Below are 57,671 nucleotides of genomic sequence, written 5' to 3' on the forward strand. Positions count from 1 at the left end.
AGATCATTATTTACGATATATCTACGGAAATTTCATCCGAATACTACGTGTTTGTGCATTATTTATTACGCTTTTTGCATCTGCAATTTATGTCTCAATTACAAATTTTCATTCCGAAATGGTTCCAACAGACCTTTTATTAGCAATATCTGCAACCCGAGAAAAAGTGCCTTTTCCCTCTCTTATTGAAATATTAATGATGGAAATAGCCTTTGAGCTTATAAGAGAAGCAGGACTACGTGTTCCTAGCCCAATCGGACCAACAATTGGTATTGTTGGGGCCCTTATTTTAGGTCAGGCAGCTGTACAGGCGAATGTTGTAAGTCCGATTGTCGTTATTGTCGTCGCGTTAAGTGGTCTGTGTTCGTTTACACTTAGTGATGTAAGCATGAATTTCGCGATAAGAATCATACGGTTTGTGATTATACTTTCTGCCGGCCTATTTGGCATCTATGGGATGACTGCATTCTTTACTGTTGGAATGTTTTATATGGTTTCCTTAAAATTATTTGGTGTTCCTTACTTATCGCCAATGTCACCTAAATATCTTTCATCTAAAGATACAATTATTAGACAACTTTTAAAAAGCGAAAGAATTCGTCCTGGTTACTTAAAACCGAAAGACGTTATCAAAAAGGCAGAGGAATAGGATATGGAACAATCAAGAGGAAAAATAGGTATAAGAGAATATGTCGCGATGGTAATCTTAGTCGTTGGTGTGAAGCTTTCTGATGATACACCAACCATTTTTGTAGATTTCCTAAAAAATGCATTGTGGATGGCACCCATTCTTATTGGATTAATATCAATTCTTCCAATTTATTTAACGATGAAAGTCATTACAGCTTATAAAAATAAAAATTTACATGATGTGATTCTTCATTTGTTCGGAAAATATATCGGTACTTTTCTTTCATGTATTCTCGTACTAGCATCTTTTATAGGGCTTATTTTTGATTCAGCTATTTATGTTGATATTATTAAGACAATGTATTTTACAGAAACACCAATATTATTCATTTATTTAGTATTCATGACTGTTTGTGCTTATTGTGCTAAAAAAGGGCTTCAACATATCGGATCAGTTTCATGGTTGGTTCTCTTCTATATAAAATTTTCGTTATTAACTGCCCTAATTTTGTCATTTAAAGAAAGTAGTACAGCCTTCATTTTTCCAATTTTCGGTCCAGGAATTAAGGAGGTTTTTACAAAGAGTTCGACACATGCATCCATTTTTGTAGAATTTTTTTTATGGGGTTGATTGCTCCTTATCTTGTATCAGCAAAAGCTTTTAAAAAAGGGACATGGATTGCGTTAGTGATTGTCGTTATAGAGGTAACGATTTCATTCCTTGCTTATTTATTTGTCTTTGATTTTGAAGGATTAAAAATGATTGATTATCCATATCAAGAATTAATACGCTTGATTAGGCTTGGGTTTTTAACAAATATTGAAACCTTTTTCTTTCCGTTTTGGATTATTGCCTCATTTATTCGTTTTACAGTCTATTTATATTTAATTGCATTATTTATCGGGGGTATATGCAATATCAAAAACTTTGAATACCTCACTCCAACCCTTGCGGCAATTGTTGTGATATTTGGAGTCGCTCCTGAGGCTCCAACCTTCACAATCTTTACGTTAAGAGAGGTTTTATTAAAAGGTATCAGCCCTATGTTTATTTTGATTCCTTGTGTCATGTGGATACTCGCAAAACGTAAAGGGGATTTGAAGCATGGAAATACAAGTCAAAATAAGTAAACTTACTTTAATTTTAGCATCCTTGTTTATATTAGTTGGGTGCTGGGATAAAGAGGAGATTGATTCAAGAGCCTATGTACTTGGTATAGGTTTAGACAAATCTGATATTAAAGGTTTTTTAAATATCACTTACTTAATATCTAATCCTGAAGCTGGCTCCACTCTGCAAGGGGGAGGCGGAAATGAGCCAACACATGAAACGATTACATTCAACGCTTCAAGTTTTATTCAATCTGAAGATATCGCAAATTCCGTAATTGCAAAGTCTATAACATATGACATTTTAGACTTTTTTATTGTTTCAGAGGAACTTGCAAGGGATAAAGATTTTGTTCGCTGGATTTATGATGCAACTAAAGATCGTGAAATTAGACGTGATACGAAAATTATTGTTGTAAAGGAAAACGCTAGTACATTTATTGAACGAAATAAACCAAAACTTGAAACAAGAAGACATGAATATTTTGAACAGATATTTAATCATGCAACACAAATCGGCTTAATTCCAGATTCTGAAATACACAATTTTTTTCGAATAACTGAAGCGGATGCAGATTTATTTATTTCTGCCTATGCTACGACAATAGAGGACCATTCTACTGCCCAAAAAAACAATGATGAAGATTTAATTGCAGGAAAGTTGAAGGTGACTGGAAAAACAAATCCTGCTCAATTTCTTGGTTCTGCAGTTTTTAAAGAGGGCCAGATGATTGGAAAATTATCGGTCCAAGAAACCCGTATAACCCAATTGCTAAACAAATGGATGAAGAAACCGAGTTTTTTGGTTTCTGTACCTGATCCCTTCATGAAAAGGTATTATATTACTGCACGTTTCACACAAATAAACGCTCCACAAATTGATGTGGATGTATCGAAACCAGCACCAAAAGTCACAATGAAACTTCCTATTCAAGCTGAAATTTTAACAGACCACAGTATGGTAAACTATGCAGGAGATGAAGAGAAAAGAAGAGAATTAAAAGAGCATTTAAAAAAAGGATTTGAACAAAGAATTACAAAACTGATTAAACGGTCCCAGGAGGAATTTAAAGCTGACCTTTTTGGGCTTTCTCTAATAGCAAGAAAACATTTCTTAACCATCCCACAATGGGAGAATTATGACTGGATGAAATCATATCCTGAAGCAGATATAAGCGTATCCGTCGATATCACATTTGGGGAGTTTGGGCGACAGTCGGAATTACCTAGCTACGAAAGGATAAGAGATTAGGATATGACTTTCTTTATATATGTGGTGATGGCTATTATGTTTATTTACACAGTCGGGTTTTCCATTTCCCTCTGGAAAGATAAAAACAAACTAGGTTCAATTGTTGTTTTCTGTTTAGCTTTGATTATAGCAATTGCACCTTATTTTACAATTTTTACGTGAATATTAGGGCCGATGGTGTATAAAGAATTATCTTTTGTACTAACATCAGCTTTTTTATTTTGGACAGACACAAGCAAGCATCTTTCCTCATAACATTAAGTAATAGGCAAATGCCTAGTTAAAGTAGTGTACTGATTTTGCTTACATACACTACGATTTATGTGGAGGTGAGCGAATGTCTGGACTGCTGGCAGCATTAGGCTATTTTGTAAAAGAATTATTATTTTTAGTATCTTATGTGAAAAACAATGCTTTTCCTCAACCGTTATCTTCTTCTGATGAGAAGAAGTACTTAGAATTGTTGGCCGAGGGGAATGAACATGCTCGGAATATGTTAATTGAACATAATTTACGGTTAGTCGCTCATATAGTTAAAAAATTCGAAAACACTGGTGAGGACACGGAGGATCTCATTTCGATTGGAACAATCGGTTTGATTAAGGCAATCGAAAGCTATTCACAAGGTAAAGGAACAAAATTGGCAACGTATGCCGCGAGATGTATTGAAAACGAGATTTTGATGCACTTACGGGCTCTAAAGAAAACAAAGAAAGATGTTTCCCTTCACGACCCGATTGGTCAGGATAAGGAAGGAAATGAAATAAGTTTAATAGATGTGTTAAAATCCGAATCGGAAGATGTGATTGAAACCATCCAATTAAACATGGAGCTTGAAAAAATCAAAGAATATATTGATGTCCTTGATGACAGGGAAAAAGAAGTCATTGTGGGCAGATTTGGACTTGATTTAACAAAAGAAAAAACGCAGCGTGAAATTGCAAAAGAGCTAGGCATCTCAAGAAGCTATGTTTCACGTATCGAAAAACGTGCTTTAATGAAAATGTTTCATGAATTTTATCGAGCAGAAAAAGAAAAGAAAAAGTCATAAAGTAGGGTGGATTGCATATTTTGCAATCCACCCTTTAGGTTTTAAATTATAGTTCTACACTTACTTCTGTCCCAATGATTATTGCAATAACCGAAGTAACAACAATACCCATAACAATTATAAACATATCCATCAACCTCCATAAAAGAGATATACTTCTTACTTTTACTTTATCACTTAGGAACTGTGTATACCTTACCCACATTTGAAAATTCTGTTACCGAAATTTGACAAAATTAAGGCAACAATACCAAGCAAAAAGGAGCACCGCTTAAGGTACTCCTTTTTTTGAAACTACTGGTTATTTTTCTTAGAAAATAGAATTGTAAAAATAAGCACGTGAACCGATAGCATTCATTAACTCCTCCCAAAATGATTGTTCGTTAGGTGGAATCTTTCTCCACAGATAACCAAGCTATAATCGGACAACTTTTCATTAACATATTCATTCCCCTTTCATTATTTTTTTGTTGTTGATTAAAATAAGCGAATCATTGAATACTGGCGATCCTTCATTTCTTCCATAAGCTTATTTACTCTTTGCTCACGTTCATACTCTTCGATTGATTTTTGTCGTTTTGAAATCGAGATAGTTAAAAAGAATAGATTGATGGTCATCATTTACCACCTCCTTTTTTGGGTATATTTCATTGATTTGTAGGAAAAAAAGACACAAAAACGCCACAGGCATACTAGTCCTGTGGCGTAAAAAAGGCATAATAAAGCCACAGGTAAACTATTCCACCTGTGGCATAATTAACATATCTTTAAAAGATTAGAAATTAATCACCGGTTTGGTCGAATAGATTGTTCCATATGAAATTTTTGAATTTGTCATGCCAATTGTTAATTTGATCATTTTACTCGACCTCCTTTGTCATTAATTTTTTCCTACTGTGGTAATTATAACCAATATAGCTATGAATGTAAACACTTTTTTTGTAAAAAAAATCCTTCTCTCAACAATGTAGGAGAAGGTCAATTATTCTTCAATTTGTTTTTTGTATTTAATGGCTAGTACAAAAAATGTAAAAGACAAGCTTAAAAAAATGAGAGTTGAACCCATCATTGTATATATTTGAAACGAAGAGTGTTCCTCGGGTATGATAATACCAATATACATAAAGGAACTTAATACAAGAAGAATGTATCCGAAACTTGTATAATCTGCGATTTTACTACGAATGTTTTTCGTTTGTTTATTTTGTTCCATTTTCCAGTCACCTACCAAACTAGTAAACTTACACCCTATGATAACATACTTAGAAAGCCTATATAGGATGTAAAATTTAGCAGTTTTTTGGGCGAATGAAATAAGTAAACCTCTAGCTTAAACGGCTAGAGGTTATACTTTATTGTAAACTTTGTTCAAGGTCTTCGATTAAGTCCTCAACATCTTCTAATCCTACTGATATCCGAACTAATCCGTCACCAATACCTAGTTCTGCACGACGATCTTTTGGAATAGAGGCATGTGTCATCTTAGCTGGTACTGAGATCAAACTTTCAACTGCGCCTAAGCTTTCCGCCAATGTGAAGTATTTAACCTTGCTTAGCAACTTATCGGCATTCTCAGCACTCCCAACATCAAAGGATACCATCCCACCAAAGCCTTTTGCTTGTTCCTTCGCGATGGCATGATTCGGATGTGTTTCAATTCCAGGATAGAACACCTTTTTAACAGCCGGATGATTTTGTAGGAACTCCACAATCTTATGTGTATTTTCTTCATGCTCTTCCATCCGAACTCCAAGTGTACGGATTCCTCGAATCAATAACCAAGAATCCTGAGGACCAAGTACCCCACCAGTTGAGTTTTGAACAAAATGTAAATCCTCACCTAGTTTTCCTGAATTCACGACAACCAGACCAGCTACTACATCACTATGACCACCAATATATTTTGTTGCACTGTGTAGGACAATATCAGCACCAAGAGCAATAGGAGTTTGCCAATATGGAGTGCTAAAGGTGTTATCAACGATTGTTAACAAATTGTGCTGTTTTGCAATTTCTGAAGCACCTTTTATATCTGTAATTTTCAATAAAGGATTTGTAGGTGATTCAATGTAAATCGCTTTTGTATTTTCACGAATTTCTCCTTCAATGTTGTTTAGGTCGCTTGTATCAACAAATGTTGAATCAATTCCTAAGCGGTTTAGAACTTTTGTCATTACACGATAGGTGCCACCATAAACATCATCGGTTAAAATAACATGGTCCCCACTATTAAACAACATCATTACAGCTGTGATAGCAGCCATACCTGAACCAAAGGCAAAGCCTCTTTCGCCACCTTCAATATCTTTGATTAATTCTTCAAGGGCATGTCTTGTTGGATTTCCAGTTCGTGAATATTCATAGCCCTTAAAGTTTCCGATTCCTTCTTGTTTATAGGTGCTAACTTGATATATTGGTGTATTAACTGCACCTGTCTGTGGATCCTCGCCAACTCCCCCATGAATAAGCAACGTTTTACGTTTCATCTCTACATCCCACCTTCATATATTTTTTTACTTAAATAGCGTTCACTACTGTCAGGAAAAATGACTAAAATATGTGATCCTGATTTTGCCTGTTCTGCTTCTAAGAGGGCAGCGTGCAAGGCTGCTCCTGAAGAACTACCGACAAGAAGTCCCTCCGTACGTGCTATTTCTTTCACTCGACGGAATGCATTCTCATCCGATACAGTGTGAATGGAATCAAAATAAGAAATATCCATGTATCCTGGAAGAAATTCCATTCCAATCCCTTCTGTTTTATGAGGACCTGATTCTCCTCCGTTTAAAATAGATCCTTCTGGCTCTACAATGACCGTTTTAATGGAGCTATTCATTTCCTTTAAATACTTTGCTGTTCCCATGAAAGTTCCACCTGTCCCCGCTCCAGCAACAAAAAGATCAATTTGACCCTCAAGCTGACGCCAAATTTCAGGTCCAATCGTCTTATAATAGGTTTCTGGGTTTGCTGGGTTTGCAAATTGCTGTGGACAATAGGAATTTGGAATTTCAGTAAGAAGTTCTTTTGCCTTCTCAATCGCTCCCGTCATCCCCGCCTCTGTAGGCGTATTGATGACTGTTGCACCTAATGCCCTCATCAATTCTTGTTTTTCAATCGAAAACTTCTCTGGCACACAAAGAATGACATTAATATTACGGTTGATTGCTGCAAGAGCAAGTCCAATTCCCGTATTGCCAGCGGTAGGCTCAATAATCGTTCCCCCTTCAGTTAACTCACCTGTTGCAATAGCGTGCTGAAGAAGTTCGACTCCTAAGCGATCCTTAATACTACCGCCAGGATTAAAGAATTCGAGCTTTGCAAAAAGACGAACACCATTAGGTAATGGAAATTTCGTAATCTCCACTATTGGAGTATTTCCAATAAGCTCGTGGACATTTTGATACACTTGCATGACAATATCACTCCTAATCAAATTCGCCTTGGCGAAGTTGCGCCCAGATTTTTAGGCCCACACGAGGTGGGTCACAAAGACGTTGCCACAGGAAGTGGCGCTCTTAGTCTTTGATCCTACGCTCGAAAGTTTCCTTTGAAAATCTGTAGCATCCGCCGGAGGCGTAACTTTATTCAGCAAGGGACTCTTGCGAATAAAGTTACAAGGACTTATTTATTTGTTCCACCATTTTTTCAACTAAGTCTGATGAATGTAAGGCCGCAGTATCCAGGAATTGGTCAAATGATACATTAGATTCTTTACCTGCGATATCTGACAAGGCACGAATAACTACAAATGGGACTTCGAATTGATGACATACTTGAGCCACAGCTGCAGCTTCCATCTCTACTGCATATAAATCACCGAATTTTTGACTAATAAATGAAACTCTCTCCGGATCATTCATGAAAGAATCACCCGTTGCGATTAAACCTGTCACAACTTGTATATCTGTGATTCCTTCCGCACTTTTTTTAGCCAATTCAATCAGCTTTTCATCTGCTTTAAATGCTGCTGGCAATCCAGGAACTTGCCCATATTCATAGTCAAATGCAGTTACATCAACATCATGGTGTCTTACTTCAGATGAAATGACAATGTCCCCCACATTAAGGGTTTTTAAATAACCGCCTGCAGACCCCGTATTTATTACGTAGTCTGGTTTAAATTGAGATAATAAGATGGTTGTAGAAATCGCTGCATTGACCTTACCAATACCAGACTTTAATAAAATTACGTCAAAGCCATTAAGTGTTCCAGTGTAAAAGACACTACCTGCTACTGTGATTTCCTGTCTATTTTCAATTTTTGCTCGTAGAATTGTTACTTCTTCATCCATTGCTCCAATAATTGCTATCTTCATAAGTACGTGTCACCTTTCGTTTTACTGTTTCGTCGCCTCCATTACCCATACAAAATGATTAAAACGCGTGAATTCTACTGTAAACCCTTGTTGATTCGCAATAGTTCGCAAAACGGGAATGGTTGTGTAATATTCCGTTTCTAAATCGGTTGCTAGGTTAAGAAAGCCTTTTTGTTTTGCGGATTGGATCGTCATTGTATATTCTTGTTTATTCTCGAACATTGTATCCGCAAACACTATTTTACCACCTTTTTCTAGCATGTTGCTATACTGGAAAAATGCTTCGGTTTTCTCACGATCAGTTAAGTGGTGAAACGCATACGTACTTACAATTGTATCAATCTGTTCAGCAGGTTGTCTGAAGGTAAGAAAGTCACCATCGTCAATTGTTAGAGAATAGTTATGAAGTTTTTCTAATGCAATTTCTCGCATTGGTTTTGAAGGTTCTACTCCAAAAACTTTCTTATTTTTATTTAGCAATTTTTGAGTGAGGTTACCTGTTCCCACTCCAAATTCCAAAACAGTGAGGCCAGATTTCTGTACGACATCATTTAAAATGTCATCATATCGTGAAAAGACTTCCTTATATTCGACATCATGACCTAATACAGTTGAGTCATAATCTTTAGCCCATCCCTCAAATACATCTAAAAACTCTCGCCCCATTTTCCTCACTCTCCGTAAATTTATATTATTCCTATAGATATACTATGAATTAAAAAATGAACTGTTCTAAATTTAACACAATCATTTGTATTTTTCAATAATCACGGATAAAAATAAGCACAAAAAAAACGCAGGATTTCCCTACGTATGTTTTACTCATCAGCTTCATTCTCGTCTGGTTCATTATTATTGTAGTTTTTGTATGTTTCACTGTCATTTTCTTTTAATTCTTCAATTTTTGTTGGTTTCCATCCTTCGTTAGGAACCCAATCTAAGTAAACTTTAACTACTTGTTTCGTTGTTTTCGATGAAACAGTTGCAGTGATTGAGTTTCCACCATTTCTTCCTAGCCACCATACAACCATATCTGATCGATCAAAACCAGTGGCATAACTTGCTGCCATTTCCATTTCATTGCGGTCTGCAGAATCAGATTGAAAACTAGTTGTATGTGGTTCGGCTTGTTCAGTACCAATTGGTTTCCATGTGGGATTGACAATTGTTTTCACAATATTTGATTCAGGATCACCTTCGGTTACAACCGTATTCTCATCAGATTCTGTTGCCTTTTGATCGTCTTTATTTTCCTGGTTTGTTTCCTTCTTCCCTTGTTCATCTGTTGTTTTGTCAGTATCTTCTTCTGATTCTTTCGCTTTATCCTCTGAATCATCCTGAGTGGCTTTTCCCTCATTGCTCGCTGGCTGATTTGTTTGATTTGAAGATACAGATTCATCTACATTTTTATCTCCAAAAATAAGCTTGCCACCAAAAAAGACAATCAAAACAATTACTAGGATAATTAAAATATTTAAAACACGATTTACCTTTTTTCGTTTCGCTCTTCTTTCCGATCGAGGTCCATCATATAGTTTGTCTACATCATACCCCATTTTATAGTACCTCCTAAAAAACGACTATTACTGTATAGACTATCTTCTTATTTTAGCATGTGTTATGAAAAGGTTGAAGATATTTCTTTATCTGTCGTCAGTTTTGGTACCTTTTTCCTGCTCTAGTTGATATATTCCTTGAACAATCTCATAAAATACGGCATTGGCTACAGACTTTGAGCCCGGTTGCTCCAAATCCACAACAACGAGTGCATACTTCGGTTTTTCAAATGGGAAATATCCAGCAAACCATTTATTCACAAGAACTCCATCTCCTTGTTTTTTCCCTGTTTCGGCAGTTCCTGATTTCCCTGCCACTTCATAAGGTAAATCCGCAAATCTTTTTCCAGTCCCAGATGTTACAACTCCTCTTAATAATTCTTGTAGTCTGCTTGCAGTATAAGGTGCTATTATCGGACCTTTCATATCCTGTTTTGAAAAAGAAAATAAGGTTGTTCCATTTTTATATAACACATCACTCACGGTTCGAACTTCCTTTTTTGAACCCCCCCGGGCAATTGTTGCCATCATATTTACAATTCCTAAAGGTGTTACCCTTACATCCTTTTGACCTATGGCAGTTTGTGCGACCGCTTTCGCTACCTGTTTATCTCGCTCATCAGCCCAGATACGACCATTGTATTCATTTGGAAGCTGCTTGAAATCTTGAAAACGAAAGACATCCCCATTCCAGCCAACAGGTCCAAGCAAACCAAGCATCTCGGAATATTTTTCAATCACATCTTGGTCGTTTTTTAGTAATTCTTGTGCAATTGTTGCGAAAGTGTAATTACAACTTTTAGCAAAGCTGTCGTGGAAGTTTAGCATTCCATGCGGATATTCAGCTGGCCCTTCCCCATATAAGTCTTGATCACAATTATACATTTTGTCGTTTGAAATTTGCTGATTTTCAATCGCAGCTGCTGCGATTACCGTTTTAAAAACCGAACCAGGAAACTGTGGCATAATCATTTGATTTTCAGCAGATCCATCTCCAAATGGATTAGCAGAATTAATATCTGGTTTACTAACCATTGCAAGTAAATCATTGGACTCTACATCAAGAAGAACAATGCCTCCTTTTTTCAAATCATTCTTATCCAATATGTCTTCTGCCAATAACTGAATCTCCTTATCAAGGGTTGTTTGAATCGCCACTGGATAATATGGATTGGCTGGTGCTGTATACTTAACATCAATACCGAATAGTGGTCCTCCGTCACCCGCAACATGGTATAAAAGTTTAGCCTCTCCTTCTGGCAAGAGAAATTCATCGAACGTAGATTGTAAACCCGATATTCCTAATTTCGTATTCTTAGGCAAATATGTTTTTTCAGGATAGCGTTTCTGAAACAGTTCTCGATTTTCACGGATTAATCCAATTAAATGTTCTGCAATATCACTATCAAGCTCATATTGACGATGTACAGCGAAAACACCTGGGATTTGGAGGTTATTGATTTTATTCATTTGTGATTCAGTTAATTCTATGGGTCTGTCTCCACCAACGATAACAGGCTTTTTCGCATTTTTAATTTCATTTTTCAATTTAGTTGCAGGTAAATTTACGATTTCTGCTACATCTTCAGCAGGCCATTCTATATTTTTTAAAAAGGGAAACAAAACAAGAGTTGGATAATATTCATGAGTCAAAGCTTTTTTATTGCGGTCAATAAATCTTCCACGACCTTGGTCAATTACAAGTTCTTGCGTTCGTTGTGATACACTCGCTTCAATTAGATTGACATCTCGATTTGTAAAAGATTCTGTGCTTACTAATTGCAATTGTATCAATCTACCGATTAATCCAGTTAAAACGAATAAAATAAGTATTAAGATTATAAAAGCACGTCTTTTTATCACCATAGAAAAACACCTCGTCTACAGTTTCGACGAGGTGTCATAATATTTATACATATTTAGATGCTATTTAAAAGAAGACTGCGAAAACGACAAAACTAGTCAATTTTTGTAATTTCAACTAGCATCTCTCCACCAGGAGTTTGAACCGTTACTCTGTCTCCAACATTTTTTCCAAGAAGACTTTTTGCAATTGGAGAATCGTTTGAAATTTTACCTTCAAAAGGATCAGCCTCTGCACTACCTACAATTGTATATGTTTCTTCTTCTCCATCGGGAAGCTCAATAAAAGTTACAGATTTTCCTAATGAAACCTTACCCGCACTATTAACATCTTCTTCAATAATTTTCGCATTACGAATCATATTTTCAATAGTGGTAATACGACCTTCCACAAATGCTTGTTCGTCCTTCGCTGAATCATACTCTGAGTTCTCAGAAAGATCTCCAAAGCTTCTAGCAATTTTAATACGCTCTACTACTTCCTTACGTTTAACAGTCTTTAGATGTTCTAATTCCTGCTCTAATTTTTGCTTTCCTTCTAATGTCATTGGAAATACTTTCTCTACCATAATCCCTTCACTCCTTGTAGTCGTTACAATCCCCCTGTGATTGCTCTAAAATCGTTTTCAGTATGTAGTACGATTTGTTTTCTTTTTTGTTATAGTAAGGAAAGGAATGGTAGGTAATTTCTACCATCCCTTTCCTTATAAATTTTGTACTATCATAACACCGTTTTCTCTGTAATGTTATTACAAAATGACATTTTGTTCAAGAATTGTTTGAATTTTTGTTACCATTAAGTCAATTGCAACGTGATTTTGTCCACCTTCGGGGATAATAATGTCCGCATATCGTTTCGTTGGTTCAACAAATTGATTGTGCATGGGACGAACCACTGTTTCATATTGCTCAATCACGGATTCTAATGTACGGCCACGGTCTTTAATATCTCGCAGCATTCTACGAATAATTCGGATATCAGCATCTGTGTCAACAAATAGCTTAATATCCATTAAATCGCGCAATCTTTCATCCTCCAGAACAAGAATTCCCTCTAAAATGATTACATCCTTTGGTTCAACATGAATAACATCAGAAGACCTTGTATGAAATTTATAGTCATAAACTGGTTTACTTATACCTTGGTATTCAAGAAGATTTTTAATATGTTCTATGAGTAAATCATTATCAAAGGCTAAAGGATGGTCATAATTTGTATTTAATCTTTCTTCAAATGGCATGTGACTTTGATCTTTATAATAAGAATCCTGTTCAATCATCATGATTGAATGGCCCCTAAAATGCTCATAAATGGCTTTTGACACACTTGTTTTACCAGATCCTGAGCCTCCAGCAATGCCAATGACAATTGGCTTTTTGCTCATCTTACTTCCCCTTTCGCATCATGTTGTTCGGATATACAGGCTTGTTCACTTTAAACGAAACAACCTGCAATGGGTGTTTTGCAGCCTCTATCTCGTTTCCGTCCTCATCCCAAATGGTTTCAACTGTTTGTGTAAAGTTTTCAATTTCTGGGCCGAAAAATTCTATCTGGTCTCCCTTTTTAAAGTAATTACGCTGCTGCAATGTTACAATTCCGCACTTCTTATCATAGTCTAACACTAGACCAGCAAAATCATAAGTTGTTTTTTTGCTATGTGTGCCATACATTTGTTCATTAACACCAGGAACCCCTTCAAAAAAGGCAGGAGCAGTCTCACGATTTGCACATTTATCTAGTTCCTTAAGCCACTCTTCCTTTATAACAAAATTGTCTGGATCAGCACTATATGCATCTATTACTTGACGATACACACTTACAACTGTTGCAATATAATGAATTGATTTCATTCGACCTTCAATTTTTAAACTGTCAATTCCCATTTCAATCATGCGGGGAATCGATTCAATGAGTTTTAAATCTTTTGGACTCATTGCAAATGGTGAATCTTTTTCGCCAAAAAGAGCCACTTCGTTTTCATCTTCATCCAGTTTAAACAAATTATAATCCCATCTACACGATTGACAGCAGCCACCACGGTTGGAATCTCGAGCTGTCATATGATTACTTAGAGTACAGCGTCCAGAATAGGCGATACACATTGCACCATGTACAAATGTTTCAATTTCGATATCGACTTTTTCCTTCATCTCCTGAATTTCTTCAGCACTTGTTTCACGGGCTAGGACAACACGCTCTAATCCTTCTTCTTTCCAAAATTGTACAGCCTTCCAGTTAGAAAGAGATTGTTGTGTGCTTAAGTGAACTTCCATTTTCGGGGCTACCCGTTTACATGTTTCAATAATAAGTGGATCTGCTACGATGATACCCGCTACTCCAGCTTTTTCAAGACCCTGTAAGTATTCATCTATACCATCGATGTTTTCATTATGTGCATAGATGTTTGTAGTAACATAAATTTTGGCACCATATTGATTCGCAAATTCTACACCCTCTGCGATTTCCTCAAGTGTAAAATTATCAGCATTTGATCTAAGTCCATATTCTTGGCCACCGATAAATACTGCGTCCGCCCCATAGTGAACAGCAATTTTTAATTTTTCAAGGTTACCTGCAGGTGCAAGCAATTCTGGTTTTTTAACGATTACACGCTTGCCATCTACTATTTTTGAAATAGGTTCTCTCCCAACTGCTGTTGACATGCATATTCCTCCTTCACTTTTGTGGATCAATAGACCGTTTCTTTAAAATAGAAGCCTGTGTCAAGTGGGCGATTAATTGGTTGAAGTTCTTCCAGTTGTTCTAATAGTTCATCCTTGATATCTTCATATTCATCACGATTTTCAACACATAAGTCAATTGCTTTTCGATAAATTTTCGTCGTCTCAAGGAGATAGTTTGATGATTTTAAAATCCCCTCAATTTTAAAGCTATCAACACCTGCATCTATCATTTCTTCCAATTCATCGATAATACAAACGTCATTCGGGCTCATGATATGAGTACCATTTTCGTCTTCAAAAATTGGGTACTTATTGCCACGCTCTTTATCAAATAAAAACATATCTTTTTCTTTTTTACGATTTTCAATTTCCATGACATTACCTTGGTATTCAAAATAGTTACCTACCAAAGAACGCTTTGATTGGAACATACACATCATTCCATGTACTTGAACTTCAATTTCAACATCCGCGTTTTCTTTGATCTCAACGATTGCATCCATATTAAGTTCACGAGCAAGGACAGCACGCTTTGCACCTTTTCTGCCCCAATAATTACATGTATACCAGTTTGTTGCAGTCGTCTCGGTATTCCAGTGAAGTTTCATCTCTGGAGCAACCTCACGAACCGACATTAGTACGGCCGGGTCTCCAAAAACAATTGCATCAACATTGCTATCTCGTAAATAAGCTACATAGTCCCCTAACTCAGGAACCTTTTCATTATGGAATAGCGCGTTCATCGCTACATAAATTTTTGCATCATGAGCATGAGCAATTTTAACCGCTTTTGCAATGTCTTCACGATTAAATTCACCAGCAAGACGCAAACCGTATCTCTGTTCACCAATAATAAAAGCTGTTGCACCAGCATTAATCAATGGTTCAATATCTTCTACACATGTAGGCGTGACCAGAAGTTCTGGTTTTTTCATTCCTTAACACCTCTTTTTTTACTTAATGCAACTCCATCCCCAACAGGTAAGATGGTCGTTTGATAATCAGGGTGCTTGATGAGCCACTCGTTATATGATTTAATTTTTGTTACTAAATTTCGGATTCTTTTACTTTCAATTTGTTCCTCTGCCACAAGCCCTTTAAATAGTACATTATCAGTCACAATTAAGCCATCCTTTGAAAGGCATTTTTCATAGATGTCAAAAAAATGTCGATATTGGCCTTTAGCTGCATCAATAAAAATGCAGTCAAATTCTCCGTGATTCTTTACTTCATCAAAAACCTCAAGAGCATCTCCAAAAATCACATGTATTTGGGAGCTAGTCCCAGTTCGTTCAATATTTTCAAGAGCTTTTTCGTATCGTTCCTGATCTCTCTCAATTGTTACGATTTTTGTACCTGGGAGAGCTTGAGCCATCCGAATTGCGGAATAGCCAATTGCAGTTCCGATTTCAAGAATCTGCTTTGGACGAGAAATACGCAAAATTTGAAGCATTGTTTCAATTCCGACAAGCTCCATAATTGGTACGTTATTTTCATGAGCATAATGTTCAATTTCTTCTATGACTTCATCTCTTTTTGGGAGTAGAGCTTCTAAATAATTGGTTATTTTACTTGATAACAAGAAAAAAACCTCCATTTCAGTATGGTGGTATTCGTTGAAATTGCCGTCATTTGTTTTTGTATGATAATAATTTCACCTTTTAACTTGAATTATTTTACCATAAAACAATAGGGAACGCCATATTGGGTTCCCTCAGAAGATTTCATATTATTGATTCGTTATATACTGTGCCTTTTTTGCATTATGTTCATCCAATGTCTTTGAATAATACACTTCCCCTGTTGGAGCAGCTAAGAAGTATAGAAAATCTGTTTCAGCAGGGTTAAGTGCCGCTGATAAGGAAGATTCCCCGGCATTCGCAATTGGTCCTGGAGTTAAGCCTTTCACCTTATATGTATTATATGGTGAATCCTCATCAAGATGATCATAAAGGACGCGTTTCTTATGTTCACCAATTGCATAGAGTACAGTAGGGTCTGTTTGAAGCGGCATTCCCACATCCAAACGATTATAAAACACGCTAGAAATTTTCTCACGGTCTGTTTGCGCTGTTGCTTCTTCCTCTATTAACGAAGCCATTGTTAATAGTTTATGAGTTGAATCGATATATTTATTTCCTTCAAGAAGTCCTGTATATTGTGTTAGGATCTTATCTGTCTGCTCTAGCATGGTTTCAACAAGTACTTCTATAGACGGTTTTTTCTCGTAAAATGGATACGTTGCAGGGAATAAATACCCCTCAAGTGGATGTTTAATATCTTTGTCTAAAATTTCTTCGGTTAAAATGTTTGGATATCTACTGATTAAATCTCTCACATATGTAGAATCGTCTACTTTGTTCATGATTTCTTCTTTTGTATATCCTGTTTGTTCCGCAATAATCGTTGCAATTTCCTCAAGTTGTTTTCCTTCAGGAATCACTAGTTTAAAAGCAGGTTCTCCCATTAGAATTCCAGATTTCAAACTTTTAATAATTTCATCAAAGTTCATTGATTGGTTAAATGAATATTCCCCAGCCTGAAAACCAGATTCATTTTTAAATTTCGTATAATAACGAAAAACCTTTGCATTCTTTACGATATTGTTGTCTTCAAGAATTCGTGCAATTGCTGATGGTGATGAACCAATTGGTATCGTTACTTCGATTGGTTCCTTATTGGTAGGGTCTACTGGCTCAAGCGCTGATTTTATATATAAATAGCCTCCGCCAATTAATCCAGATAAAACTAATAGAATAACACTAAATACGATAAAAACAATTTTACGGATCACTTTGGCTTCACTATGCCGTTCTTGTAGATTCTTTTTATATAAATCCTTTTTCGATTCGTTTTCTGACATATATCGAAAATCCTCCCCTCACTCGAATTATTATACTACATTTTTTTATCTAATTCGTCAATTTTAGGAAGAATTCACTAGAATTTTGTATTTTTTTCTAAAAACTCTGTTTTTTAGGAGTAGTATTCGGGTCTTTTAGAGGATTTTTGGGCAAAAAAAGAAAAAACAGCACAAAGGCTGTTTTTATTCTTCTCCTTCTTCATCAAGGAATGTGTTTAACATTTCTTCGACAAGGTCCCATTCTTCTTCTGTTTCAATCGGTTGAAGTTCTCCATCTTCTCCGTCCTCAGAAGGGCTAAAGCTTGAAGCATGGATTTCAATATCTTCTTCATCCTCGTTATCATCACTTACTGGATAGTAAAGGACATACGATTTTCCAAACTCTTCTGATTCAAATGTAAATAAAACTTCACAAAGAATCTCATTTCCTTGTTCATCAACTACAGTAATTTGCTTTTCACCATGTTCCATATAAATCCACCTCTTTAATTTTTACTATCTAGGTACCCCTGAAGAATCATGACTGCAGCCATTTTGTCGATTACTTGCTTTCGCTTTTTTCGACTTACATCTGCAGATAATAAGACTCGTTCTGCTGCCACAGTTGAGAGACGCTCGTCCCATAATACAATAGGCAACTCGAATTTTTCCTGTACCAAATCTGCATAATGCTGACTAGCCTCGCCACGCGGTCCAATAGTCCCATTCATATTTTTAGGTAATCCAATTACAACAGATTCTACCTCATATTCTTTGATAATCTCACCTAGTCGCTCCAAACCAAACTGCTGTCGTTCCTCGTTTATCTTAATGGTTTCTATGCCTTGAGCAGTCCAGCCCATTTCATCACTGACGGCAACACCGACTGTTTTGGAGCCGACATCTAAGCCGAGAATCCTCATTCGTTTTACCCCTCACGATGGATCTTTAAATAAGATTTTACTAACTCCTCGATTATTTCATCTCGTTCAAGCTTTCGGATAATATTTCTTGCATCATTGTGACGCGGAATGTAAGCTGGGTCTCCGGATAATAAGTACCCAACAATTTGATTGATTGGATTATATCCTTTTTCTTGAAGAGCATCATAGACATTGAATAGTACTTCATTTACATTTGTTTCAACTGGTTCCTCAGGAAAGTTGAATTTCATTGTTTTATCAAATGAGCTCAAGTTTTGCACCTCACTCTCAGGTTCTGGTGTTTGAATCCGTGCATGTAAATCTTACCATTCATTGTACACTAATCACAACTAAATAGAAACAAGAAGTGACAATTTGTATCATCCTTTTTAACCAGGATGATACAAAATGATTGTTTTTAGATGTTATTTACCCATTCTTCTACAAATTGCAATGCAGATTCTAGCTGATCTGGGTTTTTACCACCCGCTTGTGCCATGTCTGGTCGGCCACCACCACCGCCACCACAGCGAGTAGCAACTTCCTTGATTAATTTGCCAGCATGGAAGCCTTTTTCAATCAAATCCTTTGTTACTCCAGCTGTTATGTTTACCTTATCTTCGTTCACAGAGCCTAATACAATTACTGCTGAACCTAGCTTTTGCTTTAAGTCATCAACCATTCCACGAAGATTATTCATATCTTGGGCATTTACTTTGCTATATAAAACAGTTACACCATTAATTTCTTTTGCTTTATCAACTAAACTACCTGCCTCAATATTCCCAAGCTTCGCTGAAAGTGATTCATTTTCACGATGTAAATTGCGAACTTCATGCTGTAAGGCTTCAATACGAGTTGATACTTCAGCTGGCTTTGTTTTTAAAAGATTTGCAGCTTCTTGAAGCATTTTAACTTGGTCATTGATTACATGGTATGCTGCTTTACCAGTTACAGCTTCAATACGACGTGTACCTGCCCCAATACCTGACTCAGAAACAATCTTGAATAATCCGATTGTTGAAGTATTCGGTACATGGCATCCACCACAAAGCTCTAAACTATAATCACCTACTTGAACAACCCGAACAATATTACCGTACTTTTCACCGAATAAGGCCATTGCACCCATCGCCTTTGCTTCACTTAGAGATTTATAATCAATTTGAACAGGAATACTACCCCAAATTTTTTCATTCACAATAGATTCAATTTGTTCAAGTTCTTCTGGTTTAATTTGACCAAAATGTGAGAAGTCAAAACGTAAACGATTCGAAGTTACAAGTGAACCTGCTTGGTTAACATGGACCCCTAGCACATCTTTTAATGCCTGATGTAATAGGTGTGTTGCCGTGTGGTTTTTAATAACCCCTCCACGATTTTCTTGATCAACTTTTGCAAACAGTTGGTCGCCTTTCGATAAATTACCCTTTTCAACAAGAACTCGGTGAAGATTTTGTCCATTTGGTGCTTTTTGTACATCTTTCACTACAAGCCTTGTATTTTCATTCTCGATAGTACCTTCATCAGCGATTTGTCCACCGCTCTCCGCATAAAAAGGTGTTTTATCTAAAATGAGCTGGATCTCTTCACCTTCGTTTGCCTTCTCAACGATTTCCCCGTCTTTAACCATAACAAGAACGGTTGATTTTGCTTCAAGTTCATCATATCCAACAAAAGTACTGTCTACTTTTATCTCGCCAAGAACTCCACTTTGAACTTGCATAGAATCCACATCTTGACGAGCAGATCTAGCTCTTTCACGTTGATTTTCCATTTCTCGTTCAAAACCATCGTGATCTACCTTCATGCCTTCTTCTTCAGCATATTCTTCTGTTAGTTCTACCGGAAAACCATACGTATCATATAAGCGGAAGACATCCTCGCCAGAAATAGTGTTATTTCCCTTTTCTTTTTCCTTCTGAATCACATTTGATAGAATCGCAAGTCCATCATGTAGTGTTTCATGGAAACGCTCCTCTTCTGTCTTCACTACTTTTTGAATAAATTCAGTCTTTTCTTTTACTTCCGGATAAAAATCAACCATGATCTCGCCAACAACCGGAACTAGTTCATACATGAATGGACGATTAATTGAAATCTTTTTGGCATAACGTACAGCACGTCTTAATAATCTTCGGATGACATAGCCTCTTCCTTCATTTGATGGAAGTGCTCCGTCTCCTACTGCAAATGTAACCGTACGAATGTGGTCGGCAATAACCTTAAATGCTTCATCCTTTTCATTTGCTTGTCCATATTTTTCACCAGAGATTGCTTCAGTTGCCTCGATAATCGGCATAAAGAGGTCAGTGTCAAAGTTTGTAGGCACATTTTGAATGACTGAGCACATTCTTTCAAGACCCATTCCTGTATCAATATTCTTTTTTGGAAGTGGCGTATATGTGCCATCTGGATTATGGTTAAATTGTGAGAACACAAGGTTCCAAATTTCTAGATAACGTTCATTTTCCCCACCTGGGTATAACTCTGGATCTTTCGGATCATTTCCGAACTCTTCCCCACGGTCAAAGAAAATTTCTGTGTTTGGACCACTCGGACCTTCCCCAATATCCCAGAAGTTACCCTCTAAGCGGACAATACGCTCCTCCGGAATCCCGATTTTTTTGTGCCAAAGCTCAAAAGCCTCTTCGTCTTCCGGATGAATCGTTACAGAGAGCTTTTCTTGGTCGAAACCAATCCAATCCTTGCTTGTTAAGAACTCCCAAGCCCATTCAATTGCTTCTTCTTTAAAATAATCACCAATGGAGAAATTCCCTAGCATTTCAAAGAAGGTATGGTGGCGTGCTGTTTTACCGACATTCTCAATATCGTTTGTCCGAATCGACTTTTGTGCATTACATATTCTTGGATTCTGTGGAATGACACGTCCATCAAAGTATTTTTTTAATGTTGCAACACCACTATTAATCCAAAGTAAAGATGGATCTTCATGTGGAACCAGGGAAGCACTTGGTTCAATTGAATGCCCCTTTGATTTGAAAAAATCTAAAAACATTTGTCGTACTTGAGCCGATGTTAACTGTTTCATTTCATAACCTCCACTTTCATTTTAGACATAAAAAAATACTCTAATCCCCTAAAAAACAGGGACGAGAGTATGCTCGCGGTACCACCCTGATTATGGACATACTGTTACAGCAAAACTAGGCTTGTAAAACAAGCAAGATTTAGCTGAACAAAAAAATATCGTCCATCACCTTCGTATATTGATAACGGTATTCACCGGTAGGTTTTCCTACACTCAGGAGTAGCGTTCTGTTACCCTTCATCGCAGAATTTCTCTCAGCCTTGGAAATCCCTCTCTGGTTTGATGGTACTGTAACATACTGATTCCTTCATAGTTTTCTTTCGTAGTGATGTAATTGTCACTTTATGTATTATCTAGTTTCTTGTCAATTATATTCAAGTCAAAAATGTTTGTCAATGTTGATGATAATGTGTTAGTGTTCTTTCCGAGTCACTGTAAAATGTTGTTTTGCGTGAACGAAAAATACCTTCAAGATTGCAACAATCGGTACAGCAGTAATGAGGCCGACAACTCCACCAATCTCTCCACCTAATAATAGTGCCGCAATAATCACAATTGGGTGTAATCGGAGGCTTTTACCAACAATTAAGGGTGATAGCAGGTTTCCTTCAATAAACTGAAGTCCAAAGACAACTACCACTACAATAATCAGCATTTTTATTGAAATTGTAGCCGCAATAATCGCTGCAGGAATAGCACCAATAATAGGACCAAAGTACGGGATGATATTGGTGACCCCAACAATACTTCCAAAAAGGAGTGGATATTTCATGCCAGATATCCAAAACGCTACTGAAGCTGTTGTTCCGACAAGAAGACAAACAATCAACTGTCCTCTAATATAATTTCCTAATGATTCATCAACATCTCGGAAGAAAAGCTGACCTGATTTTCTGAGACTCCGCGGTGTAATATACCACAATGCCTTTATCATCTGGTCGTAATCCTTTAACATATAAAAAACGATGAACGGAATAATCGCGATTATAAAAATCGAATTGAGCAACCCCTTTAAAAACTCGATTGTCCTTGACAGTAAATAGTCCACATAGTTTTCGACCGAATAAAGTATTTCATCAAGCTGACCGTGAATAAAAGCAGGAAGTTGTGAACTTCCTGCTTCAATTTCTTTTAGCCAAACCCTATAGGTTTTACTAAATTCCGGGAAGCTTTCGGCAAGGTCCTTAAGCTGTGCAAGAATCACCGGTATTCCTTTGTATATACCAAATCCAATTCCTCCGAAAAAAAGCAAGTAAATGAGTAAAATCGCTAACGACCTTGGCATTCCACGATGACTTATTTTTTCAATGATGGGATGCAGTAAGTATGTAATAAAAACAGAAATAATAAAAGGAGCTAAAAATGTTTTAACGATAGACAAAATTGGGAGCCAGATTGGAGCTAATTTTAAAAAGATAAAGATCGTTAAAAAAGATAGTAATACTAACGATAATCTAAAGATCCATTTGACTCTATTTTCGTTCATTTGTTTTCACTCCCTTGCTAGTAGTTTTTGGAATTCATGTGGTTTTATACAGAATGTGAGAGTGACAGAAAATATTGTAAAAAGACAGATCGTTTTGTAAAATACTGATGAAAGGAAGTGGTAGTTTGGTCATTAAACCACGTGGCGAAAATGTTGAATTAAAGTTATTACGATTATTACGAGTTCGCAAGAGGTTAGAGGAAAAAGACGAGAACAACTACATATACCTCGAAAAAGGCAAGTTCAGCGAAAAACTTTTTGATCAGTATCTATTAGGCCTCACAAATGAATTCCTCATTTTAAACAACCTTCTTCTTGAGGTAAACAACACCCTATTTCAGATTGACTCCTTACTAATTACTCAAAAGAAAATCTTTATCTTTGAAGTAAAAAAACACGAAGTCGATTTTTATATTGTAAAAGACCGCTGGTATATGCTCTCCGGAAAAGAAATCAAAAATCCACTCATTCAAGTTATACGTAGTGAATCATTGTTTAGACAACTTCTTCAAGAATTGAGATTTAGTGTTATGTTGGATCTAAAATTGTTTTTATCAACCCAGAATTTTTTCTCTATGAGGCTCCGACTAAAGGTCCATTTGTATTTCATCCGTCAACTTGGCAGACTTTTAAAAAATTTAGATTCGTATGATGCTCCAAGGGTGTCTGGGGGTCATATGAGATTAGCCGACAAATTGGTATCCTTACATATTACGGATAATCCTTATTCGCGGTTGCCTGTGTACACATATGAGGAATTGGAGAAGGGGATTATTTGTCAGCGTGGGTGTTTTCATCTTGAAGATACAAATAGACATACCTTGGTTTGTAACAAATGTGGCTTTATTGAGGACAAAGAAGCAGCAATATTAAGGAGTATTGAAGAATTTAGGTTTCTGTTTCCTGAAAAACGTATAACAGTGGATGTTATTTATAATTGGTGTCAGGTTATTAGATCTAAAAGGTTGATACGAGAGATTTCATCTAAAAATTTTGAGTTAGTTTTGTTTGGAAGGGGTTCTTATTATGTAGATAAGAAGAGGTAAAATTTGATTTAGATGAGGCTATCTGGATTTGTACTAGTAGGCTCAATTCAAAATATTTCTAGTTGTGTGTGCATTTTTTATTTACCGGTCCAGTATTTCCAGATTTTATGAAATTGCGTGTCTCTTGCTTGCCTTTGCTGGTCCGGCATTTCCTAATTTCAACCAATAGTATACCTCTTTCTTTCTTTAACTGGTCCACTATCCTCTATTTTATCCAATTACGTTCCTCTTTCTGGTCCACCACTATCCAGGCGCGTGCCTCTTTCTCCCACCCAAACGAACAAAAACCCCACATCTGTGGGGTTTTTGTTTTTCTATACATATTAAAACATTTTCGTAATGCGTTTACGCATTTTTTTCATATTGCGCGCAGACATAATATCCGTTCTTTGCATAATTCCGTATGCCGCAGCACCTAGACCCATAGTGATAAGAGAAGTCATTGCTTTATTCATAACCTCTTCACCCCTTGTTTAGGATTACATACTGATCCTTCTGTCGTCTTCAGCAAACAGATCATCCAACGAACTGAGTGTGCCATCTTCCTCTACCTGATGTGTAAATATTTGTCCTTTATTTACAGAGAGTTCGATAAAACATCCCCAGCAGTAATATTGGTTTACACCAATTTTACCAATATCTTTACTTTTACAATTTGGGCACTTCACAGGGTACACCTCACATCATGGAATTCCTAATCAAATGTGCCTTGCGTAATGACGCCCGATTTTTTTAAGCCCACTCGAGGTGGGTCACAAAGATATTGTCACAAAGAACGTGGCATTCTTAGTCTTTGATCCTATGCTTGAAAAATCTTGGCATCCGCTGGAGGCTTTAACTTGATTTAGCCGAAGTTTTGGCTGCATTAAGTTATTGATACGACGATGACATCTTCACCAATTTTTATAGGTTGGGTTGTTTTGACAACCTTTTTCCCTTCTGTTATATCAGCAAAAAAGCCATCCGTTACTTCATACCCTATAATCGTGCCCACTTCTTCTGAAAAATATACATCTTCAAGTAAGCCTAATTTTTGCCCTTCTGAGGACAATAAAGGCTTTCGGAATAATCCATGATGAGTGTGTAAAAAATAAGTGGGTGTATCGGACTCGTTGTCCATCCGCTCTAACAGCGTTTTGTCTGTAACCATAACACCATCATCTCCAATTGAGGAGATGCTTTGGATGGGGACTACTCGGTCTCGTTCAAATAGCCCTTTTCCCTTCATAATCAAAGCATTCACTTTGCCATCTGATGTGATACAAAGATCAGAAACCCTACCAAGCACCTCGGCAGAAGTTTCATCATAGACCGGTAAATCCTTGAGTAGTGAGAATGTCCGCAAAGATTATCGCCACCTTTCCGAACATTACTTATCATTTACGTTCAGGTACCATCCCATACTGCACAAGAGTTTCCAAAAAAAGAGCTGGTTTCCCAGCTCCAGCTCTTATTCACTTTCCATGAAATCATAAGGAGTGATTCCCTCCATTCCGATATTCGGATCGGTTTGGAAAATGATATCGTAATAGGTTTTCGCTTCTTCCGGAACAGTTACATTCCCGTCCTCCATAATACCAAATGAAGCTTTCAACTTTTCACATAATGATGTTTGGCGATTTGTATCATTTCCACGTTGTACACCTTGCCTTAAAGCGTCCTCTTCTCCACAAAGAATCAAAAAGTTTTTAGCTCTTGTTATAGCCGTGTATATGAGGTTACGGCGTAGCATGCGATAATAGCCTTTAACAATTGGTAAAATCACGATGGGAAATTCACTCCCCTGTGATTTGTGGATGGAACAGCAGTATGCATGTGTAATCTGGTTTAGGTCTTGTTTTGTATAGGTGACTTCATTACCTTCAAAATTGACAACGACCATATCCTGTTTTTCTGTATTTTCCTTTGCATAAAAAATGGACTCAATTTCTCCGATATCACCATTAAACACATTGTTTTCTGGCTGATTCACTAATTGGAGTACCTTATCGCCCCTGCGGTAAATGATATCCCCATATTTTAATTCTCGTTTACCATGTACAGGAGGATTAAAAAGTTCTTGGAGCATGACGTTTAAACTGTCTATGCCAGCAGGCCCACGATACATTGGTGCTAAAACCTGAATGTCCTTTACGGAGAATCCCTTTCTTTTTGCATTATCTGAAACTTGCCTAACCACTTCAAGCACCTGATTTTGGTAACATTTTAAGAAAGAACGATCCTTTTTCGGTGAAGAGATATCTGGTGGCAGTACACCCTTTTTAATATCATGAGCCAATTCAATAATAGAAGAACCCTCAGATTGCCGATAAATATCAGTTAAACGGACAGTCGGTAAAACTTCTGATGCCAATAAATCTTTTAAAACTTGACCCGGTCCAACTGAAGGCAATTGGTCTTCATCTCCTACAAGAACAACTTGAATATGTTCAGGGAGTGATTTGAAAAGCTGGTTGGCTAACCAAATATCAACCATTGAAACCTCGTCAACAATCAACAACTTTCCACTTATCGGGTTGTCCTCATCATGACTGAAGCCTTCTACACCGTTCCACCCTAATAGTCGATGAATGGTAACTGCTGGTAGCCCTGTAGATTCGCTCATCCGTTTTGCCGCACGACCAGTTGGTGCAACTAATAAGATAGGAAATGGATTTTCAGAGTTATAATCCTTAGGATCCAACGAACAGCCGTGCAACTCTCCGTATAATTCCACAATTCCTTTGATAACGGTGGTTTTTCCAGTTCCTGGTCCGCCAGTTAAGAGAAGCATTGGAGACATTAGTGCCTTTTGAATCGCATCTTTTTGAGAAGGTGCATATTGGACTTTAATTCTTTCCTCCAGTGCACCAAGTGCTAGCAGAAACTCAGACTCGGGAAAAATATCCTCGTATTCGGTTTGTTCCATAACTCGTTTAATATTAGTGATTAGTCCTTTTTCAGAAAAATAAAGGGAAGGGAGGTAGACCTTATCATCTTCAATAATGAGTTTGCTCTCTTCTGTTAAATTAATCATTTCCTGTGAAATATCGGTTGCAATAATTTGTTCTCGACTGTTTTGTTCCAATAAATTTTGGACGCGGATGATTAACTCTTCTACCGCAAGATAAACATGACCATCTTGTAATGAGTCTTGTTCAAGTATGTATAAACACCCTGCTTTAATCCGATCAGGATGGTTTCCGGAAATGCCCAGTTGGCGTCCCAATTCATCTGCTCTTCCAAAACCAACTCCTTCTATATCCTCCACTAATTTATATGGACGATGTTGAAGAATTTCAAGGGTCTGTTCTTTATATACTTGATAAATCTTCATCGATAGTTGAGGACCAAAGCCATATTGGGAAAGACCAATCATGATTTGTTCAAGCCCTTGGTGATGTTGAAGAGTTTCATAAATCTCTTTGGCTTTGTCTGTTGAAAGTTTATCAACCTTCTCCAAAATAGATGGGTTAGCCATAATTTTAGAGATGGCCCCTTCTCCAAGTGTTTCTACAATTTTTTCTGCTGTCTTAGTTCCGATTCCTTTAAATAGATCACTTGAAAGGTATTGGACGATTCCTTGCTTTGTATGTGGGATTTCTTTTTGGAATTGTTCAACATGGAACTGGATACCAAATCGTGGGTGCTCTTTTAAGCGACCAAAAAAGATATAGGTTTCATTTTCATGCATGCGAGGGAAATACCCGGTTACAACTGCTTCTTTTTCACTATACTCTTCATTTGTTTCCTGAAGTCTAATGCGAACAACAGAATATAAATTTTGTTCATTATGAAATATCGTCACTAAATGAGTGCCCTTCATAAATTTTCGTTGTTCACTAAATAAATCTAAAGATTCCTGCTGTTCCATAAGTATCCCCTCCCCTCATTTATTCACTTAAAGCGTCACTAACAATCTTTTTACCATTTGCCGCAAGGACATGTTCTGGTTGAATCTTTAACGCTTTTTCAAACATTTCGAGTGCTTTTTTATTATCGTTTTTAAAACCAGCATAGGCTACACCCAAATTGTAAAAAGCATCCGAATGCGCAGGTTCCAATTCAATTACACGAAGGAATGTGTTTATCGCTTCATCAATAACAGATTCACCTGCTAAGCAGAGACCGTACTGAAATAATGCATCAACATCATTTTCATTTAACTCAACCGCACGCTTCATATAAGGCATTGCCAACTTTGTCTGACCAAGTTGAATCAAAGTCATTCCTAGCATAAAATATGTATCGCTATTGTCTACACCTGCTTTTATGGCTTTTTCAAACATATCTTTTGCTTTCATGAAATCTTCTTGATTGTACAAAAGACTACCTATTCCGTAATAAGCCGTTCCCAGTTCCTTGTCCATTTCTAGTGCTTTATTAAAAAAAGCAATTGCTCGTTCAGGATCTCCTACTGCTGATAATAAATTCCCGAAATTCACATAATAAATAGGCTCTTTAGGGTTTTCTTCGATGGCTTGTGAAAAACATTTTGCAGCTTCTTCGTAATTTCCCTCTTGCATATATTCAATACCTTGTTTATTTAAATCCAATGTTATTCAACTCCAATTAACTTTTGTGCAGTTCATATTATAACATAGGAAAACCCCAACCCTAAAGCTAGAGTTGAGGTTTCTTCAGCCAACATACGTTAAGCGTTCGCCATTTTTAAAGACTTTATCAATTGTCGCTCCACCAAGACATTCATCCCCATTGTAAAACACAACAGCTTGTCCAGGTGTTACCGCGCGGATAGGCTCATCGAAAATCACTTTTACTGTATTTTCGTCAACCTTTTGAACAGTAACAGCATTGTCCTGTTGACGGTATCGGAATTTAGCCGTACATTTCACATCTTTTTCTGGTCTGTTATCTGACACCCAGCTTACATTCGTAGCTAAGATGGAATCAGAATAGAGGTATTCATTGTGAAAACCTTGGTCAACATAGAGAATATTTTTCTCTAGGTCTTTACCGATTGCAAACCATGGTTCACCACTTCCACCAATGCCTAGGCCGTGACGTTGACCAATTGTATAATACATTAAACCATCATGCTTACCCTTTACTTCACCTGATAAGGTCATCATTTCACCTGGTTGAGCAGGTAAATAATTGCCTAAGAACTCTTTAAAATTACGTTCACCGATAAAGCAAATACCGGTACTATCCTTTTTTGTGGCAGTCGCAAGGTTCGCATTTTTTGCAAGCTCACGCACCTTTGGTTTTTCAATATTACCGATTGGAAACATTACTTTTGAAAGTTGATCCTGAGTAAGTTGATTTAGAAAATAGGTTTGATCCTTATTTTCATCAACACCGCGAAGCATTTTGTATTCACCGTCTCTATTTTCAACTTGAGCATAGTGGCCAGTTGCTAAGTAATCCGCACCAAGCGTTAAAGCATGCTCTAAAAAGGCTTTAAATTTGATTTCTTTATTACACATTACATCAGGATTTGGCGTTCTGCCTGCTTTATATTCATCCAAAAAATAGGTAAACACTTTATCCCAATATTGCTTTTCAAAATTGACTGCATAATAAGGAATACCGATTTGGTTGCAGACGCGAATCACATCTTCATAATCCTCCGTTGCTGTACAAACACCATTCTCATCGGTATCATCCCAGTTTTTCATAAATATCCCGATGACGTCATAGCCCTGTTCTTTTAATAAAAGTGCCGCTACAGAGGAGTCAACTCCTCCAGACATTCCGACCACAACACGGGTATCTTTTGGATCCTTCATAATTCCACCTCCTATTTCGTTAATCGTGTGACGATTTTTGCTGTTTCTAATGCTGCCGTTTTAATTTCATCCATTGTATTTCCAAGACCGAAACTAAAACGGATGGACGAAGTAATTCGGTCTGAATCTTTTCCAAACATAGCAACTAGTACATGTGAAGGGTCAATCGACCCAGCAGTACATGCAGACCCGCTTGAAGCGGCAATCCCTGATAAGTCAAGGTTCACTAACATTGACTCGACATTTGTTCCAGGAAAATAAATATTTAATACATGTGGAAGGGATTTGGATAGATCACCATTTACTTCAAATGAAATATCCTGCTCTTTTAAGATTGAAATAAATTTCTTCTTAAAGTCCACGTATAATGCCGCTTTTTCGTTCATAGTTTGTTTTGCTAATGTTGCTGCTGTTTGTAAACCAACAATCCCAGCAACATTCTCCGTACCAGCACGTCGTTTCTTTTCTTGTTCGCCACCAAATAAAAGTGGAGCTACCTTTTTACCTTCTCTCATAAATAAAAATCCGGTTCCCTTAGGACCATTGATTTTATGAGCAGAAACAGAAAGTAAATCAAGATTGTACTGATTCACATCTATATCAACCAGTCCGTATGCCTGAACAGCATCAGTATGGAATACAGCCTGATGCTTTTGAAGGAGTTCTCCAATTTCCTTGATTGGTTGCAAAGCCCCTACTTCATTATTGCCAAACATGATTGTAACAAGAATGGTTTCCGGTGTTAATGCCGCTTCAACATCCTTTACAGAAATAAGTCCAGCTTCATTAACTGGTAAATACGTAACTGTATAGCCTTGCTTTTCAAGTTGTTCACATGTATGAAGAACAGCGTGATGTTCAATAGCAGACGTAATAATATGTTTGCCTTTTTCCTGCATAGCTAAGGCTGTTCCCATTATTGCTAAATTATCTGCTTCTGTACCGCCGCTTGTAAAAACGATCTCATTTGGTTTCGCATGAATACTAGTAGCAATCGTTTGTCTTGCCTCATCAACGGCATGGCGGCTTTTACGGCCAAAGTAATGAATGCTTGACGGATTACCAAAGATTTCTGTCATGTATGGAAGCATACTTTCTACAATATCAGGGTGCATGGGCGATGTAGCTGCATGGTCTAAATAAATATGTTGCATAATGCGCCCTCCTTTATTTTTTCAAATGCGCCTTAGCGTATTTACGCCCGATTTTTCTCGAGTACACTCGAGAAATTTCCTTGCAAAAATCGTGGCATCCGCCGGAGGCTTTAACCCTATTTCATCTAAAAATGCTACGATAAAATAAGGTTAATGACTTTAAGATTATTGCATATTTTGATTAGATATAAAACATATATGCATCGTTACCATCGCTATGGCTTGCGAGGTCTTCAAGTGTTGTACTATCTAGCACTTCTTTTACAGCATCTCGAATTCGTATCCATAATTCCCTTTTTGCAGGTTCTTCATCCTCTAAAACTTCTACCGGGCTAATAGGCCCCTCAAGGACAAGGATGACATCACCTGCCGTAATTTTTTCAGGCTCATCTCCAAGAATATATCCTCCATATGCACCACGAATACTTTTTACCAAGCCTGCATTGCGTAAGGGAGAAATTAATTGTTCAAGATAATGTTCGGAAAGCTCGTGTTTGGCAGCAATCGATTTTAATGAGATAGGGCCTTTGCCATGATTTTTTGCTAGTTCAATCATGATTGTTAGTCCATATCTTCCCTTTGTTGATATTTTCATTCTTTACACCCCTAATTAATTACTGAAATGATTTATCTCGATAACTGGTGTTTTCTCCAGTTTGCGTTTCAATCTAACATACATTCTTTCACATTGTGGCAATGCAAATCCTGCGATATAACCTATACCCACACAATATATTAATGTTCCAACGAAAACAGGCCCTCCTAACAACCAACCTATCGTTAGTACAATAATTTCCATTCCTGAACGAATATATTGCACTTTCCACTTAGAAAGTTCGGTTAGTGCTAACATCAGACTGTCTCGTGGACCGGCTCCCACTTTAGCCGAAATATAAATTCCCATTCCATAGCCGTTAATGATAAGTCCTACTAGCAGCATCATGATTTTTCCAATAAAACTTTCAGGAGTTACGAGGTACGGAACCATCATAAACATGTCAATAAAAATACCGACTGAAATCATATTTAAAAAAGCACCGATTTGAGGCAGTCGCTTTAATAATAGTGAGGAAAGGAACAAAACAAAAAAGCCGACAATAATCGACCAAGAGCCAATGGTAAGACCAATTTGTTTAAAAAGCCCAATATGCAAAACATCCCATGGTGAAGCCCCAAGGTCTGCTTTGATAATAATGACAATACCTAAGGACAAAAATAATAAACCTATAAAAAAAGTGAACCACTTCAACATGTGGTGGCTAAAGCTGGATTGTACCCGCATTTACTTCTCTCCGCCTCTCGTGTCTCTCACAGCTGTATAACACTCTCTATTTTATTGTTATATTTCTTTTAAACTCACGACATTATATCATAAATTGGAGTGCATTTGTATTTTATCAGTTGCAAACGTATGATAAAGTTGATGTAGTAACACCAGACCTTGGTTAAGGGGATGAATTTTTTGCTTTTTGAATCACTTATCGAAGCACCTTTGTCATATCGGATGCGCCCCACGCATATTGAAGAAATAATTGGGCAAAAGCACATTATCGGCAAGGATACGGCCCTTTATAAAATGATTACGAATGGACATGTTCCATCCATATTACTCTATGGGGAACCTGGAATAGGAAAAACTTCGATTGCAACAGCAATTGCTGGAACGGTAGATATGCCATTTATCTCCATCAATGCAACAACTGCAGGAAAAAAAGATATTGAGGATGCGGTATCGACCGCTAAAGCAGAAGGAAAATTAATCCTTTTTATAGATGAGGTACATCGCTTTAACAAAGCACAGCAGGATTACTTGCTTCCACATGTTGAACGTGGCCTAATTTCATTAATTGGGGCAACAACGGAGAATCCCTTCCATGATGTAAACCCCGCTATTCGAAGTAGATGTGGTCAAATTAAAGAGCTTCGACCATTAACAAAAGAAGATATTAAGGAATTAATTCTGCGTGCTTTAACCGATTCAGAACGTGGGCTTGGGTCTATGAAAATCTCAATTTCAGAAGAAGCAATCGACATCATTTCTTCATCCACAAAGGGGGATGCGCGTTCTGCGATGAATGTGTTAGAGGATGTCGTAATGGCTTCAAAAACAAGAGAAAATGAAGAAATTGAAATTGATATTGAGCTTGTAAAGGAATGTGTAGAAAATAAGGGATTTTCCCATGATAAAGACGGCGATCTGCACTATTCATTGCTATCCAGTCTTCAAAAGAGTATTCGAGGTAGTGATGTGAACGCAGCTTTACATTACTTAGCTAGACTGATTGAAGGCGGTGATTTAGTTTCAATCTGCAGACGTCTTACGGTCATTGCCTATGAAGATATATCAATCGCTGCTCCAGAGGTTGGCGTTCATACTGTAGCAGCATGCCAAGCTGTCGAACGCTTAGGACTACCCGAAGCACGTATTCCACTTGCAAATGTTGTGATTGAACAATGTTTATCACCAAAAACAAATAGTGCGTATCGTTCTCTTGATAAGGCAATTGAAGATATTCGTAAAGGAAATATCGGGGAGATTCCAGCTCATCTCAGAGATGCCCATTATAATGGAGCAAAAGAGCTTGGTCATGGAATCGGTTATAAATACCCACATGATTACCCGAATGGATGGGTAAAACAGCAATACTTACCAGACCTATTAAAAAACAGAAAATACTTCAAACCGAAACAAAATGGACAAGAGAAGTATTTTTCAAAAGTATACGATCGACTTGAGCAATTACAAAAAGAGGGGGAGAAATAGGATTACTATTTCTTCCCCCTTTTGTTTAGGCCGCCACGTCACGTTTCGTAAAGACGAACCATGTTAATGCATTAAATAGAACAAAATAGATAATCAACATGATAATTGAAAATGTCATTGTCATTCCTTCAACTAAAACATATCCAGTAAGATATTGAGATAAATCTGTATTTGCAAACAAGATGTATTTAGCCCAATCAAACTTCGAAGCAAGTATGGCAGTTGCGTTTACACCTGCAAACATTAAGAAAATCGCTAATCCAATGGCAAGGCCACTATTTCTAAAAATCGTTGAAATCATGAAAGCAAATGTTGACATCATGATTAAATTGATTGATTTCAACCCAAAAATCCCTAGAATATGTGAAACCATATGAACTTCATGCACTGCACCATCTCTATAAACGAGGTGTGGTGTGGAGCCACCTACTCCAAAGAATATACTTCCCACTAAGAATGAAACTACAAAAAGCAGAACTAAGGAAAATAACGCAAATAGAATGGTTGCTAGATATTTAGATAGGAGGATCTTCGCTCTTGATACTGGACGAATTAACAGTAATTTAATGGTTCCCCATGTGAACTCAGATGCAACACTACTTGCCCCTACAACGATTGTAAATAATGTGATTAATGAAACAATTTCCGCAGCAATAGTCATAAAATTCCACGTCGATCTAGTATCAACCGGAGCTATGTCATGTTCGAGTCGATACTCATTTATTGCCAATTCTCGTTCTGAAATATCCTTTACCATATCCGGCAAGTCTTCATTCTCCATATCTGCCTTATACATCTCATTTTGCTGCTGTATGTTTTGTTTCCAATTTTCATCAGCAGAATCTGAAGCTGTTGCGTTCATAACGATTCCCATAACTAGTGCCGCTCCGACCAGAATAACAAGCATTATCCATGTTGAAACGCGACGGTAAATTTTCATATTTTCATTCTGAATAAGTTTGAAGATATTACCCAATTCCACTACCTCCTGTTACTTCTAAGAATCGATCTTCTAGTGATTTCGATAGCTGCATGATTCCATACACCTGAATCTCATTTTTTACAAGACTAGCATTTATTTTTGGAATCATTTCCTGATCCGTTAAAATCTCGATTCCTTTATCCGTTTGTACCACTTCAAGTGCTGAGTATTCAGTTGATAGAATTGATAATGCTTTTTCTACATAATCTACTTGAAACTGAACCCGTATACTAGCTTCTTCATTCACAAATTCGGTAACTTTTTGTACACCCACTAATTTACCATTTTGAATGATTCCAATCCGGTCACACATCATTTCCATTTCAGAAAGTAAATGACTAGAGACGATTACAGCAAGACCTTCTTCTCTAGCAAGCTTCCTGACATAATCACGAACCTCGCGAATTCCTGCAGGGTCCAATCCATTGGTTGGTTCATCCAAAATCAAAATAGAAGGGTTATGTAATAACGCTTGTGCAACTCCTAAACGCTGACGCATCCCCAGTGAGTATGTTTTGACTTTATCATTAATTCTTTTTCCTAATCCCACTAGTTCAGTCACTTCAAGAATTCTTTCTTTCGTTACACCTTTTACCATCCGAGCATAGTGAAGTAGATTTTGATAGCCTGTTAAAAATTTATACATTTCTGGGTTTTCAACAATTCCCCCAATATGCTGAACAGCTTGTTCAAAGTTTTTTGCAATATTTGTTCCTTTAATAATAACTTCACCGTCTGTAATAGACATAAGTCCAACAAGCATCCGTATGGTAGTCGTTTTCCCCGCACCGTTTGGTCCTAAAAACCCGAATACTTCTCCTGGATACACATCAAAGGTAATTCCTTTAATAATATCTTTTTTACCGATAGTTTTTTTGACGTTTTTCAACTGTAAAACTGGTTGCACACTTTTTCCCCCTAACAGTTTGTGAGATTCGTGTTAACAGAATCTCCTTCACATCTTCCGGATAATGCGATGTTACTACTTACGTATTATAAAGAAAAAAGTTCCCATTTTTTTAGGTTATAAGAGAACTTAACAATTTCTTTACATTGGTAATGCAATCATAGTACGCAATATGTAGTATTTTTGCTTTCAAAAAAACTAGTAATGTATAAAACAAAAAAAACGTGGTCATGCTAGATATAAAGAAAAAATCTATTATTTAGATTTAATAGGGAGTTGGTTATTAAATGAAAGTGAGACAAGATGCATGGTCACATGAGGATGATCTCTTACTAGCAGAAACCGTATTGCGCTACATTCGTGAAGGTGGAACTCAATTAGCAGCATTCGATGAAGTCGGCGATAAATTAAATCGTACATCTGCAGCTTGTGGGTTCAGATGGAATGCTGAAGTCCGCAATAATTATGAACAAGCAATTGCAATTGCAAAAAAACAGCGTAAAGAAAGAAAAAGAGCATTAGAAAGATTGAATAAAGAATCATCACCAATGACAAAAGAAGAAGTAAAAAAGAATACACTCGTAGAAGAGCCGGCTACACCCGTTTATGTAGAAGAGGTTTCTGCGGAATTAATCCCGATGTCTCATTCAATTACACTTGAAGATTGTATTTCTTTCTTATCTTCCCTACAAAAGAATAATCTATTTTCCAGTCAATTAGAGATGGAGAATAATCGATTACGTAAAGAAAACGAATCATTAAAACAGAAAACAAAAGAACTTGAAAAAAGGCTTGAAAAGTTGTCTGATCAACAGACTATCATTCAAGAAGACTACCAAGCACTTGTACAAATCATGGATCGTGCAAGACGCCTAGTTATGTTTGAAGATGCAGAGGATCGTAATTCACCGGCATTTCGAATGGATAAAAACGGCAATCTCGAACAATTAGCTAAATAGAAAAGTGCTCGAACTAGACATAATAAAAAACGTGGCCGTTTTGGCCACGTTTTTTACTCATCTTTTACTCTCTTGATTTTAATGTCTTTTAGTAGTTCACGAACAACATAACTCGCCATAATCAACCCACAAGCTGATGGAACAAATGCATTTGAAGATGGTGGCATTTTTGCTTTACGGATTTTTGCACCCTCATCGGTAATTTCCTGACGAATTTCTTCTCGAATAACGATTGGGCTTTCATCAGAGAACACGACAGGAATCCCCTTGTGAATTCCTTCTTTTCGTAACTTTGTACGAATTACCTTTGCGATTGGATCCGTATGAGTTTTTGAAATATCCACAATCTTAAAACGTGTTGGATCCATCTTATTTGCTGCGCCCATACTTGAGATGATTGGAATATTACGCTTTAGGCATTCCTTCATTAAATGAATCTTATAAATAATTGTATCAGATGCGTCAATAACGAAATCTAGATCATAACTAAAAAATTCTTCAAATGTTTCTTCCGTGTAAAACATTTTTAGAGCTATTACTTCACAATCAGGGTTTATATCAGCAATACGTTCCTTCATAATGTCGACTTTAGACTGACCAATTGTAGAAAGTAAAGCAGGTAATTGACGATTAATATTGGTTATATCCACATTGTCCTTATCAACGAGTACCAATCGCCCCACACCAGAACGTGCTAGCGCCTCTACAGAAAAAGAACCAACGCCTCCCACTCCAAGGACAGCTACTGTACTATTTTTAAGGATATCCACCCCTTGTTTTCCTACTGCTAATTCATTTCGTGAAAATTGGTGTAACATATCTTCAACTCCATCTACTATTCAATCGTGGGTGAACCCCGACTGAATAAAGTTAAATTCAGCTTAGCTTGTTTTGTATTTTTACCAGAATTAGAATATAACATACTTCAACTAATTTCAAGAATTTCTATATGAATTTATGTATTTTCAACATAAAAAACCCCTGTTCACCAAAAGTAAACAGGGATTTATTTCATCATATAGTAAAACGATAGAAGTCCCAATCGTGTCGTCGATGCCTTAGTTTTGAACCCGCTCACCGCAGGTGGGTACCCTGTTTCAACCTTTGTAAGTCCCCTAATGCAATGAATGGGGCATTTACGCAAATTGAAAACTCCGGGCTCCCGTATAATCTATTGTTCGGTCAAAACAATAGGTTATACGACAAACACATCAGGACTTCTTATATGTCACAATAATAACACACGACATACGTTCTATACAAGTTGACCAAAAAGGGTTTTGTTCGCTATTTTCGAACATTTAACGACAAATACAAGTCGTTTAATTGTGCTTTGCTCACTTCACTTGGAGCATCTGTTAAAAGGTCACTTGCACTTGCTGTTTTAGGGAATGCAATCGTATCACGTAGATTTGTTCTACCTGCTAAAAGCATTACAAGTCGGTCTAAACCTAATGCAATACCGCCATGTGGTGGTGTACCATATTCAAATGCTTCTAATAAGAATCCAAACTGCTCGTTTGCTTCTTCTTCGGTAAATCCTAACACTTTAAACATTTTCTCTTGGATATCACGTTCGAAAATACGAAGTGAGCCTCCACCTAACTCATAGCCGTTCAAAACAAGGTCATATGCTTGTGCCTTTACTTCCCATGGTTTGCTTTCTAGGAGTTCGATATCTTCTCTAGCTGGCATTGTAAATGGGTGGTGTGCTGCATAATAACGTCCATCTTCTTCATCAAACTCAAACAGTGGCCAATCAGTTACCCAAAGGAAATTAAATTTAGAAGAATCAATTAAATCAAGCTCTTTACCAAGTTTTAATCGTAATGCTCCAAGTGCATCTGCTACTACATTCGGCTTATCAGCTACAAAGAAGAGTAGGTCCCCTGCAGATGCTTCTAATACAGCTCTTAAAGCCTTTTGTTCTTCAGCATCGAAAAACTTAGCGATTGGGCCTTTTAACTCATCTTCTTCAACCTTCAACCACGCAAGTCCTTTCGCACCATAACGATTCACATATTCAGTGAGACCATCTATGTCTTTCCGTGTATAGTTACTCGCGGCACCTTTTGCATTGATTGCTTTAACTTGCCCACCAGTTGCTACAGCATTGCTGAATACTTTAAAGCCACTTTCCTTCACGACTTCAGATAGGTCGATCAATTCCATTTCAAAACGAGTATCAGGTTTATCTGAGCCATATCGGTTCATTGCATCAGTATATGTTAATCGTGGTAATGGAAGCTCAATTTCGATTCCTTTAACATCCTTCATTAACTTTTTCATCATTTGTTCAGCCATCGCAATGATATCTTCTTGACTCATGAAAGACGTTTCAATATCAATTTGTGTAAATTCCGGCTGTCTGTCCGCACGTAAATCTTCGTCTCTAAAACAACGTGCAATTTGGTAATAACGATCAAATCCCCCCACCATCAAGAGCTGTTTAAAGATCTGTGGTGATTGTGGAAGTGCGTAAAACTCACCTGGATGTACACGACTTGGCACAAGATAGTCACGAGCGCCCTCTGGAGTACTCTTTGTTAAAATTGGTGTTTCAATATCAAGGAATCCTTCACTATCGAGATAATCCCTAATTGATTTAGTGACATTATGGCGCATTTTGAATGTTTCAAACATAGCAGGTCTACGAAGGTCTAAATAACGATATTTTAATCGTAAATCCTCGGAAACTTCAGAGCGGTCTTCAATCATAAATGGAGGAGTTTTTGCTTCATTTATGATTTTCACTTCAGCAACCTTGATTTCAATTTTTCCGGTTGTAATATTATTATTTATTGTTGATTCATCACGAGCAACAACAATACCATCTACATCCAATACATATTCATTTCTTACCGTTTCAGCTAATTCTAACGCTTCCTTTGATTCTTCCGGGTTGAATACAATTTGGACGATTCCTGTTCTATCTCTTAAGTCGATAAAAATAAGTCCTCCTAAGTCTCTTCGTCTTTGAACCCATCCCTTTAATGTTACTTTTTCGCCGATTGCTTGTTCGGTGATTTCACCACAATAATACGTTCTTCCAAACATGTTTCCCACTCCTAATGACTTTTTTCAAGTATATATGATATGAATTGATCAATTTGGACTTCTTCCTGATTTCCAGATTCCATATTTTTCACGTTAATTACGTTTCTTTCTAACTCTTCGTCTCCCAAAATGGCAACAAATTTAGCATGTAATCTGTCTGCTGCTTTGAATTGGGCTTTTACTTTTTTATTTAAATAGTCTTTTTCTGCTACTAAACCAGCTTTTCTAAGTTTATTAATTAACACTACGGATTTTGCAGAAGCAGCCTCTCCAATTGCTGCAACATAGCAGTCTACTCTCTCCTCAACTGGTAGTTCAATACCTTCAGCATTCAAGGCAGCTAAAAGTCTTTCGATACTTAATGCAAAACCGATTCCTGGTGTTTCAGGCCCTCCAAGACCCTCAACCAAACCATTGTAACGTCCTCCCCCACATAATGTCGTAATGGCCCCAAAGCCTTCCGCATCACTCATAATTTCAAATGCAGTGTGATTGTAGTAGTCTAACCCTCGAACAAGACCAGAATCAACCTCGAAATCAATTTGTAATTCTGTTAAGTAAGACTTAACCTTACTAAAGTATTCACTTGATTCCTCGTTTAAATAATCGAGAATAGAAGGTGCAGAATGCATTAATTCGTGGTCACGGTCCTTTTTACAATCTAAAATACGCATTGGATTCTTCTCAAGTCTAGATTGACAGTCTGAACAAAACTCATCAATTCTAGGTGAAAAATGTGCAATTAATGCATCACGGTGTGCACTTCTACTGGATTTATCACCTAGACTATTGATAACAAGTTTTAGTTTTTTCAAACCCAGTGATTTGTAGATTTCCATTGCTAATGCAATGACTTCTGCATCGATTGCTGGATCATTACTACCTAATGCCTCAACACCAAATTGCACGAACTGACGGAAACGACCAGCTTGTGGTCGCTCATAACGGAACATTGGGCCACAATAATAAAGTTTAGTTGGCTGTGATGGGTTGCCAAACATTTTGTTTTCTACATATGAGCGAACAACTGCTGCAGTACCTTCTGGTCGAAGGGTAAGGCTACGTTCTCCACGGTCTTCGAAAGTATACATTTCTTTTGTGACAATGTCTGTGGTTTCCCCAACGCTACGTAAAAATAGTTCTGTATGTTCAAAAATCGGTGTCCGAATTTCTTTATAATTAAATCTTTTGCAGATATCTCGAGCTTTCTCCTCAATATATTGCCATTTTTCCACATTACCTGGAAGAATGTCCTGCGTTCCTCTAGGAATATTAACCAATTTTTACTCCTCCTTACTTAAGGTTATGTACATTACCATTTCTCCAAAAAATAATAAAAGCTCCCATCCCTACAATAAATTGTAGGGACGAGAGCTTGGATTCCCGTGGTGCCACCCTAGTTAAAACTAAACGCGCAAGTATGCACGAAACTCTTCGTTAGCTTCGTTTTCTACGATACTCATGCACCAAATACGTGCAATTCGTTTCTCGAAAACTCACTACCACGACCTTCTTGGTTGTTGAAGAGACTTTAGTTTTCACTCAATCAGTTAACGCCTGAAACGTTCAACTCCTACTAGAGCATTCGCTTTTTCAGAGAGAAACCTACGAGGTGTTCGTTCAATAAGTCATCATGTAGGAATGTTTTCAGCCTATGACATTCCCTCTCTATTCATGTGTAGTCCTATCTACTGTTCCCCATCACTGGTTCAAAATATAACGGTTATTCAAAACAACACCAAATGATAAGCTGTGAAGTTTTGAAAACATCTTTTTTTAAAAGAATTTTTTTGAAGAATTTTATATAATCATACGTATGAACTTCGTTTGTGTCAAGTTTATGAGTTAATTTTTTTATTTAAAGAAAATATGTTTAGGAACGATGTAGTTGCTTTTTTAGGTTTCGAACATCTTTAACAGAAACACCAAATTCACTAGCTAATTCAACATATGTTGATGACTGCTCTTTTTGAATAAAATCATGGAAATCAACTCCGAATAAGTTTCCTCCTGTGTTTTGAACATTGTTGCTTTTCTCACTAAATCTCATCCTATTCGCCCCTTTTTCGTGTTAAAATATATCTTTCCCTTTTTTTAGATTTTCTTTCTATAAAAACAGGATTTTTTTTATTTTTAGCGAATCTTTATAAAGCTATGTTTTTTTACTCAAGGAGGCTTTTTACGTGTTACACAAGATTTTAAAATTTGGACTTGCGTTCATCCTCGCAATTGTATTTTCAATTACGACGAACCCTGGACTACCAACAAATGCTGAAACATTCGCAATCATTGATACTCCTATTTTAAACGTGAGAGAAGGTCCCGGGTTATCTTATGCAAGAAATGCGCAGGTCAAACAGGGAGAAAAATACACAATCATCGATAAAAAAGGTGATTGGGTTAAACTGCAGCTTTCCTCAGGGAAAACTGGCTGGGTAGCTTCCTGGCTTATTAAAGAAAACCAGTCCAACCCCAAACCAACCGTTTCTTCATCAACAGTTGTTTCAACCGTGGATGGACTAAGACTTCGCAGCGGTCCTGGGACAAACTTTCAAGTAATTGGTTCGTTAAACAAAGGAACTGAGGCTGGGTTTATTGAAGCAAATAACAATTGGACAAAAATTTCTTTAAATGGACATATTGGTTGGGTTTCCTCGCAATTTGTCGCGGCCAAGCAAACATCTGGTTCATCGAATTCAAAACCTGGTTCAAATGCTAGTACTTCAAAAAAACAGGAACAATAACTGCTTCCATTTTAAATGTAAGGGACCAGCCTAATTTACAAGGAAGAATTATTGGAAAGTTAAAGCAAAATGCAAATGTGACCATTACAAATGAAAGAGAAAGCTGGTTAGAAATTGAGTTTGGCGGTAGTTCTGGCTGGATACATAGAAATTTTGTTGCAGGTATTTCTTCTACAGAGGAAAAACCTTCTCAGCCTGCTACACCACCGCAAAGTCCTTCAAGTCAAGGAAAAATCGGCGTTGTTACCGCATCTAGCTTAAATGTACGGGATAATGGATCCCTTTCTGGTAAAATCATTGGAAGTCTTAAGCAAGGAAATCAAGTAACAATTGAAGAAGAAGTAAATAATTGGAGTCGTATAAGATTAGCAAATGGGAATATTGGTTGGGTTGCAAGTTGGTATCTTGAAGTTCAGATGAAAACACCAACCGAAACACCAAGTGCCGGGCAGTCAACGGTAAAAATCCTTTATAATGGGACAAATATTCGCTCAGGCTCTTCTACTTCACAATCAGTAGTTGCACGTGCAAATGAAGGTGATACGTTTGCAATGCTTGCCAAGGAAGGTGACTGGTATAAAATTAACCTTCCCGGAAATAAAATTGGATATGTTGCAGGGTGGTTAGTTTCGATTAATGGTTCACAAACAATTGTTGAACGCCCTGGAATTAATCAATATTTAAAAGGAAAAACCATCGTTATCGATCCTGGACATGGCGGAAACGATAGTGGAGCAATTGGGGTTAGTGGGACTTATGAAAAAACCCTTAATATACGCACAGCAAAAATAGTCTTTGATAAACTTAGTGCATCAGGAGCTAACGTAGTGCTGACAAGGAATAGTGATAATTATGTTAGCCTGCGTTCCAGGGTTAGTATCTCTCATTATCGAAATGCAGATGCATTTGTAAGTATTCATTATGATAGCACTAATGACCGAAGTGTACGTGGGGTAACATCCTATTACTACAAAAATATCGATGTTGGCCTTGCTTCAACAATTCAATCAGAATTGGTCAAAAACACTGGTTTTAAAAACAGACAACATCGACTAGGTAATTATCAGGTGTTACGAGAAAATCGAAATCCTTCTGTCTTATTGGAATTAGGTTTTATTAGTAACCCTACGGAAGAATATACTGTGAATACTAATAACTTTCAGGAAAATGTCTCAAACGGAATTTATTATGGACTTGCTCAATATTTTAAAGCAAACTAATCCCCAAGTAAAAATGCCTCAAAAGCAAATCGCTTTTGAGGCATTTTTGATTGTCAAGCTTCAAGCGCCGGCAGCATCTGGAACTCTTAGATTATTTACTTTCAATTATCAATGTGACAGGTCCATCATTTGTAAATTGAACATCCATCATTGCTCCGAATGAACCTGTTTCAACATGTACACCTTTTTCTCGAATCTCTGCATTAAAAAAGTCGTACATCTTTTCCGCAAATTCAGGCTTTGCAGCATCCATAAAATTTGGCCGTCGTCCTTTCCGACAATCTCCGTATAACGTAAATTGTGACACGGAAAGGATATCTCCTTTTATATCTAGCAGTGATAAATTCATTTTCCCATTATCATCTTCAAAGATACGGAGATTGACAATTTTATCAGCCACGTATTTGATATCCTCTATTGTATCTGAATGAGTGATACCCACTAAAAGCATTAAACCATTATCTATGGAACCCACTTTTTCATTTTGAACAGTTACTGATGCGTTTTTCGCACGTTGTACGACAACTCTCATGACATCACCCTACGAACAGAATATATATCACGAATTTGTTTAATTCGTTCAACAACCTTATGAAGGTGACTCACATTTTGAATAGAAATAGACATATTGATGGTTGCCATTTTGTTTCGATCAGATCTCCCTGACACAGCAGAAATATTTGTTTTTGTTTCGTTCACGGCCTGAAGAACCTCATTTAATAAGCCACGACGATCAAATCCGTTAATCTCAATTTCAACATTGAACTCTTTCCGATCGTTTAAATTACTTTCCCATTCAACTTCAATTAGACGCTGCTGGGCATCCTTTGTATGAACATTCTGGCAGTCAGCACGGTGAACAGAAACACCTCTACCTTTTGTAATAAAACCGACAATTTCATCTCCAGGTACTGGATTACAGCATTTTGATAGACGGATTAGTAGATTATCTATTCCTTGAACTTGTACACCAGAATCACGTCTTTTTGAGCGTGCTGAGACTTGTTTCACCTCAGAGACAGTTTCTGCAACTTGTTCAAGATCTCGTTGCTTCCTAAGTTTATCAGTTAAACGATTTGCAATTTGTGCAGCAGTAATTCCGTTATACCCAATTGCAGCATACATATCGTCTTCATTTGAAAAGTTAAATTTTTCAGCAACCCTTTTGATATTTTCAGGTGTCAAAATATCCTTTACTTCAAATTCAAGGTTCCGAATCTCTTTTTCAACAAGTTCTTTCCCTTTTTCAATATTTTCTTCTCTGCGCTGCTTCTTAAAGAACTGACGTATTTTATTTTTTGCTTGTGACGTCTGGGCAAGCTTCACCCAATCTTGACTAGGACCATAGGAATGCTTCGAAGTTAAGATTTCAATGATATCCCCTGTTTTTAGTGTATAGTCCAAGGTTACCATTTTACCATTTACTTTTGCTCCAATTGTTTTATTTCCAATTTCAGAGTGAATTCGGTATGCAAAATCAATCGGAACAGAACCTGACGGTAGTTCAATAACGTCTCCTTTTGGTGTAAAAACGAAAACCATATCTGAAAATAAATCAATTTTTAAAGACTCCATGAACTCTTCAGCATTAGTCGCGTCATTTTGCCACTCTAAGATTTCACGAAACCATGTTAATTTTTCTTCAAATGAAGACTGTTGGTTTACTTGCTTGCCTTCTTTGTACGCCCAATGTGCTGCAATCCCGTATTCAGCAATTTGGTGCATTTCTACTGTTCGAATTTGCACTTCAAGTGGGTCGCCCTTTGGCCCAATTACCGTTGTATGCAGGGATTGATACATATTTGGCTTCGGCATTGCAATGTAATCTTTAAATCGACCAGGCATTGGCTTCCAACAAGTATGAATGATTCCTAAAACCGCATAACAATCTTTAATACTATTTACTACAATCCGTACTGCAAGAAGGTCATAGATTTCATTAAATTGTTTATTTTGAAGAACCATTTTACGATAAATGCTATAAATATGCTTAGGTCGACCTGAAATATCCGCCTTAATTGAAACCTCATCAACCCGATCTTTTACTTCCTTAATCACTTCTTCAAGATACTCCTCACGTTCCGCACGTTTCTTTTTCATGAGGTTAACAATACGGTAATATTGCTGTGGATTTAAGTAGCGTAAGGCTGTATCCTCAAGCTCCCATTTGATTCTAGATATACCGAGACGGTGGGCCAATGGAGCGAATATTTCAAGTGTCTCATTGGAAATCCGCCGCTGTTTTTCCGGTGGGAGATGTTTGAGAGTACGCATATTATGCAAACGGTCGGCCAGTTTGATTAAAATAACACGAATGTCTTGGGCCATTGCAACAAACATTTTTCGATGATTTTCAGCTTGTTGTTCTTCCTTCGATTTATATTTAATTTTCCCTAATTTTGTAACCCCATCAACAAGCATTGCTACTTCAGAAGAAAACGCATCACTGATTTCTTGGAGGGTGACATTTGTGTCCTCCACAACATCGTGTAAAAATCCGCCGGCAATGGTTGATGGATCCATTTCAAGATCAACTAAAATACCGGCTACCTGTACAGGATGGATAATGTATGGTTCACCAGATTTACGGAATTGCTCTTTATGAGCTTCTTCTGCAAATTTGTATGCACGTTTAATAAACTCAATATCATTGTCGTTCAAATATTTTTTTGCATTTTCTATCACTTGCTCAGGAGTTAAGACCTGTTCGTTTGCCATGGATTTTATCACCTTTTTAGAAATTGAAGATTCAAAGAACTATTCTTTGAATCTTTTTTACAAAGTATAAAATTAGATTATTGTTACTATTATCTTGAAAATCTTGAAAGATGTAAAGGGAAATGACAGAAATATTACCTCTTAAGACGAAAAATTCTTTTACCAGCAGGTTACCGATTGGAACCTACTAAAAAAAGCACTCATATTTGAGCGCCTTTTTTAATTAACTTTAAAACTGCATGAGTGTTAACACATCATAGCCATCAAGCTTTTTACGACCGTCTAGGTATGTGAGTTCGATGAGGAATGCAATCCCTGCAACAACACCGCCAAGCTGTTCAACAAGATTGATTGTTGCCTCAATGGTTCCACCGGTTGCTAATAAGTCATCTGTGATTAATACACGTTGACCTGGTTTAATTGCATCTTTATGAATTGTTAGAACATCTTTTCCGTATTCTAAACCATAATCTACTTTTATCACATCTCTAGGAAGCTTTCCTTCCTTCCTAACAGGAGCAAAGCCAACACCATGTGCATATGCTACTGGACAACCAATAATGAAACCTCGAGCCTCTGGTCCAACTACAAGGTCAATTTGTTTTTCCCTTGCATACTTCACGATTTGGTCTGTAGCATACTTATATGCCTCACCGTCATTCATTAAAGGTGTTATATCCTTAAATTTAATTCCTGGCTTTGGATAATCTTCAACAATTTCTATAAACTTTTTTAAATCCATTAATTTAGTGCCTCCTCAAACGACTGCGAACCATTATTAATTCCATCAAACCAAAGCTTTAATTGTTGATATGATGAATACAATAATTGCTTTTCCAACTCAATTTTTTTTGCCTTTTCTTGATATGTTTTTGATTCCGTCAAATCCCTCTTTTTAGCTTGATTTGATAATGAAATAAGTCCATTGTCTATTTTAACAAAATCCAAATCAAAAAACACCTTTGACATAAAATCAATTGTTTCAGCCCGCCATCCCCTATATTTTGCTAAATCATGGGCATAGCGATTCATATCAAACGGGCCTTTTTTTGCCAAAAATGCATAAAACCATTTAAAATGCTCTCTAGTTGGGATTGTACTGAAAAAATGATCTTGCTCATGGTAAAATAATGTATAAATCCGATTTGGAAAGCTATTTTCAAATAATGTTTTAATCAATTCATCCTCTTCAGGTAGGTCAAGAAGTACTACATGCTTTGATTCAAATTGTAGGCCCCTTGCTTCTTCAAACGATGAAATTACCAAGACATCTTTATTTGTAAGTAGGAGCTTTTGTACGGTATTTAGGTCAAATGCAATTAATTGTAACCTATCATCCATTATTTTTTCAAGGTATGAAGAAAAATTTCGCATTCCTCGAATATCAAATAATTGCCATTCATTTACCGCAATGTCCCGCAACATTATTTGTGGTTTTCGATTATTATTCCATTCATTGATAGAAAGTTCCCCAATGACCGAAACTTTTGATAAAGGTGAAATTCCTTCACAAACATGCCCTAATCCAAAGCCGACTCCATCAAGAGTATTCAACTCATCCTGAAGAATAATCTTTAAATGACTTTGGTCCGCCCCTATTTTTCGAATATTATTGATTTCTACATCATTTATTTGTACAGTGGGTTTCGGATTTCCCATCCCAAATGGTGCCAGTTTGTTCATTTCTATAATGGATTCAACAGACACATCGTTGATGCTACAAACAGCATCAATAGTTGTAATCGGCTGGAAATCTTCTGATGATAAAACTTCATTAGCAATCGTATTTAAGCGACTTCTAAGGTCGGCCACATCTTCTACCTTCAACGTCATTCCAGCAGCCATTGGATGTCCACCAAAATGCGGTAAAATATCACGACAAGTTGAGAGGCTTTCATAAAGATTAAAACCTTCAATACTTCTTGCAGAACCTTTAGCCAATCTTTTCTCAGAATCTATACTTAAGACAATAGTTGGACGATAAAAGCGATCAACTAATCTAGAAGCAACGATTCCAATAACACCAGAATTCCAGCCTTCTCTAGCAATGACTAAGACGGAATTTGCTGAAGGTGGATAGTTTTCTTCAACCTCTTGGATTGCTTCCTGTGTCATTTGGTTCACTAATTGTTGTCTTTCTTTATTCAGTTCATCGATTTCATCGGCAATGTATGATGCCTCTTCAGGATCATTTGTCATTAATAAATCAACGGCTGGGTCTGCTGCTTGTAAGCGACCTACTGCGTTAATTCTAGGACCGATTGCAAATCCTACAGTTTCTTCAGATATATCGTTGTATTCGATTTTTGCTTTTTTTAGTAATGCTTGTAAACCAGGACGCTTTGTATTTTGTAATGCCCTTATTCCTTTTATTGCAAGGAGACGATTTTCTCCATGTAAAGGAACTAAATCAGCTATTGTTCCAATAACAGCAACATCTAATAAATCAGTAGGTAATTCCCCACGTAGGGCATGAGCTACTTTGAAAGCAACCCCAACCCCGGCCAATTCCTTAAATGGATACTGACTATTAGGCTTTTTTGGATGGATAATTGCTGTTGCTACAGGTAATTCAGGGCCAACTTCATGGTGATCGGTAATAATTAGATCAAGTCCTAACTCTTTTGCAACCTCTGCCTCATGAAGCGCAGAGATTCCTGTATCGACTGTAATAATTAGGGAGATCCCTTCCGATTTTGCCCAGCGAAAAGCCGACTCATTTGGACCGTATCCTTCTGTAAATCGATTTGGTATATAAAAATCTACATCTGCACCTTTTTCTTTTAATACTGTGACCATAACAGTCGTGCTACTAACACCATCTGCATCATAATCTCCAAATACCAAAATTCGTTCATTGTTTTCAATGGCCATCGTAATACGCTCAATTGCCGTATCCATTTGATCAAGCAAAAATGGGTCATGGAACTCAAGCTGATCTGGTTCTAGAAATTCACGAGCAGTCTCAGCAGTTGTAAACCCTCTATTCACTAGCAAGGATGCTACTAGAGGTGTAACTTGTAGTTCATTTGCTAATTGATTTACATTTATCTGGTTGCATTCATTTACTTTCCAACGAGTTTTAGATTGTAACAAAAGTTTCACCCCTTAACCTCACTATTATACAGGAGCATTGGATGTGGTACAATCGTTGACATTTGAAAATCTCTTGTCTTTCTCCGAAGGATTTAACCAGTCATTTGCTGCATAAGGTTAATCATCCTCAGAGTATGGATTAATATGGATAAAAACATTTTGCACTTCAGTATATTCCATTAGTTTTGCTTTTACTTTTTTCCCGACGTTATGACCCTCTTCTACAGTTATATATGGATCAACAGAAATCTTTAAATCAACAATCACATAATGTCCATGTTCTCTGGCATGAAGTTCTGTAATTTTTTTACTTCTGGAACAGACATAACCAACTCTCTATATTCCGTTGTATCATCATCATGTAGAACATGATCTAAGGTATTGTGAATGGCTTCTGTTCCAAATTCCCATGCCATTTTAACGATTAATACGGCCACAACTAAACCGGCGACTGGGTCAGCATAAACAAGCCAGTCAATACCCCAATATCCACCGAGAATGGCCCCTACAATCCCCACAAGTGTTGCAATTGAGGCAAATACATCAGAACGGTCATCATAGGCATTAATAATAAGTGCATCACTTTTAATTTTTTTTCCAAGATTATATTTATATCGGAACATGATTTCCTTAATTATGATTGAAAAAACGACGGCATATATCGCCATTGTCTTAGGAACATCAATCGGTTTAAAAAAGATTCAATCGAGGCTTTCCCAATTTCAAAACCCACCAATGCTAGTAAGACTGCAACAATAATTGCGGAAACTGACTCAGCCTTTCCATGTCCATACGGATGATCCTCATCTGGTGGTCTTTTAGCAGCCCGCACTCCGATAAAAACGGCGACAGAACCTGCCACATCTGAAGCTGAGTGGACCGCATCAGCAATAAGTGCCCGGCTGTTTGATTGGATCCCAATTACCCATTTAATGATTGCAAGCAATATATTTCCTATAACTCCAATAATGATTGCTTTTTCAGCTTGTTTAAAGCGATTAGTCTCTTTCAAAAAAATCCTCACCCTCTCCACATAAGTTTGGATTATGTAGCTTCTACACATGCTTTTTAGTCTATCCAAAATCAAAAATAACTCATCAGGTAAAAATGTTGCACGAAAATAAAAAGTCGTGATTAATCACGACTTTTTACTGTCATACTTGTGGTTCAGTCTCTGTCTTTGCAGGACGTTTCTTTGTAATTTGCTTTGTTTTCCAAACTAACCAAAGTTGTGCTGCAATGAAGATAGAAGAATACATACCAGCGATTAAACCGATTGTTAATGCAAAGGAGAAGTTTGTAATGGCTTGTCCACCTAATAGTAATAATGCAACACTTGTAAAGATTACCGTTATAGCAGTATTAACAGAGCGACCTAATGTTTGTCGTAATCCACTATTTACGATACTTGCAAGATCCTCATATGTTTTAATACGCTTTTTCTTCTTATAAAGTTCACGAATTCTATCAAAAGTTACAATTGTATCATTGATTGAATAACCGATAATTGTCAAGACCGCCGCTATGAATGTGACGTCTACTTCAAGGCGAGTGATACTAAAGATAACAATCATAAAGAATGCATCATGGAAAAGCGCTACAATGGCAGCAAGTCCCATTAACCACTCAAATCGGAATGCAACATAGATGATAATCCCAGCCATCGCAATTAAACTTGCGATAAAGGCGTTTCGAGCAAGTTCCTTTCCAACTGTTGGAGAAACTGTACTTACACTTGGATCTGCTCCATATAGGTCATGGAAATGAGATTTAACTTTGTTAACTTGGTCCTTTGAGAGTTCATCTGCAAAGCGAGCAACGCCAATCTCATTATTATCACCAGAAATAACGATTTCCTTTGCTTCTAAATTTAATTTACTAAGTTCATCTGTAAATTCCTCTTGAGTAATTGGATGGTCAGCAAGTACCTCCATCCTAGTACCTGCAACAAAATCAATTCCAAGATTAAGTTTAAAGATAGCCAATACCGCAATACCGACGATAACCATGATTCCAGAAGCGATAAAGAATTTATTCTTGTGTTTCGCAAAATCGAAGCGATCGAATCGTGTTGGATAATTCCCTTCCTCATCGGCATCCGCTAAATTACGAATCTGATTCTTTTTAACACCGAACCAACTTGGTTTCTTATTTAAAAATTTACTATTTACCCATAGACTGAGTAAAAGTCTACTGCCATAAACAGCCGTTACGAAACTTAATATTATACTTACGATTAACATCGTAGCAAAGCCTTTTACAGCACTGTTACCAAAAATGAACAGAACGATACCAGCTAAAATTGTGGTTATGTTCGCGTCAAAAATTGTCAAGAAGGAGTTCTTACTTCCTGTGCGGTATGCAGACAAGATTGATTTTCCAGACCTGATTTCTTCCTTTATTCGTTCGTAGGTAATAATATTGGCATCAACCGCCATTCCTACCCCAAGAATTAATGCTGCAATACCTGGTAGGGTTAGAACCGCATTCATCCAGTCAAATACAAGTAAGTTTAAGTAAACAAAGATGCTTAGCGTAATGGCAGCAATTAGACCAGGGAATCTGTAAAATACAAGCATAAATAATAGCACTAAGAAAATTCCGATTGCCCCAGCGAAAACAGTTTTATTTAAAGCCTGCTCACCGAATTTTGCTCCAACTGAAGTTGAATAAATTTCAGTTAAATCGACTGGCAGAGCACCTGCGTTTAACAAGGAAGCAAGTTCATTAGCAGATTCAACCGTAAAGTTACCACCTTCGATTGATACTGATTTTGAGTTAAATACTTGACGAACGGTTGCGGCGGAAAGAAATTTTGGATTTGGCTTCTTACTTTCAGCCTCATAAGAATCTACACCTTCTTCAAAGTCTAACCAAATCACCATTAAATTGTTTGGAGCCTGGTCCAGAACTTTTTGAGTAGCATTTTTAAGATCATCTGAATCTTTAACAGTTAACGAAACAGCTGGTTTCCCCATATCGTCAAACGCTTGTTTTGCACCGTTCTGAGCTAGTTGGGAACCATCCAGTAGTACATTATCATTCACATCTCTGAATGTGAGCTTTGCTTGGGTCGATAAGATTTCACGAACCTTTTCTTGATCTTCTACACCCGCTAATTGGACACGGACACGATCTTTCCCTTCAATTTGAATATTAGGCTCATTTACCCCTAATACGTTTACACGGTTATTTAATGCATTTACCGTACTTACAAGGGCTTCTTTGTCAATAACATCGCCTTTCTTAGCTGGTGTTACTTCATAAAGGATTTCAAATCCTCCTTGAAGATCGAGTCCTAATTTAATATTTTTTGCTGTATCTGTACCGGTAACTCCTATTAAGGCACCAAATAAAAGCACCAATACAAAAAACACGACGATGCGGCCTTTTTTAACCATAAGTATGTATTTCCTCCTTTAATTAGAAAAGCGCAAGGCGCTCGTCTATCGGCGACAAGCATAAGACGTGCACTGACAGAAGGCGGTTTTTGCCTTCAGAAGCGATTGGCTTATACCTGAGAGCCGATGGCGCCTGGAGCTAGACATTCAAAACAAAGTACTAAATTTTTATATTCTTGAGCTCATACAATTAAAGCCTGTCCTTTGCCCTCCATCACAATTATGAAACAATGCGAATTTCATGTCAATTGCAGCTTCTGTGAAGTTTGCCACATCCAAAAAATTTATAAAAGTTTAGAGTAACTTTTCCAATACGTTTTTACCTTCTCCCTCGAACCAGTTTGGTTCTTTAAATGCCTCAACTGTTGCATAGTTCATAAAATCTCCAATTTTCACTGCTAAAACATCGCTTACAATCTGATTTAATATCTTTTCTTCTTTTTCTTTTCTCCATGTTTTATTTATCAGGAAATTCCATAGTTCATCCTCTTTTACACTCCCATATCCGTACAGTTCGAATTCTTCCAACTTACTTTTTAAGAACGGACGAACTGTTTCACGAAACTTGTCATACATATGAGTCTCTGCTTGGTTCACACGTCATCTCTCCCATTTTTCAACACTATAAAATGAATACTTGTCATGCTTGGACACCTATCAAGCATATAGTTAATTGTAAATGATATCACCTTTTTTGAGAAGGTAGGGAAAATGAATTGTCAAAGCAAACATTCCTAAAAGGAACATTAATTTTAATTATTGCAGGACTTATTACGAGAATATTAGGGTTTATCAATAGAATTGTTGTAGCTCGACTTATTGGTGAAGAAGGTGTAGGGCTTTATATGATGGCAATTCCTACCTTTGTTCTCACGATTACCTTAACTCAAATGGGATTGCCAGTAGCGATATCAAAATTGGTGGCAGAAGCAGAAGCGCAAGGTGATAAAAGAAGAATCAAAAAAATATTGGTCGTCTCTCTATCGATTACAGGTACATTAAGTATTATCTTTACACCAATGATGATTTTTCTTGCACCATTATTATCAGAAACGTTACTAACTGACCAAAGAACCTATTATCCATTATTAGCCATTTCACCTATTGTACCAATTGTGGCGATTTCATCCGTACTTCGTGGCTATTTCCAAGGTCGTCAAAATATGAAGCCACCTGCGTATTCTCAGGTAATCGAACAAGTAGTAAGAATTACTTTGGTATATGTATTTACGAATGCATTTCTACCTATGGGAATTGAATATGCTGCAGCAGGAGCGATGCTTTCGGCTGTAGTCGGAGAGTTAATGTCCCTATTCTATTTATTCTTAATGTTTAAAATGAAAAAACGAATTCGTATCAGAAAAAACTTTTTCAAGTCTGCTAAAAATGGGAAAGATACTTTTCACGATTTGACACGAATAGCAGTTCCAACATTGGGGAGCAGGATGATTGGTTCCATCTCATGGTTCTTTGAACCAATTGTCGTAGCACAAAGCTTGGCTATTGCTGGTGTCGTTACGCATCTTGCAACAAGACAATATGGGGAATTAACTGGTTTTGCACTACCTCTACTGATGCTGCCATCCTTTATTACAACATCACTATCAACAGCACTTGTTCCTTCAATTAGTGAGGCTGCAGCAAAAAAACAAACCTTATTAATTGAGTACCGACTCAAACAAGCATTACGACTATCATTGGTTTCTGGTGGTCTGGCTATTGTTGTTTTATATGTGTTTGCTTCCCCTGTCATGGAACTCATGTACGGGAATAGCAATTCAGCTATCTATATACAAGTTATGGCACCATTCTTTATTTTTTATTATTTTCAAGGACCACTCCAAGCAACCTTACAGGCTTTAGATTTAGCCAAGGCTGCAATGATTAATAGTTTTATTGGTAATGTCATTAAAACTGGTGCTATTTTTGTTCTTGCGACAAGACCTTCCCTTGGGATTATGGGTGCAGCGCTTGCCATTGTTATCGGGATGATGCTCGTTACGTTGCTTCATTTTTCAACGATTGTGAAAGTCATCTCCTATAGTTTTTATATTAAAGATTATCTTAAGAGTGGAATTACCATGATCCTATCTGGTGTAGGTGGTCATTACTTTTATCAATTACTCTTAACAGAGGGCTCTCTTTTGATAAGAACTCTTGCAGCAATTGGGGTTACATCATTCATCTATGTCATTCTCTTGTTTGTATTTAAACTTTTAACCAAAGATGAAGTGAAAAGGATTCCTATTATTGGTCCAAAGCTTGCTTTACTATTGTAAAAGTTGTTGACTTAACCTTAAAAAGAAAGGTATCCAAAGGTTACCTCAGAATGTTGACAAACGCTCGCATACTGCGTTGCTTGCCTCGTTCGTCCGCTCATGAAGGCAACTTCTATTCGCGTCTTCGCTCAGCTGCGCGCCTTGTCTGGCACACGTTTTCAAGACAGTCAGGGACTTGAGTTAAAATTTAGATATCCTTAAAAATTCGTGTAGAAAAAGTCAGCACTGACTTTGTCTACACTTTGAGGTAACCAAAGGTTACCTTTTTTCATTTTTAATATCAATGTGTAATTTTCCATGATGATAGCTACAATAAGAAAGTTTCTTAATATCACTGTGACCAAGCTTTTTTAGTTCAGAAAGCAGCCAAGGTTTCGTTTTATTGATTTGGTGTAAATGTTCTTCCTGGATTTCACCATCGAGAATAAGAGGTAAATCAATTGTATAATCGGATATTTCTGATGGCTGCTTAGAATTTTTAGTTAAAACCGACAATTCACCTGAGGATTCAAGGATAGCAAACTCCACATCTGCCAAATTCTTCACATTTTTTTCACGAAGCTGCATCAATAAGTCATCCAAATTATAGCGTTGCTGTTTCATGGCATGTTCATCAATTTTTCCCTTATTAATGATAACGGTTGGTCTGCCATCTATAATTTCCCTTAACTTTTTGCTTTTTAATGACAAGAGGGCAAGGGCGTATTGGATTCCCATTAGTAAAACCATTGGTATAACAGAATGCAGAACTGGATCTTTTGTACTCTCAATACCAATTACCGCCATTTCTGCAATCATCATAAATACAACTAAATCCAGAAGACTTAATTCCCCGATTTCTCGTTTTCCCATCAACCGAAAAATCGTTAAAATAATAATATATAGTAAAACAGTCCTCCCCATAATGATGAGGTATTCCTCCATTGTGAAAGCCCCCTCTCATATGAGTTAATTTTTAAAACCATATTACAGGTTAGTTTGCACAATTCATACCTAAACATTATGTAAAGGTTTTACCAGCACCTTGTAGTTGAAGAAAAAGTTTGTACTTTTTTATTCTAATTCGTTATGGACATGAATATGCTCGTACTAAGGGTTATCTGTATCAATTTGAAAGGGAGAGAATCGACATGAGGAAAATGGGGGTTGCAATGGCTTATGGTGTGGTAGCAATTTTTTTAATTGTTATCGTTTTTAGTTTACTCATTTCATTATTACTTCGTTTTACTTCACTTCAAGAATCTTCAATATCCTGGGTGATTTTGGGTTTGTCCTTCCTAGCGCTATTTATTGGTGGATTTGTATCAGGGGGAAAAGGAAAAGAAAAAGGCTGGCTGATTGGTGGCGGAACCGGTATTTTGTATACTATCATTGTGTTTCTCGTACAATTTTTAGGATATGATACTACTTTTACTGCCGAGCAAACGATGTATCATATTGGTTTTTTAGCAGCTTCAGTTATTGGTGGTATTTTCGGGGTTAATATGACAACACCTTCAAGAAGGGAAGCATAGAAAAAAAGAGCGTTTAAACGCTCTTTTTTAGTTAATTTAATTAGTCCTTAATGACGTCACGTACTGCTTGTCTGTCATATGTAAGATTGGCATTGCCTGATTTAATAACAACCTTGTTTTCATCGATAGAGTCAATAATTCCATGTAAGCCACCAACTGTAACTACTTTGTCACCTTTTGCAAGGCTTGATTGCATTTGCACAGTAGCCTTTTGACGCTTCTGTTGCGGACGAATTAACAAGAAATAGAAAATCGCAAACATAAGAATTAAAGGACCAACTGTTCCTAAAATACCTTCCATTCATTTCACCTCCTGCACTTGTTTTCTTTACATTTTCTTTATTAGAAATTTTTTGCGTTAGGCTTATTGAACCCGTATCGCTCAAAAAATTCTTCTCGGAAGTCTCCAAGTCGATCTTCACGAATCGCTTGTCGGACTTGCTCCATTAATTTTAACAGAAAATGCAGGTTATGATAAGTAGTAAGTCTTATTCCGAATGTTTCACTTGTCTTAATTAAATGTCTAATATATGCACGACTATAATTTTTACATGTATAGCAATCACAATTTTCATCTAACGGTCTAAAATCACGCGCATACTCTGCATTTTTTACGACTAATCTTCCCTCGCTCGTCATGAGGGTTCCATTACGAGCAATTCTAGTTGGAAGAACACAGTCGAACATATCAATTCCTCGGATTGATCCATCAATAAGTGAATCTGGTGAACCTACTCCCATTAAATATCTAGGCTTATCAGCTGGTAAAAGTGGTGTCGTAAATTCGAGAACTCTGTTCATTACGTCTTTAGGTTCTCCAACAGATAAACCACCTACAGCATAGCCTGGAAAATCTAAGGATGTTAAATCTCTTGCACTTTGTTTGCGAAGTTCCTCATATTCTCCACCTTGCACAATCCCAAATAAACCTTGATCCTGTGGGCGGCTGTGTGCTTTTAGACATCTCTCTGCCCAACGGCTTGTACGTTCAACAGATTTTTTCATGTATTCAAAGGTAGCTGGATACGGAGGACACTCATCAAATGCCATCATAATATCTGAGCCAAGGGCGTTTTGAATTTCCATTGACTTTTCCGGTGATAAAAATAACTTATCCCCATTTAAATGATTACGGAAATGAACGCCTTCTTCTTTAATCTCCCTGAATTCACTTAGGCTAAATACTTGGAAACCTCCAGAATCAGTCAGGATTGCTCGATCCCAATTCATAAATTTATGTAACCCACCAGCTTCTTTAATAATGTCATGTCCTGGTCTTAACCAAAGATGATAGGTATTACTAAGAATGATTCCAGAGCCCATTTCTTTAAG

The 57,671-nt window shown here is 37.1% G+C and carries 53 protein-coding genes, 1 other RNA gene, 2 pseudogenes and 1 other annotated feature (2 of these 57 running past the window's edge); of the genes and pseudogenes, 11 read left to right on the forward strand and 45 right to left on the reverse strand.

Going from position 1 to position 57,671, the window contains the following annotated elements:
• The 4 genes and pseudogenes from BTHG_RS18405 to sigK form a co-directional block, all read left to right on the forward strand.
• Positions 1-649, forward strand: partial view of a spore germination protein gene (locus BTHG_RS18405; protein ID WP_010678210.1) — the 3' portion only. 905 nt of this gene lie to the left of the window's left edge; only the last 649 of its 1,554 coding nucleotides appear in the window; its start codon lies off the left edge, out of view; its stop codon occupies positions 647-649.
• Positions 650-829: 180 nt separating this feature from the next.
• Positions 830-1,761 (forward strand): annotated as a pseudogene (locus tag BTHG_RS27495) (GerAB/ArcD/ProY family transporter).
• On the forward strand, positions 1,736-2,992 hold the full coding sequence (locus BTHG_RS18420) for a Ger(x)C family spore germination protein (protein ID WP_010678211.1): 1,257 nt from the start codon (positions 1,736-1,738) through the stop codon (positions 2,990-2,992). The pseudogene BTHG_RS27495 and the gene BTHG_RS18420 overlap by 26 nt, the downstream one beginning before the upstream one ends.
• Before the next feature lie 337 nt (positions 2,993-3,329).
• Positions 3,330-4,043 carry an RNA polymerase sporulation sigma factor SigK gene (gene sigK, locus BTHG_RS18430; protein ID WP_010678212.1) on the forward strand — a complete coding sequence of 238 codons (714 nt, stop codon included), beginning with the start codon at positions 3,330-3,332 and terminating at the stop codon, positions 4,041-4,043.
• A 477-nt stretch (positions 4,044-4,520) separates the two neighbouring features.
• Here the strand turns inward: sigK and BTHG_RS26375 are convergent, their stop codons facing one another.
• The 19 genes from BTHG_RS26375 to BTHG_RS18535 all read right to left on the reverse strand — a co-directional run bounded on the left by BTHG_RS26375 (position 4,521) and on the right by BTHG_RS18535 (position 22,766).
• Complete coding sequence (locus tag BTHG_RS26375; protein WP_010678213.1) at positions 4,521-4,661, reverse strand: YrzI family small protein; 141 nt, start codon at positions 4,659-4,661, stop codon at positions 4,521-4,523.
• Positions 4,662-5,025: 364 nt separating this feature from the next.
• The gene (locus BTHG_RS18450) at positions 5,026-5,256 is read right to left on the reverse strand and encodes a YrhC family protein (RefSeq protein ID WP_010678214.1); all 231 of its coding nucleotides are present in this window, start codon (positions 5,254-5,256) and stop codon (positions 5,026-5,028) included.
• A gap of 139 nt (positions 5,257-5,395) precedes the next feature.
• Entirely contained in the window at positions 5,396-6,529 is a 1,134-nt protein-coding gene (locus tag BTHG_RS18455; protein WP_010678215.1) for a bifunctional cystathionine gamma-lyase/homocysteine desulfhydrase, read from the reverse strand.
• Positions 6,530-6,531: 2 nt separating this feature from the next.
• Positions 6,532-7,455 carry a PLP-dependent cysteine synthase family protein gene (locus BTHG_RS18460; protein ID WP_010678216.1) on the reverse strand — a complete coding sequence of 308 codons (924 nt, stop codon included), beginning with the start codon at positions 7,453-7,455 and terminating at the stop codon, positions 6,532-6,534.
• 199 nt (positions 7,456-7,654) lie between these two features.
• Positions 7,655-8,359, reverse strand: a complete 705-nt coding sequence (gene mtnN / locus BTHG_RS18465; RefSeq protein WP_010678217.1) for a 5'-methylthioadenosine/S-adenosylhomocysteine nucleosidase — start codon at positions 8,357-8,359, stop codon at positions 7,655-7,657.
• Positions 8,360-8,380: 21 nt separating this feature from the next.
• Positions 8,381-9,025 carry a class I SAM-dependent methyltransferase gene (locus tag BTHG_RS18470; RefSeq protein WP_010678218.1) on the reverse strand — a complete coding sequence of 215 codons (645 nt, stop codon included), beginning with the start codon at positions 9,023-9,025 and terminating at the stop codon, positions 8,381-8,383.
• A gap of 152 nt (positions 9,026-9,177) precedes the next feature.
• Positions 9,178-9,915, reverse strand: coding sequence for a YrrS family protein (locus BTHG_RS25385; RefSeq protein WP_010678219.1), 738 nt, complete (start codon positions 9,913-9,915; stop codon positions 9,178-9,180).
• Between the two features lie 87 nt (positions 9,916-10,002).
• Positions 10,003-11,781 carry a peptidoglycan D,D-transpeptidase FtsI family protein gene (locus tag BTHG_RS18480; RefSeq protein ID WP_010678220.1) on the reverse strand — a complete coding sequence of 593 codons (1,779 nt, stop codon included), beginning with the start codon at positions 11,779-11,781 and terminating at the stop codon, positions 10,003-10,005.
• Between the two features lie 92 nt (positions 11,782-11,873).
• The gene (gene greA, locus BTHG_RS18485; RefSeq protein ID WP_087947082.1) at positions 11,874-12,350 is read right to left on the reverse strand and encodes a transcription elongation factor GreA; all 477 of its coding nucleotides are present in this window, start codon (positions 12,348-12,350) and stop codon (positions 11,874-11,876) included.
• A 177-nt stretch (positions 12,351-12,527) separates the two neighbouring features.
• Entirely contained in the window at positions 12,528-13,163 is a 636-nt protein-coding gene (gene udk, locus BTHG_RS18490; RefSeq protein ID WP_010678222.1) for a uridine kinase, read from the reverse strand.
• Between the two features lies 1 nt (position 13,164).
• Entirely contained in the window at positions 13,165-14,442 is a 1,278-nt protein-coding gene (locus BTHG_RS18495) for a peptidase U32 family protein (RefSeq protein WP_010678223.1), read from the reverse strand.
• Between the two features lie 26 nt (positions 14,443-14,468).
• Positions 14,469-15,398 carry a peptidase U32 family protein gene (locus tag BTHG_RS18500; RefSeq protein ID WP_010678224.1) on the reverse strand — a complete coding sequence of 310 codons (930 nt, stop codon included), beginning with the start codon at positions 15,396-15,398 and terminating at the stop codon, positions 14,469-14,471.
• On the reverse strand, positions 15,395-16,045 hold the full coding sequence (locus BTHG_RS18505; RefSeq protein ID WP_010678225.1) for an O-methyltransferase: 651 nt from the start codon (positions 16,043-16,045) through the stop codon (positions 15,395-15,397). The genes BTHG_RS18500 and BTHG_RS18505 overlap by 4 nt, the downstream gene beginning before the upstream one ends.
• A 147-nt stretch (positions 16,046-16,192) precedes the next feature.
• Positions 16,193-17,326: an endolytic transglycosylase MltG gene (gene mltG / locus BTHG_RS18510; RefSeq protein WP_010678226.1), complete on the reverse strand. Its 1,134-nt coding sequence runs from the start codon at positions 17,324-17,326 to the stop codon at positions 16,193-16,195.
• 183 nt (positions 17,327-17,509) lie between these two features.
• Positions 17,510-17,797 (reverse strand): DUF1292 domain-containing protein, encoded by a 288-nt coding sequence (locus BTHG_RS18515; protein ID WP_010678227.1) that lies wholly within the window; start codon positions 17,795-17,797, stop codon positions 17,510-17,512.
• A gap of 14 nt (positions 17,798-17,811) precedes the next feature.
• Entirely contained in the window at positions 17,812-18,228 is a 417-nt protein-coding gene (gene ruvX / locus BTHG_RS18520; protein ID WP_010678228.1) for a Holliday junction resolvase RuvX, read from the reverse strand.
• 5 nt (positions 18,229-18,233) lie between these two features.
• Entirely contained in the window at positions 18,234-18,500 is a 267-nt protein-coding gene (locus tag BTHG_RS18525; RefSeq protein ID WP_010678229.1) for an IreB family regulatory phosphoprotein, read from the reverse strand.
• Positions 18,501-18,646: 146 nt separating this feature from the next.
• The gene (alaS, locus tag BTHG_RS18530; protein WP_010678230.1) at positions 18,647-21,280 is read right to left on the reverse strand and encodes an alanine--tRNA ligase; all 2,634 of its coding nucleotides are present in this window, start codon (positions 21,278-21,280) and stop codon (positions 18,647-18,649) included.
• A gap of 412 nt (positions 21,281-21,692) precedes the next feature.
• Positions 21,693-22,766, reverse strand: a complete 1,074-nt coding sequence (locus tag BTHG_RS18535) for an AI-2E family transporter (protein ID WP_010678231.1) — start codon at positions 22,764-22,766, stop codon at positions 21,693-21,695.
• A gap of 125 nt (positions 22,767-22,891) precedes the next feature.
• Here BTHG_RS18535 and BTHG_RS18540 point away from each other — a divergent pair, with 125 nt between their 5' ends.
• Positions 22,892-23,812 carry a nuclease-related domain-containing protein gene (locus BTHG_RS18540; protein ID WP_010678232.1) on the forward strand — a complete coding sequence of 307 codons (921 nt, stop codon included), beginning with the start codon at positions 22,892-22,894 and terminating at the stop codon, positions 23,810-23,812.
• A gap of 323 nt (positions 23,813-24,135) precedes the next feature.
• Here the strand turns inward: BTHG_RS18540 and BTHG_RS26380 are convergent, their stop codons facing one another.
• The 9 genes from BTHG_RS26380 to BTHG_RS18585 all read right to left on the reverse strand — a co-directional run bounded on the left by BTHG_RS26380 (position 24,136) and on the right by BTHG_RS18585 (position 31,980).
• The gene (locus BTHG_RS26380; RefSeq protein WP_010678233.1) at positions 24,136-24,267 is read right to left on the reverse strand and encodes a YrzQ family protein; all 132 of its coding nucleotides are present in this window, start codon (positions 24,265-24,267) and stop codon (positions 24,136-24,138) included.
• Positions 24,268-24,291: 24 nt separating this feature from the next.
• Positions 24,292-24,480: a hypothetical protein gene (locus tag BTHG_RS18550; protein WP_010678234.1), complete on the reverse strand. Its 189-nt coding sequence runs from the start codon at positions 24,478-24,480 to the stop codon at positions 24,292-24,294.
• Positions 24,481-24,677: 197 nt separating this feature from the next.
• On the reverse strand, positions 24,678-25,157 hold the full coding sequence (locus BTHG_RS18555; protein WP_010678235.1) for a PRC-barrel domain-containing protein: 480 nt from the start codon (positions 25,155-25,157) through the stop codon (positions 24,678-24,680).
• 105 nt (positions 25,158-25,262) lie between these two features.
• Entirely contained in the window at positions 25,263-27,665 is a 2,403-nt protein-coding gene (recD2, locus tag BTHG_RS18560) for an SF1B family DNA helicase RecD2 (protein ID WP_010678236.1), read from the reverse strand.
• A gap of 19 nt (positions 27,666-27,684) precedes the next feature.
• Complete coding sequence (locus BTHG_RS18565) at positions 27,685-28,347, reverse strand: tetratricopeptide repeat protein (protein WP_010678237.1); 663 nt, start codon at positions 28,345-28,347, stop codon at positions 27,685-27,687.
• A gap of 84 nt (positions 28,348-28,431) precedes the next feature.
• Positions 28,432-29,547: a tRNA 2-thiouridine(34) synthase MnmA gene (gene mnmA, locus BTHG_RS18570; RefSeq protein WP_026021893.1), complete on the reverse strand. Its 1,116-nt coding sequence runs from the start codon at positions 29,545-29,547 to the stop codon at positions 28,432-28,434.
• An 8-nt stretch (positions 29,548-29,555) separates the two neighbouring features.
• A complete protein-coding gene (locus tag BTHG_RS18575; RefSeq protein ID WP_010678239.1) occupies positions 29,556-30,698 on the reverse strand; it encodes a cysteine desulfurase family protein in 1,143 nt (380 codons plus the stop codon).
• A gap of 181 nt (positions 30,699-30,879) precedes the next feature.
• The gene (cymR, locus tag BTHG_RS18580) at positions 30,880-31,293 is read right to left on the reverse strand and encodes a cysteine metabolism transcriptional regulator CymR (protein WP_010678240.1); all 414 of its coding nucleotides are present in this window, start codon (positions 31,291-31,293) and stop codon (positions 30,880-30,882) included.
• A 15-nt stretch (positions 31,294-31,308) separates the two neighbouring features.
• A complete protein-coding gene (locus tag BTHG_RS18585; RefSeq protein ID WP_010678241.1) occupies positions 31,309-31,980 on the reverse strand; it encodes a YczE/YyaS/YitT family protein in 672 nt (223 codons plus the stop codon).
• A 180-nt stretch (positions 31,981-32,160) separates the two neighbouring features.
• Between BTHG_RS18585 and BTHG_RS18590 the strand changes: the two genes are divergently transcribed.
• Complete coding sequence (locus BTHG_RS18590) at positions 32,161-33,462, forward strand: replication-associated recombination protein A (RefSeq protein ID WP_010678242.1); 1,302 nt, start codon at positions 32,161-32,163, stop codon at positions 33,460-33,462.
• Between the two features lie 25 nt (positions 33,463-33,487).
• On the opposite strand, the gene BTHG_RS18595 is transcribed toward BTHG_RS18590, so the two are convergent.
• Positions 33,488-34,429: an ABC transporter permease gene (locus BTHG_RS18595; RefSeq protein ID WP_026021894.1), complete on the reverse strand. Its 942-nt coding sequence runs from the start codon at positions 34,427-34,429 to the stop codon at positions 33,488-33,490.
• Position 34,430: 1 nt separating this feature from the next.
• Positions 34,431-35,351 carry an ABC transporter ATP-binding protein gene (locus tag BTHG_RS18600; RefSeq protein ID WP_010678244.1) on the reverse strand — a complete coding sequence of 307 codons (921 nt, stop codon included), beginning with the start codon at positions 35,349-35,351 and terminating at the stop codon, positions 34,431-34,433.
• Positions 35,352-35,638: 287 nt separating this feature from the next.
• On the opposite strand from BTHG_RS18600, the gene BTHG_RS18605 reads away from it, so the two are divergent.
• Positions 35,639-36,310 (forward strand): RsfA family transcriptional regulator, encoded by a 672-nt coding sequence (locus BTHG_RS18605; RefSeq protein WP_010678245.1) that lies wholly within the window; start codon positions 35,639-35,641, stop codon positions 36,308-36,310.
• Between the two features lie 53 nt (positions 36,311-36,363).
• Here BTHG_RS18605 and BTHG_RS18610 read toward each other — a convergent pair whose 3' ends face one another.
• The 5 genes from BTHG_RS18610 to BTHG_RS27140 all read right to left on the reverse strand — a co-directional run bounded on the left by BTHG_RS18610 (position 36,364) and on the right by BTHG_RS27140 (position 41,417).
• Entirely contained in the window at positions 36,364-37,128 is a 765-nt protein-coding gene (locus BTHG_RS18610) for a tRNA threonylcarbamoyladenosine dehydratase (protein WP_010678246.1), read from the reverse strand.
• A gap of 213 nt (positions 37,129-37,341) precedes the next feature.
• A non-coding RNA gene (gene ssrS, locus BTHG_RS26385) (6S RNA) lies at positions 37,342-37,531 on the reverse strand.
• A gap of 66 nt (positions 37,532-37,597) precedes the next feature.
• A complete protein-coding gene (gene aspS, locus BTHG_RS18615) occupies positions 37,598-39,367 on the reverse strand; it encodes an aspartate--tRNA ligase (protein WP_010678247.1) in 1,770 nt (589 codons plus the stop codon).
• An 11-nt stretch (positions 39,368-39,378) separates the two neighbouring features.
• A complete protein-coding gene (gene hisS, locus BTHG_RS18620; RefSeq protein WP_010678248.1) occupies positions 39,379-40,647 on the reverse strand; it encodes a histidine--tRNA ligase in 1,269 nt (422 codons plus the stop codon).
• A gap of 80 nt (positions 40,648-40,727) precedes the next feature.
• Positions 40,728-41,081, reverse strand: a binding site (T-box leader).
• Between the two features lie 159 nt (positions 41,082-41,240).
• Positions 41,241-41,417, reverse strand: coding sequence for a hypothetical protein (locus BTHG_RS27140; protein ID WP_010678249.1), 177 nt, complete (start codon positions 41,415-41,417; stop codon positions 41,241-41,243).
• Positions 41,418-41,550: 133 nt separating this feature from the next.
• Here BTHG_RS27140 and BTHG_RS25985 point away from each other — a divergent pair, with 133 nt between their 5' ends.
• Positions 41,551-42,111 (forward strand): SH3 domain-containing protein, encoded by a 561-nt coding sequence (locus BTHG_RS25985; RefSeq protein ID WP_010678250.1) that lies wholly within the window; start codon positions 41,551-41,553, stop codon positions 42,109-42,111.
• Positions 42,112-42,119: 8 nt separating this feature from the next.
• Positions 42,120-43,331 carry an N-acetylmuramoyl-L-alanine amidase gene (locus tag BTHG_RS25390; protein WP_269719514.1) on the forward strand — a complete coding sequence of 404 codons (1,212 nt, stop codon included), beginning with the start codon at positions 42,120-42,122 and terminating at the stop codon, positions 43,329-43,331.
• A gap of 91 nt (positions 43,332-43,422) precedes the next feature.
• Here BTHG_RS25390 and dtd read toward each other — a convergent pair whose 3' ends face one another.
• The 7 genes and pseudogenes from dtd to BTHG_RS18665 all read right to left on the reverse strand — a co-directional run bounded on the left by dtd (position 43,423) and on the right by BTHG_RS18665 (position 53,122).
• A complete protein-coding gene (dtd, locus tag BTHG_RS18635) occupies positions 43,423-43,863 on the reverse strand; it encodes a D-aminoacyl-tRNA deacylase (protein WP_010678252.1) in 441 nt (146 codons plus the stop codon).
• The gene (locus BTHG_RS18640) at positions 43,860-46,049 is read right to left on the reverse strand and encodes a RelA/SpoT family protein (RefSeq protein ID WP_010678253.1); all 2,190 of its coding nucleotides are present in this window, start codon (positions 46,047-46,049) and stop codon (positions 43,860-43,862) included. The genes dtd and BTHG_RS18640 overlap by 4 nt, the downstream gene beginning before the upstream one ends.
• Positions 46,050-46,278: 229 nt before the next feature.
• Positions 46,279-46,791 carry an adenine phosphoribosyltransferase gene (locus tag BTHG_RS18645; RefSeq protein ID WP_010678254.1) on the reverse strand — a complete coding sequence of 171 codons (513 nt, stop codon included), beginning with the start codon at positions 46,789-46,791 and terminating at the stop codon, positions 46,279-46,281.
• Positions 46,791-49,145 carry a single-stranded-DNA-specific exonuclease RecJ gene (gene recJ / locus BTHG_RS18650; protein ID WP_010678255.1) on the reverse strand — a complete coding sequence of 785 codons (2,355 nt, stop codon included), beginning with the start codon at positions 49,143-49,145 and terminating at the stop codon, positions 46,791-46,793. Before recJ ends, BTHG_RS18645 begins: the two co-directional genes overlap by 1 nt.
• A 117-nt stretch (positions 49,146-49,262) precedes the next feature.
• Positions 49,263-50,208: pseudogene (locus BTHG_RS25395) on the reverse strand (cation diffusion facilitator family transporter).
• Between the two features lie 91 nt (positions 50,209-50,299).
• Positions 50,300-52,546: a protein translocase subunit SecDF gene (secDF, locus tag BTHG_RS18660; protein WP_010678259.1), complete on the reverse strand. Its 2,247-nt coding sequence runs from the start codon at positions 52,544-52,546 to the stop codon at positions 50,300-50,302.
• Positions 52,547-52,840: 294 nt separating this feature from the next.
• Entirely contained in the window at positions 52,841-53,122 is a 282-nt protein-coding gene (locus BTHG_RS18665; RefSeq protein ID WP_042342325.1) for a post-transcriptional regulator, read from the reverse strand.
• A 140-nt stretch (positions 53,123-53,262) separates the two neighbouring features.
• Between BTHG_RS18665 and spoVB the strand changes: the two genes are divergently transcribed.
• Positions 53,263-54,825, forward strand: coding sequence for a stage V sporulation protein B (spoVB, locus tag BTHG_RS18670; RefSeq protein WP_010678261.1), 1,563 nt, complete (start codon positions 53,263-53,265; stop codon positions 54,823-54,825).
• A gap of 258 nt (positions 54,826-55,083) precedes the next feature.
• On the opposite strand, the gene BTHG_RS18675 is transcribed toward spoVB, so the two are convergent.
• Entirely contained in the window at positions 55,084-55,749 is a 666-nt protein-coding gene (locus tag BTHG_RS18675) for a DUF421 domain-containing protein (protein ID WP_010678262.1), read from the reverse strand.
• Positions 55,750-55,955: 206 nt separating this feature from the next.
• Here BTHG_RS18675 and BTHG_RS18680 point away from each other — a divergent pair, with 206 nt between their 5' ends.
• Positions 55,956-56,339, forward strand: coding sequence for a TIGR04086 family membrane protein (locus tag BTHG_RS18680; protein WP_010678263.1), 384 nt, complete (start codon positions 55,956-55,958; stop codon positions 56,337-56,339).
• Positions 56,340-56,379: 40 nt separating this feature from the next.
• Here the strand turns inward: BTHG_RS18680 and yajC are convergent, their stop codons facing one another.
• Complete coding sequence (yajC, locus tag BTHG_RS18685; protein WP_010678264.1) at positions 56,380-56,640, reverse strand: preprotein translocase subunit YajC; 261 nt, start codon at positions 56,638-56,640, stop codon at positions 56,380-56,382.
• A 41-nt stretch (positions 56,641-56,681) separates the two neighbouring features.
• A protein-coding gene (tgt, locus tag BTHG_RS18690; RefSeq protein WP_010678265.1) for a tRNA guanosine(34) transglycosylase Tgt crosses the window boundary here: on the reverse strand, positions 56,682-57,671 show its 3' portion. 150 nt of this gene lie beyond the right edge of the window; the window shows 990 of its 1,140 coding nt (coding positions 151-1,140); its start codon lies beyond the right edge, outside the window; the stop codon is at positions 56,682-56,684.

The sequence above is a fragment of the Bacillus timonensis genome, assembly GCF_000285535.1.
GTDB lineage: Bacteria > Bacillota > Bacilli > Bacillales > Bacillaceae_L > Ferdinandcohnia > Ferdinandcohnia timonensis.

Bases quoted from the DNA above. Each gene is read 5' to 3' on its own strand.
- BTHG_RS18575 (WP_010678239.1), bottom strand. From the start codon at position 30,698: ATGCAACATATTTATTTAGACCATGCAGCTACATCGCCCATGCACCCT.
- yajC (WP_010678264.1), bottom strand. From the start codon at position 56,640: ATGGAAGGTATTTTAGGAACAGTTGGTCCTTTAATTCTTATGTTTGCG.
- BTHG_RS18460 (WP_010678216.1), bottom strand. From the start codon at position 7,455: ATGCAAGTGTATCAAAATGTCCACGAGCTTATTGGAAATACTCCAATA.
- sigK (WP_010678212.1), top strand. From the start codon at position 3,330: ATGTCTGGACTGCTGGCAGCATTAGGCTATTTTGTAAAAGAATTATTA.
- BTHG_RS18640 (WP_010678253.1), bottom strand. From the start codon at position 46,049: ATGGCAAACGAACAGGTCTTAACTCCTGAGCAAGTGATAGAAAATGCA.
- BTHG_RS18495 (WP_010678223.1), bottom strand. From the start codon at position 14,442: ATGTCAACAGCAGTTGGGAGAGAACCTATTTCAAAAATAGTAGATGGC.
- BTHG_RS27140 (WP_010678249.1), bottom strand. From the start codon at position 41,417: ATGAGATTTAGTGAGAAAAGCAACAATGTTCAAAACACAGGAGGAAAC.
- cymR (WP_010678240.1), bottom strand. From the start codon at position 31,293: ATGAAAATATCAACAAAGGGAAGATATGGACTAACAATCATGATTGAA.
- mltG (WP_010678226.1), bottom strand. From the start codon at position 17,326: ATGTCAGAAAACGAATCGAAAAAGGATTTATATAAAAAGAATCTACAA.
- BTHG_RS18585 (WP_010678241.1), bottom strand. From the start codon at position 31,980: ATGCGGGTACAATCCAGCTTTAGCCACCACATGTTGAAGTGGTTCACT.
- BTHG_RS18470 (WP_010678218.1), bottom strand. From the start codon at position 9,025: ATGGGGCGAGAGTTTTTAGATGTATTTGAGGGATGGGCTAAAGATTAT.
- BTHG_RS18500 (WP_010678224.1), bottom strand. From the start codon at position 15,398: ATGAAAAAACCAGAACTTCTGGTCACGCCTACATGTGTAGAAGATATT.
- BTHG_RS18680 (WP_010678263.1), top strand. From the start codon at position 55,956: ATGAGGAAAATGGGGGTTGCAATGGCTTATGGTGTGGTAGCAATTTTT.
- BTHG_RS18420 (WP_010678211.1), top strand. From the start codon at position 1,736: ATGGAAATACAAGTCAAAATAAGTAAACTTACTTTAATTTTAGCATCC.
- BTHG_RS18605 (WP_010678245.1), top strand. From the start codon at position 35,639: ATGAAAGTGAGACAAGATGCATGGTCACATGAGGATGATCTCTTACTA.
- BTHG_RS18450 (WP_010678214.1), bottom strand. From the start codon at position 5,256: ATGGAACAAAATAAACAAACGAAAAACATTCGTAGTAAAATCGCAGAT.
- BTHG_RS26375 (WP_010678213.1), bottom strand. From the start codon at position 4,661: ATGACCATCAATCTATTCTTTTTAACTATCTCGATTTCAAAACGACAA.
- alaS (WP_010678230.1), bottom strand. From the start codon at position 21,280: ATGAAACAGTTAACATCGGCTCAAGTACGACAAATGTTTTTAGATTTT.
- BTHG_RS18535 (WP_010678231.1), bottom strand. From the start codon at position 22,766: ATGAACGAAAATAGAGTCAAATGGATCTTTAGATTATCGTTAGTATTA.
- aspS (WP_010678247.1), bottom strand. From the start codon at position 39,367: ATGTTTGGAAGAACGTATTATTGTGGTGAAATCACCGAACAAGCAATC.
- secDF (WP_010678259.1), bottom strand. From the start codon at position 52,546: ATGGTTAAAAAAGGCCGCATCGTCGTGTTTTTTGTATTGGTGCTTTTA.
- BTHG_RS18645 (WP_010678254.1), bottom strand. From the start codon at position 46,791: ATGGATTTAAAAAAGTTTATAGAAATTGTTGAAGATTATCCAAAGCCA.
- mtnN (WP_010678217.1), bottom strand. From the start codon at position 8,359: ATGAAGATAGCAATTATTGGAGCAATGGATGAAGAAGTAACAATTCTA.
- BTHG_RS18675 (WP_010678262.1), bottom strand. From the start codon at position 55,749: ATGGAGGAATACCTCATCATTATGGGGAGGACTGTTTTACTATATATT.
- BTHG_RS26380 (WP_010678233.1), bottom strand. From the start codon at position 24,267: ATGAATAAAGCAATGACTTCTCTTATCACTATGGGTCTAGGTGCTGCG.
- BTHG_RS25385 (WP_010678219.1), bottom strand. From the start codon at position 9,915: ATGGGGTATGATGTAGACAAACTATATGATGGACCTCGATCGGAAAGA.
- BTHG_RS18610 (WP_010678246.1), bottom strand. From the start codon at position 37,128: ATGTTACACCAATTTTCACGAAATGAATTAGCAGTAGGAAAACAAGGG.
- BTHG_RS18480 (WP_010678220.1), bottom strand. From the start codon at position 11,781: ATGGTGATAAAAAGACGTGCTTTTATAATCTTAATACTTATTTTATTC.
- udk (WP_010678222.1), bottom strand. From the start codon at position 13,163: ATGAGCAAAAAGCCAATTGTCATTGGCATTGCTGGAGGCTCAGGATCT.
- recD2 (WP_010678236.1), bottom strand. From the start codon at position 27,665: ATGGAACAGCAGGAATCTTTAGATTTATTTAGTGAACAACGAAAATTT.
- BTHG_RS18665 (WP_042342325.1), bottom strand. From the start codon at position 53,122: ATGTATGACAAGTTTCGTGAAACAGTTCGTCCGTTCTTAAAAAGTAAG.
- ruvX (WP_010678228.1), bottom strand. From the start codon at position 18,228: ATGAGGATTCTCGGCTTAGATGTCGGCTCCAAAACAGTCGGTGTTGCC.
- BTHG_RS18515 (WP_010678227.1), bottom strand. From the start codon at position 17,797: ATGGAACATGGTGAAAAGCAAATTACTGTAGTTGATGAACAAGGAAAT.
- BTHG_RS18455 (WP_010678215.1), bottom strand. From the start codon at position 6,529: ATGAAACGTAAAACGTTGCTTATTCATGGGGGAGTTGGCGAGGATCCA.
- dtd (WP_010678252.1), bottom strand. From the start codon at position 43,863: ATGAGAGTTGTCGTACAACGTGCGAAAAACGCATCAGTAACTGTTCAA.